This window comes from Fulverythrobacter ferritrahens (genome assembly GCF_020539485.1).
Taxonomy (GTDB): Bacteria; Pseudomonadota; Alphaproteobacteria; order Sphingomonadales; family Sphingomonadaceae; genus Andeanibacterium; species Andeanibacterium ferritrahens.
Genome location: NZ_JACDXU010000002.1, coordinates 55,369 through 111,082 on the forward strand (window position 1 = coordinate 55,369; position 55,714 = coordinate 111,082).

Genomic DNA, 55,714 nt, shown 5'->3' on the forward strand with positions numbered 1-55,714 from the left:
CGGGTGGCTTTCCGGCATGTTGAGCGCGGTGAAATTATACCAGTCGTCCTCGATCTCGGGGCCGGTGGCCACGGCGAAGCCCATATCGGCGAAGATCTCGGCCAGTTCGTCCATCACCTGACTGACCGGGTGGACCGAACCCTTCGGCGCATCGGGTGCCGGCAGCGAAAGGTCCAGCGTCTCGGCCGCCAGCCGGGCATCCAGCGCAGCGCTTTCAAGCACATCCTTGCGAGCGGTCAACGCGGCCTGCACCTTTTCGCGCAGGGCGTGGATCTTCGGCCCCTCAGTCTCGCGTTCTTCGGGCGACATGCTGCCCAGGGTCTTCAGCAGGCCAGAGATGCTGCCCTGCTTGCCCAGATATTCCACCCGCAGTGCTTCCAGCGCGGCGAGATCTTCAGCCGCGCCGATCCGCGCCACTGCGGCGCCTTCAAGAGTTTCCACTTCGCCCATGTCCAATCCGGTCCTGCGATTGCGAAACGCCTCTAGGGCGCTGGTCCGGTGCTGGCAATGGTGGAGGGAGCCGCCGAGTGGGCTGGCGAAGGGTCAGGCGGTGCCCTGCCCCGCGGCGATGGGCCCTGTCTAGGTCAGGCTGCGGACAAGCCGCGGGCACGTATGCCCAGCACCTGATCGGGCCGGTCCAATGTCTGCGCGGCAGCGCCCCATATCCGAGCGCGTTGCTTCATGAACGCCCCCAGGATCGGATGTTTGCGCGATGCGTATTCGCCCGGGCTCATGCCCATGAACGAGCGAAACTCCCGCACGAACTGGGCCTGATCGTGGTAATGCGCATCCATCGCCTCGCTCCAGTTGGTGGAATTGTCCAACATGAACTGGGCCAGGCTGCGCATGAAACGCTGGCGCCGCAGCAGCAGCTTGGGAGAAAAGCCGAAATAGCGATGGCACAGCCGCTCCAGCGTGCGGCGACCAAGGCCGGTGTGGTCCGCGAAATCCGCTACGGTTGCTACAGCCGGATCGACCATTGCCGCATGGACCGCCACAATCCGTTCCTGATCGGGAACATCGCGGTTCATGCTGCGCAAGCAGGCAATGATCCGCTCAAGTTCCTCCATCTCGTCCGAGGCCCCCTCGAACAGATCATTGGCGAGCTGCCGGAAATTGGCGAAAGCGGGATGGCTTTCTCCGTCCACCACCATATTCGCAACCTCGGTTGCGGGCCCATGGCAGAACTTGGCCCAGCCCAGCGGGAACAGGCCGATGCCCCACATACGCGTGGTGCCCAGATCGAAATGGACAGGAACGGAACTGGGGCCAGTAGCCATGAAGCGGACATCGCGCACCTTTTCCGAACCGGCCACCCAGGCATCCGGCAGGGAGCCGGTGAAGAAACGGATATTGGCCCATTCCGGCTGCAGGAGATCGTTGACCCGGCCACCGTCCTCCACGGCAAAAGTCGCGCTGTAGAATGAGGAAAAGCAGCCCAGCAGGTCTGCCGGCGCCGGATAAAAGCGCACGTCGATCTGGCACTCCATTACGACCCCCAATTGCGACCCGCCCGTCTGGCGCCCTCTTCCTGTCCATAGATTATACGAAAACGGGCGCGAAACGGAATATCACCGTTTCGCGCCCGTATTTAACCTTACCGTCTGCACTTCCCGAAGGAAGCTGCCTAACGGCTTGTTCAGTTCAATGACTTCAGGCCGGAAGAGCCTTCTTCGCCTGCGCAATGATCGCAGTGAAGGCAGCGCCTTCGTTCATGGCCAGATCAGCCATCACCTTGCGGTCCAGTTCGATGCCGGCCAGCTTGGTGCCGTGGATGAACTGCGAATAGGTCAGGCCTTCAGCGCGGACGGCAGCGTTGATGCGCTGGATCCACAGGGCACGGAAGTTCCGCTTCTTAACCTTGCGGTCGCGATAAGCGTACTGGCCAGCCTTTTCGACTGCCTGACGGGCAACGCGGATGGTGTTCTTGCGGCGGCCGCGAAAGCCCTTGGCCGCATCCAGAATCCGCTTGTGCTTTGCGCGCGTGGTAACGCCGCGTTTAATACGGGACATTGGCTAGTACTCCTCAGTTCAGCCCGTAGGGCGCCCACTTCTTGATCACCTTCGCATCGGCGTCGGAAATCACGTCGGTCCCGCGGTTCTGGCGGATATACTTGCCGTTATGGCTGATCAGGCGGTGGCGCTTGCCGGCAACGCCGTGCTTCACCTTGCCGGTAGCGGTAAGCTTGAAGCGCTTCTTCACACCGCTCTTGGTCTTCAGTTTGGGCATTTTCGTCTCCTTGTTCGAGACACATCGAGCCTGCCCTGGCAGCCCTTTCAGCCAGGCGGACCCAGAATCACCGAAAAGTGATCTCGTGTCTTTGAAGCGGGCGCCTTTAACGGGATCAGCCCGAATTGCAAGGCAGAGATGCGGCGGGCCGCCGCCAGAGCGCCAGCCCGCCGTCTTCAGACCTTCCTGCCGGCAGCCCTGCCGGTAGCCTTGCCGGTAGCCTTGCCGGCTGGGCGATCAGAAACGGGCGCCCAGCGAAAGGCCCGCATGGCGGCGCTGGAAGTTGATCCCGAAGATATCGCCATTGTCGGCATAACCGAACTCGACACGACCGTAGAAATTGCTGCCGAAGCCGTGCTCGTAACCGATCGCGCCTTCCACGCCATCGCCACGCTCGCTCACGGTCAGGCCGGGCGTGCTCACTTCCAGGCCGAGGCTGGCGTAGCCGACCTTGGCATAGATCAGTCCGCGATCCCCAACAGTGACACCGGCATGCAGGCCGAAAGCGTAATTGTCGGTTGCCTTCACGCAATCCGGGTCGACGCAATTCTTGACCGTGGAGATTTCATAGGTGCCATAGGGCCCGACAACCACCTTGTCGCTCACCGCAAAGTCGAAGCCTGCCTCGCCGCCGAAGGCCATGGCCGAGCCGAGCTTGTAGATGTCGCCTTCTTCCTCGACACTGCTGACCGTCGGCGTTTCGAGCGTCGCGCGTGCTTCGATACGGAAGCCGGCCTTGTCGTTCTTGCCCTCTTCCTCCTGTGCGAAGGCAGGCTGAGCGAGACCGCCGGCGAGCGCCGCGGCCAGGAACAGATATTTCATGTGGATTTACCCCCTGATTGATGCCCGTCGAATGCGGGCCACTGCTCCGTTACAGCGCACTTGCGATCTTTAAAAAGGGGGATGCATCCAATCTGGTGCGATAAGTAATTTACCGGAAAACAGACGCGTATTGGTCCTGCTCCCTTGTGAGGACCAGGTTGCCGGACCAGTTTACCGAGGCCGCCTGCTCAATGTCCGCAGGCCAGCGCCTCCACCACGTCTTCCAGCCGCGCGGGGTCGCCCAGAGCCAGCACATGGCCGCCCGAAGCTGCATGGAGCGGATCGCCGTTCCAGTCGCACATCGTGCCGCCAGAGCCCTCCACAACCGGGACGAGCGCCGCATAATCATGCAGCTTCAGCCCCGCCTCGCAAACGATGTCGATCTGGCCCATGGCGAGCATGGCGTAATTATAGCAATCGCCGCCCATCACCATCCGGCGGTGCGAGGTCTTGGCCGCCAGGGCCATGAAATGCTCGCCTTCATGATCGTCGAAATATTGCGGGCCAGTGGTGGCCAGCGTCGCTGCGGACAGTTCGCGGCACGGGCGCGTCCGGATGGGCTTGCCGTTAAACAGCGTCGGCCTTCCGGTTACACCCAGCCACCGTTCCGCAAGGATCGGCTGGTCGATGATGCCCAGTACCGGGAAGCCATCCACCAGCAGCGCGATCAGTGTTCCGAAGATAGGGCGCCCGGCGAGAAAGGACGTGGTCCCGTCGATCGGATCAAGCACCCATTGGCGGCCCGAAGTCCCGGCCGAAACGCCATATTCCTCACCATGGACGCCGTCCGCAGGCATTTCCGCCTCCAGAATGCGCCGCATGACCTGTTCGGCCTCACGGTCCGCCAGCGAGACGGGAGTGGCGTCCTCCTTGGCCTCGCTATGCACCGGTTCACGGAAGTGGGGACGGATAGCCGCACGTGCGGCGTCGGCCAGACGGTGAGCCAGGGCAATCTCGGCATCGAGCTTCATTCGGATACAGCCTCGCGCAGGGGATGGCCTTCGACCACGACCCAGGAAGAAACGGCGCGCATTCCCTGCGGACCGGCATGGCCCCAGTGAACGGTGCCGGGGGGAATACGGATGCCCTGCCCGGCCTGCAAGGTCATATCCGGCTGGCCTTCCCGCGAAAGCACGGCCGAACCGCCTATGACATAAAGGAATTCCGCGCCGGCATGGCGATGGCGCGGAATTATCGCACCTGCGGGCATGGCCAGATCGCCCACCACCAGCGAATGGCCGGGGGCGCCCGCGATCGGGCCTTGCAGCACTTCATTCGATCCGGCTGGCGGTTGATAGACCTTCACACCGCCCGGCTGCGCACCGCAGGCGCCCAGGGCTGCCACCAAAGGCAGCAGCACCGCGCCGGGTCTTGTTACAGCCGCCCTGCGCGAGCGCGGCGCCATGTCAGTCGAACAGGCTCGAAACCGAGCTTTCATCCGCGATACGACGCACGGCCTCGCCAATCAGCGGAGCGATCGGCAGGATGCGGATGCTCTGCGATTCCTGCGCTGCATCGGTCGGCAGGATAGTGTCGGTGATGACCAGCTCCTTGAGCGCCGAATTGTTTACCCGTGCCACCGCACCCCCCGAAAGCACGCCATGGGTGATATAGGCCGCCACGCTCTTGGCCCCGGCATCGAGCAAGGCCTGCGCCGCGTTGCAGAGCGTGCCGCCCGAATCGACGATATCGTCAATGAGAATGCAGGCGCGGCCCTTCACGTCACCGATGATGTTCATCACTTCGGATTCGCCGGCGCGTTCGCGGCGCTTGTCGACAATGGCGAGCGGGGCGTTCTCAAGCCGCTTGGCCAGGGCCCGGGCGCGCACCACGCCGCCCACGTCAGGCGAGACGACCATCAGGTCCGAATCTCCGTAACGCGCCTGGATGTCGGCCGCCATCACGGGCGCGGCATAGAGGTTGTCGGTCGGGATATCGAAGAAGCCCTGTATCTGCCCGGCATGGAGATCCACCGAAAGCACGCGGCTGGCGCCGGCCTGGGTGATCAGATTGGCCACCAGCTTGGCCGAGATCGGCGTGCGCGGGCCGGGCTTCCGGTCCTGCCTTGCATAGCCGAAATAGGGCACCACTGCCGTGATCCGCTTGGCCGATGCGCGCTTGAGCGCATCGATGCAGATCAGCAGCTCCATCAGATTGTCATTTGCCGGATATGAGGTGGACTGGAGGACGAACACATCCTCCCCGCGCACATTCTCATGAATCTCGACAAAGATTTCCTCATCCGCAAATCGGCGGACCGAGGCGTCGGTCAACGGCATTTCGAGATAGGCCGCGATCGAACGCGCAAGCGGCAGGTTGGAATTGCCGGCCATGATCTTCATCGCTTGGGGGCCCCTGTTCTCGCGGCGGGAATCAATGCGCCCGGCTCTAGCCAAGCGTCACACGATTGCAACCTACAGTGCGGCTGCGCTGTTGAAAGCGCGTATGCCGAGGCCGAAAAAACGGTCAAAATGCCCGTCACGAACCGCGATGTTCGCCCCGCACCCAGCGCACCGTGCCGGAACTTGCCCGCATCACCACGCTCTCGGTCGTCATCTTGCCGCCCTTCAGGCGCTTCACGCCACTGAGCAGCGATCCATCCGTAACGCCGGTCGCGGCAAAAATGCAGTCGCCCTTGGCAAGGTCGCGCAGCTTGTAGATCCGGTCGAGATCCTCGATCCCCCATTTGCGCGCACGCGAACGCTCGTCCTCGTTGCGGAACAGCAGACGGCCATTGAACTGTCCGCCCACGCAGCGCAGCGCCGCGGCGGCCAGCACGCCTTCGGGGGCGCCGCCCGAGCCCATATAGATGTCGATCGTCGTATCCGGGTCCGTCACCGCGATAACGCCGGCCACGTCCCCATCCGGGATCAGCTGGATGCCGCAGCCAAGGCCGCGCAGTTCTTCGATCAGTTCGGCATGGCGCGGACGATCGAGCACGCAGGCGATGATCTCGTTCGGCTTCACGCCCTTGGCGGCAGCCAGCGCCTCGATATTCTCGGTGGGAGTCTTGCTCAGGCTGACGAGGTCTTCGGGATAGCCCGGCCCGATGGCCAGCTTTTCCATATAGACGTCAGGCGCATTGAGCAGGCAGCCTTCCTCGGCCGCAGCCAGCACGGCCAGCGCATTGGGGCCGGCCTTGGCCGTGATGGTAGTGCCTTCCAGCGGATCGAGCGCAATATCGATCCGGGGGCCCTTGCCGGGCGCCCCGCCCACCTTCTCGCCAATATAGAGCATCGGCGCCTCGTCACGCTCGCCTTCGCCGATCACTACCGTGCCGTCGATGTAAAGCTCGTCAAAAGCCGCGCGCATAGCTTCAACCGCGGCGTGGTCGGCCGCCTTTTCATCACCACGGCCCACCAGACGGGACGCGGCGATCGCCGCAGCCTCCGTCACCCGAACCATTTCAAGAACAAGTACGCGGTCGAGAACTTTGCTGGCCTTGGGCATCGAGACTCCCCTCACATCCGGCGCATCCGATAAGCGAGCCGTCCATGACTGTCGAGAGTGCCCTCGCGCAGGAATGCGTATCTTCGGTGACACGCCCTGCGCGATTGCCAAGCCGTCATCTTGCCGTCATTCATGATCGATCAAGCCATCACCGCGAAAGGTGGCGCCGCCACTGCCCTAAGGCAGTAAAGTCCGGAGGGAAAGGCCCGCGATGTTCAGGAAATGCGCCGCATTATGGCTGCTGGCCGCGCTGCCGCTTTCTCCACTGGCGGCGCAGCGCACCGGCATTTCCGCCGAGGATGCCATCGCGGCCAGCAAACAGATGTATGGCCCCCCGCCCCCCACGCGCAATTGTTCCAAGCCTGCAAGCGATCAGGGGGAAAATGAAATCGTCGTCTGCGCCAAGCCGCAGGACGATTCCCAATTCCGCGTGAAATCCACCAGCGAACTGGACCCGAATTCCCGCGAGGCGACGAATGACGGCCTGCCCCGCGCACCTGACGTATCAGGCCCGGGGATCTTCAAGGGCAAGGGCATCTCGCTGGGTGGCACGCCCGACCCGGCCTATATGATCGACTTCAAGCTGCTGCCCGAAGCGCCCGAGGGATCGGACGCCGACAAGATCGCCAAGGGCGAGAAGCGCGCGGACTGATTTCTCCGGTGCCGGGCGGGGCGCACACCGGCACCCCGCCGCACCGGAAGTTTGGCCCTCAATTATCCAGCAATTGCAGGACCAGCGGCGGCTCGGTCAGGCTGGGCGAGCCCTTGAGCAGTTCCAGCGCCCGGTCCACATTCGCCTCGGGCCCTCCATGGGTGACGATGGACACCATCACTTCGCCGCCTTCTTCCTGGCGACCCTTCTGGATCAGGCTTTCGATCGAAACCCCCGCATCGCGCATGGCGGTGGCGATCTCCGCCAGCACACCCGGACGGTCCGCCACCATGAAGCGCAGATAATCGCGCGCCACGCGGTGCCCGGCATCGGCACGAGGCATCGGCGCAAGAGCATTGACCGGAACCGAGAAAGGCGCGCCTACATCGCCACGCGCAATGTCGATAATATCGGCCACAACCGCGCTGGCAGTCGGCCCGTCACCCGCCCCGGCACCCTGGAACAGCAGGCGGCCGGCGAAATTGCCCTCCACCACCACGGCGTTGGTCGGCCCGTTCACTCGCGCCAGCGGATGGTCGACAGGCACCAGATAGGGGCAGACGCGCTGGAACAGCGTATCCTCTCCATTCGCGCCCAGCTCGGTATCGGCAATGCCGATCAGCCGGATGACGAAGCCGAGCGCGGCGGCCTGCTCGATATCGGCGGCGCGCAGCCTGGAGATTCCTTCGGTTTCCACAGAGGGGAAATCGATCTTGGCGCCAAAGGCAATGGCCGCGAGGATGGAAAGCTTGTGCGAGGCATCGATCCCCTCGATGTCGAAGGTGGGATCGGCCTCGGCATAGCCCAGTTTCTGCGCTTCCTTCAGCACATCGCCGAAATCCCGGCCCGTCGCTTCCATCGTGGAGAGGATGTAATTGCAGGTGCCGTTGAGGATGCCATAGACGCGTTCGATCGCATTGGCGGACGCGCCTTCGCGCAGGCCCTTGATCACCGGCACGCCGCCAGCCACCGCGGCCTCGAATTTCAGGGCGACTTCGGCTTTCTCGGCAAGCTCAGCCAGGGCAAGCCCGTGATGGGCGATCATCGCCTTGTTCGCCGTGACGAGCGACTTGCCGGCACCCAGTGCATTGCGCGCCAGGGTCAGCGCCGGGCCATCCGACCCGCCGACCAGTTCCACCACCACATCCACATCCGCACGGGATGCCATGGCAGTCATGTCGTCTTCCCACGCAAAGCGCGAAAGATCGACGCCGCGATCCTTGGTCCGGTCTCGCGCGCTTACGGCGACGATCTCCACCGGGCGCCCCGCACGGCGCGCAATCAGTTCGCCGTTCGCCTCGATCAGGCGGATTACGCCAGCGCCCACCGTGCCCAGACCGGCAAGTGCAATACGGAGCGGATCGGCCATAAGTCTTCCTCTTTCGGCTGTAGCGCAGCAGGGGACGCACACGGGAAGGCTCCCGGTGCCACGAATTCGCCGGGCGCGTTAGTGCAGGCGGCCCCGAAAGGCCAGCCCCGGTTAGCGAGCCCCGGTCAGATCGTCATCTTGGGTTGGGGAATTTGGGCGGTCCGCCCCGGGTGCGCGAGCAACGGCCAAGCTGCTCCAGCACATAGCGATAATCCGCAGTCGCCAGGGCCCGGGACTCCCCATCGCGCGAAAGGATCGCGTCATAGGGCACGTCGGCCGGCAGGAAGCAGGCCAGACGATACCATTCCAGCGTGCCTTCCCGCGGAGGCTGGGCCGACTGGTCCACCAGTTCCGTCCACGATACGCCCCATTCGGGCTGCATATTGGGCCGCCGCACGACATTGAGCGATACCGGCGCATCGGTCTTCGTCCGCAGGAATACCTGGGTTTCCGATTCACCTGAAAGATTGCCCTGCACCGCCAGCGCTTCCCCCACTCCGGTCACAACTGGTGGAACATCCGGCGATGCGAGCTGCGTCAGCACTTCGCGTACGCGCGCCTCCAGCGCCGGATCGGCAGGGAACTGGGAATCCACATCGATCAGTTGCAGGTCGCCCGGATGGCCCGGCACGGGGAAGGCGAAGATGATAAAGGACTGCTTTCTCAGCTTGGCCGGCTTGCCCTTGGCATCCAGCGGCACATCCACCAGATAGCGCAGCGATTCGCCAATTGCCTGGCGCCCGGTGATCAGGGCTTCCGTATCGGCCTGGATCAGCAGCCTCACCCAGCCCGGACGCAGACCCGGCGAAAGTTCCGGCGGAAGGGTGCGCTGGGTGCGAATCCTGGCTTTCACCACCATGGTCGCGGCGTCCGCGAGATCCGTAATATCCGCATAAGTCAGCTGTGGACCGGGCGGCGGCAGGGGCGTTTCGGCGGCCTGGGCGGGCTGCATCGCAAATCCCGCAAAGGCGGCGGCGCCAGCGATCAGCCATTTGCCGGAAGCGCGAATTTCTGTGATTTTCATGCGTTTCCCTCGCAGCTCGACGACCCCGACATGTGGGGAGCGCGTTTCACATAGACAGCCCCATTCAAGCCCGGAAGTGTTGAATTGGCGGTTAACCGATAAAGCGATTGCTCCACCCCTCCAAGGCCGCTAAACACCCCCCGAAACCGGGGCGGGATACAATAATCAAGAGCTCCGGGGCAGGGCCCTGCCGGGTCGTTCGGATTCCTCGGTGGGCACCGGCTTGGCCGACAGGGTGGACAATTGTTGGCGTTACCTGTCAGGGTGCGATTCCCTTTGGCTGGTACAAGCCCGGCTTGCCGGGCGACGGAAATGGAGTGATGCGATTGAATGGCCTACGCTGATCAAACAATGAGCGGCAACAAGATTGTCGCTATCATCATTGTGGGGCTGGTTCACTTGCTGGTCGGGTATGCTCTTGTGACTGGTCTTGCCTATTCGGCGACCAAGAAGATCATCGAGCGCGTTACGACGGTCGATATCGACGAGCCCGAACCGGAAAAGACTGAAGAACCGCCGCCGCCCCCGCCGGATGAGGCACCGCCGCCGCCGATTGTGGCGCCGCCGCCTCCCATCAATATCAATGTCGCTCCGCCGCCGGTTACCGTGGTGGATCGTCCCCCGCCGCCGGCTCCGGTGATCCCGATTGCGCGTCCTGCGCCGCCGGCTCCTCCGGCTCCTCCGCCGGCTGTGTCGAAGGCACGGGGTGTCGAACCCAAGGGTCAGTCCCGCTGGGCCGCTCGCATTCAGGAGAACTATCCTGCGCGCGCCGTCCGCTCGGGCACTGAAGGCACCGTGGGCGTGAGCGTTACCGTCGGTCCCGATGGCAAGGTCGCGGCATGCCGCGTATCGAGCTCCAGCGGTTCTGACGTACTGGATGAAGCAGCATGTGACGGGATGCAGCGTTATGCGCGCTTCGATCCCGCACTGGATGACGCCGGCAACCCGACATCGGCCAGCTGGTCCACGCGCATCGTCTACAAGCTGAACTGATTTTGAGGGCGCGGCCGCGGGCAGCGTGAGCGCGCCCCGGCAGCCCGGTTTGATCTTTCGATTTTTTTAGAGAGGACTACCCGCATGCTTATCGAATTTCTGGCTGCAGCCGCTGAAGCGGCTCCCAAGAACCACTTCGGCTTCTGGGAAGCACTCAACCAGGGCGGTGTGATCGCCTACTCCATCTTCATCGTTCTCGTGATCATGTCCGTGGGCTCGTTCTACATCCTGATCACCAAGCTGCTCGAACAGCGCAAGATCTTCGGCGAACTGAAGGACGTGCGCACCAAGTTCTGGCAGGCTCCGACGCTCAAGGACGGCGTTGCCAAGCTCGGCAAGAACAGCGCATGGCGCCAGCTGGTCGAAGACGGCCTCGCCGCTGAAGAACAGCACAACAAGATGACCGACAGCCTCGAAGCCCATGACTGGCTGCACGGTTCGCTCGCTCGCTCGGAAGCCTCGATCAACTCGAAGCTCGCCAGCGGCCTGCCCTTCCTCGCTACCGTGGGTGCTACCGCTCCGTTCGTCGGTCTGCTCGGTACCGTTATCGGTATTTACCGCGCCCTGATCGCCATCGGTCTGGCCGGTTCGGCCTCGATCGACAAGGTCGCCGGTCCGGTCGGTGAAGCCCTGATCATGACCGCCATCGGTCTGCTCGTGGCCGTTCCCGCGGTGCTCGCCTACAACTGGCTCCAGGCCCGTAACAAGCGCATCTCCGAACTGATGAACGGCTTCTCGACCGACATCCTGGCGAACATCACGTCGAAGGGCGCGGTGAAGCCGTCGGTTGCTGCTCCGGTCAAGGCTGCTCCGGCCAAGCCCGCTGCTCCTGCTGCTGCCGCTCCGAAGGCCTGAGGTCGCCTGATCCGATTGAGTGGGATGGGCTCCGGCATGCGGGCCGCCCATCCCACCCTTCCTAGGCGAAGATTGAGAGTAGGATAGTACCATGGCCATTTCGACAGGCGGTGGCGGCGAAGAGAAGCCGATGTCGGACATCAACACCACGCCCCTCGTGGACGTGATGCTGGTGCTCCTGATCATCTTCCTCATCGCCGTCCCGGTCAGTTTGCAGACAATCGAAAAGCTTCAGATTCCAGTATTCGAATCGGCCGAGTCCAAGGACAAGGTCGAGAACCTGCTGCTGACCGTCAGCACCACCGACGAAGCTGGACGCAGTGCCGGTGAAGCCGGTTATACCGGTGCCTCGCGCAACGGCGAATGCCGCGTCTATTTCAACAACATCACTCCGGTGACTTCGCAGGAACTGTACGACCAGGCATTCGAACGCCTGGACGCTATCGTTCAGCGCGAAGGCGGTATCGACGCGATCCGCAACGATCCGGAAAAGATCCCGCAGGTCCACATCCGTGGCGACATCAACGCGCCCTGGCGCTGTGTGGCTGGCGCGATCTACAACGTCCAGGCGGCCGGTTACCCGACCGTCGGCTTCATCTCCAACCCAGTCGATCCGAACGCGGGTTGAGAGAAAGCACAGGAGTAATTTCCCATGGCAATGACAGGCGGCAAAGATGATGGCTCGCCGATGATGGAAATGAACACGACGCCGTTGATCGACGTCATGCTCGTTCTCCTCATCATGCTCATCTTTACGATCCCTGTGGCGACTCACTCGGTCGACATCGACCTTCCGAGCCCCACGCCTCCCGACACTCCTCTGCCGCCGGTCGATCCGATCAAGAACAAGATCGTTCTGACCCCGAATAACGAGATCCTCTGGAATGGTCAGCCGATCACCCAGTCCGGCCTCGTTACGAACCTGCAGCAGTCCCTGACCTATGCGGTCGAGCCTGAACTGCAGTTCGAACCGGAAGCGATGGCCAGCTACGATCTTTCGGCCAAGGTGCTGAACCTGATCAAGGGTTCCAAGGTCACCAAGTTCGGTTTCGTCGGCAATGAGAAGTATCGCGTGTTCGGCAAGTCCGAAAATTCAGGCCCCGCCGTCGTCAACTGATCGACCTAAGGTACTGAACAAGATCAAGGGGCGGGTAACACCGCCCCTTTTTCTATGCCTGTCTTCAGCATCGCGCGGGCTTGCCCAGCCATCGCCTCCGCCCAATCGCCTCCGCCGAACCGAACTCACCCCGGCAAATGCTCATCGTCCGGATCAAGGGGATCGCGGGGTAAATCAGGGCCCATGGCAGCTTCGGCCAGATGCTCCGCCTCCATCAGCAGCGCATCGTCCACCGATCCCTGCGGAAGGCTTTCCCGGCCGATCATCACCATCACCGGCACTGCCAGCGGGCTGACCCGGTCCAGTTCGACATGGACCAGCTCTCCCGCCGCGCGCTCCAGCACGCCGGCCAACCGGCCCACATCGGTCAGCCGCGTCCGCGCATCCGCCCAGGCCGCTTCGATCAGCACATGGTCCGGCTCATATTTGCGCAGCACATCATAGATGAGATCGGTCGAGAATGTGACCTGCTTGCCCGTCTTGCGCTTGCCGGGATGCTGGCGCTCCACCAGGCCGGAAATCACTGCCACTTCGCGGAAGGCACGGCGCAGCAGATAGGAATCCTGCACCCAGTCCACGAATTCATGGGCCAGAATATCGGGCGAGAGCAGCGGCGCCGGATCGGCCACCGGCCGGAGGCCCCAGACCCCGAGCGAATAATCATTGGCCACGAAGCCGCCGGGCTGCAGCCCGCGTTCCTCCATCCGCCGCGTGATCAGCATGCCCAGCGACTGGTTCGCGTTCCACCCCTCGAACGTATAATAGACCGTGTAGTGCAGCTTCTCATGCGGGAAGCTCTCCACCAGCAGCTTGCCCGGCCCCGGCATCTCGCTGCGCCAGTCCTGCATTTCCAGCCATTCGCGCACATCGTCGGGGAAGCGCGCCCAACCCGCGCGATCCGCCAGCATCGCCTGCACCCGGCCCGCCAGATGGGTGGTAAGCGGCATGCGCTGGCCCATATAGGAAGGGATCGCCGCCGCTTTCTTCGCGGCGCGCACGATCAATTCCATATCCCTGAGCTGTTCCACCTCCAGCGCCATGCCCGCGAAAGTGAAAGTGTCCCCCGGTGAGAGGGTGGATGCGAAATATTCCTCTACCCGGCCAAGCGAACGCCCGTTCCTGAAACGGACATCCAGCATTTCCGCATCCACGATGATTCCGGCATTCATCCGGTGCCGCTGCGCATGTTCGGGATGGGTCAGCCGCCAGGTGCCCGATGGATCGCGCACGATCCGGCGAAACTTGTCATAGGCTTCCAGCGCGTAGCCGCCGGTCGCCACGAAATGCAGCACGCGGCGCCATTCTTCCTCCCCCACCCAGGCGTAGGCGGCGCACTGGCGCACTTCGCGGAGCAGTTCCACCTCGTCAAACGGGGCCGCACAGGCGCAGGCCATCACATGCTGCGCCAGCACGTCGAGCCCGCCGGGGCGGAATCCCTCGCCATCGCGCTGCCCCTGATCGACAGCATCCTTTGCCGCCATCGCTTCCAGAAACTCGAAGCGATTGCCCGGCACAAGAATGGCGCGGCTGGGCAGATCCAGCCGGTGATTGGCCCGCCCGATCCGCTGCAACAGGCGCGAGGAACCCTTGGGCGCCCCCATCTGGATCACGCAATCGACATCGCCCCAATCGACACCCAGATCGAGGCTGGCCGTGCATACCAGCGCCCGCAGATCGCCGCGGGCCATCGCGCCTTCCACCTTGCGCCGGGCTTCCTTTGAGAGCGATCCGTGATGAATGCCGATCGGCAGATTGGCGTCATTCGCTTCCCACAGCTTCTGGAAAATGAACTCGGCCAGAAAGCGTGTATTGGTGAAAACCAGCGTCGTGCGATTGCGCGCGATAATGTCGATCAGCTGGGGCACCGCCCATATGGCTGCATGGCCGCCCCATGGCACACGCTCGTCCTTGGGCAGCAGAATCTCGACTTCCGGAGGCGCCCCCTTTTCCCCCTGAACCAGTTCCACGCTATCCAGATCACCATCCCCGCCATCATGCGGGGCCAGCCATCGCCGGAAGGCGTCAGGGTCCGCCAGAGTGGCCGAGAGCGCCACGCGCTGCATGGCGGGGGCGATAGTCTGCAGCCGCGCCAGGCATAGCGCCAGCAGATCCCCCCTCTTGCCGGTGGCGAAGGCATGGACCTCGTCCACCACAACCCGCTTCAACGTGCTGAACAGCGCGAAGCTGTCCTCGTAGCTGAGCAGCAGCGAAAGCGATTCGGGCGTGGTCAGCAACACATGGGGCGGGCGGCTGCGCTGGCGCTTCTTGCGGTCTGTGGGCGTATCCCCGCTGCGCGTTTCGATCCGCAGCGGCAGCCCCATTTCCTCCACGGGAGTAAGCAGATTGCGCTGCACATCATGCGCCAGCGCCTTGAGCGGGGAGATGTAGAGTGTGTGCAACCCATCCGGCACGGGTTCTCCGGCCAGCGCGGAGGGGGCGAAATCGGCCAAGGTGGGCAGAAAGCCTGCCAGCGTCTTGCCGGCCCCCGTATCCGCGACCAGCAAGGCATGCCTGCCGCTGCGAGCCGCACGATACATCGCGCGCTGATGATCGCGCAGGCGCCAGCCGCGCCCGGCAAACCAGCCCTCGATCTCCGGCGGAAGATGATTCCCCCCCGTCAAGGCCGCAGATTCCCGCCGAAGTTGACAAAGTTGACACAGTCCTGAGCCCGGCCTCTCCCTCCTCCCCGCGCGGGATCATCCGCCCGGTGGCCATATCGAAGGACAAGGTCTGGAAACTTGCGCATCATCGGAACATTTGGAGCACAAATCCCGTAAGTAGGAAAGCATCGGCGATAGACCAGCCCGCGGTGCTGCGAATGGTGCTTGCCCAACGGCCCGGCCTGTCCGATGGCTTGAACGGCATGCAGAAACGTGACGCGTCATGAATGGCAGTCTGGAAATTTCCCACTTCATCGGGGTCGGGCTGGCGTTGGCGCTTGGCCTGCTGGTGGGCATCCAGCGGGGCTGGACCTATCGCACCCTGCCCGACGGCGCGCGCTTTGCCGGCATCCGTACCTATGGCCTGCTGGGGCTGGCCGGCGGGATTGCAGGCGTGTTGTACAATCACGCCGAAGGGCCTGCACTGGTTCTGCTGGCCGCCGCCGCGCTGCTGATAATCGCCGGCTATCGCCGGTCAAGCAACGGGGCGCAGGTGAGCGGCACAGCCAGCATGGTGGCTCTGATCACCGTCGCCAGCGGCTTCATGGTGGCAATGGGCGAGCGTTTGCTGGGCACGACCATAGCCGTCGCCATGGTGCTGCTGCTGTCGCTGAGAGGGCGGCTGCACAGCTGGATCAACCATCTGGAAGAGCGCGAAGTGATGGCGATCGCGCGCTTTGCGGTGATCGCCATGGTGATCCTGCCCTTGCTGCCCGATCGTGGCTTCGGCCCCTACGATGCGTGGAATCCGCGCCAGCTCTGGGCCGTGGTGGTCATGGTCTCCGGATTTTCCTTCTGCGGATATTTCGCGGCCAAATGGCTGGGCGCATCGCGCGGGCACATCGCCACCGCAGCGGCGGGGGCAGTGGTTTCCTCCACGGCCGTGACGGCAGGCATGGCCAAGCGCATGCGCGAAGGGGAGGCCAGCCCCGCCATCCTTTCCGCCGCGATCAGCGCCGCATCGGTGGTGATGTATCTGCGCGTGGCGGTTCTGGTGGGGGTTCTGGCGCCCTTCGCCCTGCCCCAACTTGCGATGCTGATCGTGCCCGGCGCGCTCGTCAGCCTTGCGGCAACGGCATGGGCGCTGCGCACCGCCGCACAGGAACCGCGGGATGCACCGGGCGAGGTGGGCGTTCGCAACCCGTTCGATCTGGGGCCGGCGCTGCTCCTCACCGTGCTGGTCATGGCGCTTACCGTGGTCGCGCATTGGGTTCTGGCGAGTTTCGGGGACCGCGGCCTGGCGGTAGTGCTGGCCGTTTCGGGCATCGTGGATGTCGATTCCGCGATCATCACCATGGGCAACCTGCCGCCGGGCACGCTGGAGCCCCTGGTGGCAGGCACCGTGCTGGCGATCCCGGTAACGCTCAACACCCTGTTCAAGGGCGCCGTGGCGATCGGCATCGCCGGCTGGCAAAAGGGCAGGCTGGGCGCGCTGCCGCTATTTGCCAGTGCGCTGGCGACGGGGCTGGCCTGGATGATTATCCACTAGGCACCCCGCCGCTGCCTGAAGAGCGGCCCGCAAGCCGAGTCAGTGCCCTGCCTGCGGCCCCCGTTCGAGGCCCGAAAGCTCCAGCTGCTCGTCAATCTGGGCGACCAGCCGGGCAAGCCCTTCCTCGCTGTCGCTTTCCGCGCGGGCAACCAGCACGTCCTGTGTGTTCGATGCGCGCAGCAGCCACCAACCGTCATCGGTGGAAACGCGCACGCCATCGGTGGCGTCCACTTCCGCGCCGCTGCCCGAAAGGCGCTGCTTCACTTCCTCGATCGCGCCGAACTTGCGGCTCTCATCCACCTGGAAACGCAGCTCCGGCGTATTGATCATGGCGGGCATGGCAGAGCGCAATTCGGTGACCGACTTGCCCAGCCGCGCACTGGCTGCGATCAGCCGCACCCCGGCATAGAGCGCATCGTCAAAGCCGTAATAGTCATGCGCGAAGAAGACGTGCCCGCTCATTTCGCCTGCCAGCGGAGCACCGGTTTCCTTCATTTTGGACTTGATGAGGCTATGGCCGGTCTTCCACATCAGCGGCTTGCCGCCGCATTCGGCGACACGCTGGAACAGGGCGCGGCTTGCCTTCACATCCGCGATAATCATGGCGCCCGGCACCTGCCGCAGCAGATCCTCGGCATAGATCATCAGCAGCTGATCGCCCCAGATCACCCGGCCCTGGCCGTCCACCGCGCCGATCCGGTCCCCGTCACCATCGAAGGCGATACCGAAATCGAGCTGCTTTTCCGCGACCAGCGCCTGAAGATCTGCCAGATTCTCCGGCATGGTGGGATCGGGATGATGATTGGGAAACGTACCGTCGACTTCGGTATAAAGCAGGTGATGCTCCCCGGGCAGGCGCGCAGCCAGCGCTTCCAGCGCCGGGCCGGCAGCGCCATTGCCGGCGTCCCAGCCGACGCGCAGGGAGGCAAGCGCAGCGGGATCGATTCCGGCGAGCCCCTGCAGCATCCGCTCGATATAAGCGTCCATCACCTCGCGGGTCTCGACACTGCCTTCACCGTCCAGCCAGACGCCTTCGGCCGCGATCTTGCCCAAAAGCTGGATGTCCGGGCCGAAGAAGGGACGGCCCTGAAAGACCATCTTGAAGCCATTATAGTTGGGGGGATTGTGGCTGCCGGTTATTTGAATGCCGCCATCCACATCTTCGGCTGAGGCTTCGGCATAATAGAGCATCGGCGTGGGGCCCATGCCGATGCGCACCACATCGCACCCGCTGGCGGTCAGCCCTTCGACCAGCGCTTCCTCCAGCAGGGGCGAACTCGTCCGCCCGTCATAACCCACAGCAACTTTCCGTCCGCCCGCCTCGCGCAGCAATGTGGCGAAGGCACGGCCGATGGCGCGCGCATCCTGGGCGCTCAGGGTTTCGCCAATGATCCCGCGAATGTCGTATTCGCGCAGCACGGTCGAGTGGAACCGGTGGCTCATCTGTATCCTCAATTGTGGTCAGGCAGTTCGTCGAGCAGCAGATCGCGCGCGGCATTGGCCTCGTGTACCTGCTCGTTGGTTCCCCCGCGATCGGGATGGACCATGGTAATCAGGCGGCGATGCGCCTCCAGTATTTCGTCACGCCCGGCATCCTTGCGCACCGCCAGCAATTTGCGCGCGCGGAAAATCGCCTGGCTGCGGGTGGAGGGCCCCTTCAGGAAATCCCAGGGCCAACGGCCCGTTATCGCCTTGCACAGCGCGATCCCGATCACAGCAAAGAAGATCAGGCGCGTCATGGCTTCAGACCGTCTCCGTTCCCTGCGCCCTGACATGGGTGGGCAGGTTCAGCCCGGCCACCAGCGCGCGTAATTCCTGGCGGGCGACCAGATGGCTGGTGCCCAGCTCACCCAGATGGCCCTTGTCCAGCAGGGTGAGGCCAGAGGGGAACAATTCGCGATAGATCACGCGTTCTGAAAGGCCCTGGGCAATCCGGAAGCCAACCCGCTTGGAAAGTTCGTTCAGCGCATCGTCGATACGCTTCTGGTTGCGCGCTTCCTGCTTCTGGGTGCGGTTGCGCACCACCACCCAGTCCATTTCCCGGCGCTGGTCACGGATCGTGGCCATGGCCCGCTTCTTGCGCGCTTCCCAGATCAGTTCCGCATAGAAGCTGAGCCGCTTGACCTTGAAATTCTCGGCATCGACCTGCCCGATGAGGTCGAAATCGACGAAGCTGTCATTCAGCGGCGTGACCAGCGTATCGGCCGTGGTGGCCACATGCCGCGCGAAGACATCGTCTCGCCCAGGCGTGTCGAAGATCAGGAAGTCCACACCTTCGCCCACTTCGGCAGTCAGCTGGTCCAGCTCTTCCACCGTTTCTCCGCCAAATACGGCGAAACGCGCATTGGGCAGGGTAACGTTGCGGCGCTGTTCCGTGCCGGTGCGGTTTTCAAGATAGCGGAACAAGGTGCGCTGGCGCGGATCGAGATCGATCGCGGCCACCTTCGCCCCCTTGTAAGCCAGCGCAACGGCAACATGGACCGCGGTCGTGGACTTTCCCGTGCCGCCCTTTTCATTGGCGAAGACGATACGATGGGGTGCGTTGGCAGGCACGGTCTGGCAGGACTCTCGCTGTTGAAGGCAATGGCCGGGCGGCCAATGGGCGGCTCTTTCAGGCTATTATCCAACGGAAAGTTGCGAGGCAATTGCACTATCCCCAATCTTGGACCCATTCCTTAACCCTAACTGGGATCCCGCCCTTCCCGCTTGCCGTGAAAGGCGCGGGCCCAAAGCTGCACAAACCGGTGAAACGGGCCTGCGCCCGCTTTGCTCGGAGCCGCCCACACGCTAAGGTGAGCGCCATCTGGGATGGGACAGACGGGCGCCGGCCAGACATCTGAACATGCACGTTATTTTTTAGGAGCGATTCCATGAGGAAGCTGATCGCCGGAATTCTGGCATCCGCACTTGTTCTGGGCACTGCCCCGGCCCCTGCCTTTGCCAAGGAAAAAGACAAATCTTCTGCCCGCAAGGATCAGGAAAAAGGCTCGAACGAGATTCCCCGCTGCACGCGCAATCTCGGCACGCTGGCCATTGTGGAGCCGGACGACAAATGGTGGCGCGAATATAATCTGGGCAGCCCGGAAGCCATCCTGCGCGTATTCGTCCAGCGATCGGGCTGTTTCACGCTGGTCAATCGTGGCGGCGCGATGCAGAGCCGCAACATGGAACGCGCTCTGGCGGATTCCGGCGAGCTGCAGGAAGGTTCCAACCTGGGCAAGGGTCAGGTGAAGGCAGCCGATTACTTCCTCCAGCCGGACATCGTTTCCACCAACAGCAATTCCGGCGGCGGCAAGGTACTGGGCGGGCTCGGCGGCCTGCTGGGTGGCACCGTTGGCGCGATTGCCGGCGGCATCTCCGTGAAGAAGGGCGAAGCGAACGTCACCCTCTCGCTGGTCAATGCCCGCACCACCGTGGAAGAAGCCCTGGTAGAAGGCTATTTCCGCAAGAAGGATCTCAGCTGGGGCGCCGGTGGCGGCCTGTTCTCCGGCGGTGTTTTCGGCGGCGCCGGCGGCGGTGGCTATCAGAACACCGAAATCGGCCAGATCATCGTACTTGCCTATCTCGATGCCTATACTCAGATGGTCGGCCAGCTCGGCGGCTTGCCGGAGGATGCGGCAGCGGCGGCGCCCGAAGCGAAGTAAATTTCGCCTGAGGAAACAGGTGCGGCAGGAGGGAAGCAGCAGCAGCGGCTTCCCTCCCCGCCCGTTCCGCCTCTTGCTTTCGCGTCGTTTGGGCCCGATGGGACCGCGTCATGAAAGTCGTCACTACGCTCGCCCAGCTGCGCGATGAAGTCGCCCGCCTGCGCACATCCGGCGCGGTCGCGCTGGTTCCCACCATGGGCGCCCTGCACGACGGGCACCTTGCTCTGGTCCGCCGCGCCCGCGAACTTGCTTCATCTGTAGTGGTTTCGATCTTCGTCAATCCCACCCAATTCGGGCCGAACGAGGATCTGGATGCCTATCCGCGCCAGCTTGCGGAGGATGCGCGTCTGCTGGAGGAGGCAGGCGTCGCCTTGCTCTGGGCGCCGTCAGTGGAGGAAGTCTATCCCGCAGGCTTCGCCACCTCCATTTCGGTCAGCGGCGTCAGCGAAGGCCTGTGCGGCGCCTCGCGGCCAGGCCATTTCGACGGTGTCGCCACCGTTGTGGCCAAGCTGTTCAACCAGGTGCAGCCCGATATCGCCCTGTTCGGCGAGAAGGACTGGCAGCAGCTGGCGGTGATCCGGCGCATGGCGCGTGATCTCGATTATACCCACCCCCATGTTTCGGACATTATCGGCGTGCCCATTGTGCGGGAAAGCGACGGACTCGCCCTCAGCAGCCGCAATCGCTACCTCTCGCCGGAAGAGCGCGCCGCGGCGGCGGCCTTGCCCACAGCAATGAAGCAGGCAATTGCGCGTATCGAAAGCGGCGAGAACGTCCCCGCCACGCTGGCCGCGCTTGAGGCAGAACTGATCCGCGCGGGTTTCAGCTCGGTCGATTACGCCACCCTGACCGATGCCGGCAGCCTTGAGCCGCTGGCGATAATGGGCAATGCTCCCGCCCGGCTGCTGGTGGCCGCCCGCATCGGCCGCACCCGGCTGATCGACAATATGCCAGTGGGGGAGAGCCTGTGACCGAAGAGGATTTCCGGCGCTATGTGGCCGCGTTCAACGCGAATGATTTTGACGGCTTCGGCCAGTTCTACGCCGATGACGTGATCTTTGAGCTGGGCGGGATGAAGCGGATCGACGGGCGCGAGGCGATTCTCGATTTCTACCGCCAGGTGAAGGCCCATATCACCGAAATCGTCACTCCTCTCGACGTGATCGTCACGCCCACCCGCATTGCCATGCATTGCCGCACCACTTTCGAAACCTTCAAGGACTGGCCCGATTTCGAAATCTGGCCGACCGTCGCCGGTGACAGGCGCGTGGTGGAAACCATCGCCATGTATGAAGTGGACGGGGGCCGCTTCACTCACATTCGCGGTGCCCGTTTCAAGCCCTGAGAGAGGACTTCCCTTGCTTCGTTTCTTCCGCGCCGTCGCACTGGCCGAAGGCGTCAGCACTCTGCTGCTGTTCCTGGTGGCAATGCCGCTGAAATACATGTTCGATCAGCCTGCGCTGATCCGCCCGGTAGGCTGGGCACATGGAGTTTTGTTTCTGACCTATCTCGTGGCGATGGTGCCGGGCCTGTGGGGCCGCCGTGCCGGTCTGCTTGGCTGGTTGAGAACCTTCGTGGCCGCGTTCTTTCCCTTCGGCACCTTTCTCAATGACGGGTTTGTGAAGCGGCTGGATCGCTGATTTTCGGGCTGCGGGCGAACATTCCCACCGCCAGCCCCGCAAGACATGCCAGCGACATGGAGCGCAGCGGATAATCCACTATGGAATGCACCGCGATCAGCGCCAGCACGCTGAGGCCGAACGCGATCTGGGGCCGCCATTCCCGCGCGCGGCGCCAGCTGCGCCACGCCATGAACAGGACGAGCCCGCTCGCCAGCAGCAGCGCGACGGCGCCAAAGATTCCGGCTTCGAGCAGGAGCTCCAGATAATCGTTATGCGCCCTGTTGGGCACGCTGGCATTCACTGCCTCAAGCGGTTCCAGCGCGATGAAGGTGGGCACGAAAGTCCCCATTCCGGTGCCGAAGGGCCAGTGCTGGCCGATCGCGTAAAGCGTGTCCCGCCACAGCCCCTCGCGGCCGTCTCCAGAAAAATCGAAGCGTTCCGCAACTCGTTGCAGCACCACATTGTGCCTCACCAGGAACAGGACACCGGCGATCGCAGCCAGAATGCCCGCCGCGATGGCCGGCCCCCGGCCCTTCCAGTTCGTGCGACGGTCAAGCGCAAGGATAGCCCAGCCGGCGACCAATACAGGCAACAACAGGGCGATGCCCGTTCGCGATGCGGTAAGGACCGTGGCCAGCACGAGCAGGAGCGCAATCCCCCCCACCAGCCAGCCATTGCGCCAGATGCTTTCAACCCCGGGGCGGCGCTGCGGCGGAACATGGCCGGCCACAAAGGCAGCCAGGGCAAGCACACCGATCAGGAGAATATCGGCCTCGGCATTCCGATTGGCCTGGAAGCCTACCACCACGCCCGGATGGCTGGTCGAATAGAGATGGAAGGCGCTGCTGCCACCGGCAAGCTGGAAGGCGCCGAGCACAGCCGAGAGCAGAGCCAGCCCGGCAGCGATGCCCAGCAGCATCTGCCTGTCCGGCCGTGCGAGCGAGCCGGCCATCAGCATCAGGGCGAGAGGGGGCAGGAGCGACAGGAGGCTGGCGAGCGTGCGCGGGGCGGATTCGGTAAAGGGCTGCCAGCTGTCTTCCCGGTCGATCAGTTCCAGCGCGGCGGCCCTGACTTCCCCGCCGGGGAGCGCCTGCCACAATTGCGGCGGCAAAGGAACGAGCTGGAGCAACGGGATCGCGACGACAATCAGTGCGAGCAACCACAATGCCGGATCCGCTGGCTTACGTAGGGGCCCGGGCAACCACAGCCAGTTCAGGATAAGTAGCCCGGCGAGCATTTCCAGCCAGACTTCCGTCGATGGATTGGGCGTGCCGCCTCCGCCCAATATGATTGCAAGAATGAGCAGGCCCGCAGCAAGCACCAGATGGCGCTGCGATGGACGAATTGCGGGAATAAATCGAAGCAAGTCCCATCTCCAGGCTGCAAGGCGATTTGGGCAATGGATAAGGCGGGGGCGCGTTACGTCAACGCAAGGTACGGAATATCCGGGAGAAGTAACCTATTTCCTGCTCGCGCGCCGGGTGAAGAATACACGTCATCCCGTATGGAGAACCGCCCACCGCAGGCGCGGCTGATATCCGGGAGAGGAGGAAAACGGGAGGGTTGGCTGGAGCGGGTAGCGGGAATCGAACCCGCCTAACTAGCTTGGAAGGCTAGGGCTTTACCACTAAGCTATACCCGCCCGTTCCAGTCGGGCTGCACTGCCATCAGCAGGGGCGCGCAGTCAATAGCGTGCTTGCGCAGGAGGCCGTTCAATGGCCTTCGAATTCCATCAGTGCTTCGACTTCGATGCCATTTTCACGCAGCAATTGCGCGCCGCCCAGATCGGGCAGATCGATCACGAACAGGGCGCGATCCACCACCGCTCCCGCCTGACGGAGCAATTGCGCGGCTGCCAGAGCCGTGCCGCCAGTCGCGATCAGATCGTCAACTATGATGATCCGTTCGCCCGGCCGGATAAGCGTGGGATCGATCTCCAGCCGCGCCTCGCCATATTCCAGCGCGTAATCCACCCCGATGGTCGGCACGGGCAGCTTGCCCGCCTTTCGTACCGGCACGAAGCCGAGCATGAGCAGCGAAGCCACCGCGGCCCCGAAGATAAAGCCCCGCGCCTCAAGCCCGGCGATGGCCCCGGCACCCACTGCATTGGCGCGGCCAGCGATATTCTCCACCGCTGCGGTCAGCCCCCTGCCGTCCGCCAGCAAGGTAGTGATGTCGCGGAACAGAATGCCCTGCTTGGGGTAGTCCGGCACCGTGCGAATGAGCGACTTGAGTTCATCGGGCGTCATGGGGCCTCCTGGCGGATGGCAGCGCGAAAAAGAAACGCCCCTCACATCCGGGGATGGAGGGGCGCTTGTGTCTGGTCTCTATCGAGCCTGGCCTCAGTGCTTGGCCTTCTTCTCGGCCCAGATGTTCCGATAGGCGAGATAGGAGAGCACGGTTGCGAAGAGCAGGAAGCCCAGCACCGGCCAACCCGTTTGCTTGCGCTTGTCGAGGCTCGGTTCCGCAGTCCACACGAGGAATGCCGCAAGATCCTTCGACATGGCGTCGACCGTGTTGGGCGAACCATCGGCGAAAGTAACCTGGCCGTCAGTCAGCGGCGGAGCCATCGCGAGGTTGAGGTTCGCGAAATAGGGGTTGTAGTGCAGGCCTTCCGGCGTCTTGGCATCCGGGAAGCGCTCCAGCAGAGCCTTCGGCTGGCTGGTGAAGCCGGTCAGCAGCGAATAGACATAGGCGGGGCCTTCATGGCGGGCCTTGGCCATCAGCGAAAGATCCGGCGGCACGGCGTTGTTGTTGGCCGCGCGGGCCGCAATGTCGTTCGGGTAGGGCGACGGGAAGTAATCCGTCGGCAGGCCCGGACGCGTGTTGGCTTCGCCGGTATTCGGGTCAACGCCCGGCACCTGCTTGCTGGCTGCAATCGCCTTCACTTCGGCTTCGTTATAGCCGAGCTGCTCAAGATCGCGGAAAGCAACATACTTCAGCGAGTGGCAGGCCGAACAGACTTCGCTGTAGACCTGGAAGCCGCGCTGGAGCTGCTGCTTGTCGAAACGGCCGAAGGGGCCGTCGCTGGCAAGATGCAGTTCCTTGGGCGTCTTGTGGAACGCGTGTTCCACGGTTTCCGCAGCCGGCTCGGTGATCGCGGTGTAGGCGCCGCTGACGAAGGCAGCGAGCGCGGACAGCACGAAGAACAGGCCGACGGCGACGGATGCGATGAGGCGGTTCATGTGTCGTTTTCCCTCGGGACTGTTCGCTTAGCTCTTCGCCGCCAGCTTCGCTTCGTCATCCGAACCGAGCACCGCTTCCGTGATCGAGAAGGGCAGCGGCTTGGGCTTTTCCATCAGCGCGACAAGCGGAAGAACGACGAGGAAGTGGAGGAAGTAATAGGCCGTGGCGATCTGGCTGAGCATCACATAGGGCTCTTCCGCCGGGGCGCCGCCGCAATAGAACAGCACGGCCATCGTCGGGATCAGACCGAACCAGAAGAACTTCTTGAACATCGGGCGATAATGGCCCGAGCGCACCGGCGAGTTATCCAGCCAGGGCAGGAAGAACCACACCAGGATCGCCGCGAACATCGCCAGCACGCCCATCAGCTTGGCGGGAATGAAGAAGATGTCGAAGGTGAAGGCGCGCAGGATCGCGTAGAACGGCCAGAAGTACCATTCAGGAACGATATGCGCCGGCGTGGAGAGCGGGTTCGCCGGAATGTAATTGTCCGGGTGGCCCAGCTGGTTCGGCATGAAGAACAGGAAGGCGCAGTAGATCAGCAGGAACACGCCCAGCCCGAAACCGTCCTTCGCCGTATAATAGGGATGGAAGGGAACGGTATCGCTCTCGCTCTTCACTTCCACGCCCGTGGGGTTCGACGAACCCGGGATGTGGAGCGCCCAGATGTGCAGGACCACGACGCCCGCAATCACGAAGGGCAGCAGGAAGTGCAGCGAGAAGAAGCGGTTCAGCGCGGCATTGTCCGGTGCGAAACCACCCAGCAGCCACTGCTGGATCGGCTCGCCCACGACCGGGATCGCGCCGAACAGGCCGGTAATGACCTTGGCACCCCAGAAGCTCATCTGGCCCCAGGGCAGCACGTAACCCATGAAGGCGGTGGCCATCATGAGCAGGAAGATCACGACGCCCAGCAGCCAGATCATTTCGCGCGGCGCCTTGTAGGAGCCGAAATAGAAACCGCGGAAGATGTGCAGATAGACCACCACGAAGAAGGCCGAGGCCCCGTTCGCGTGGGCATAACGCAGCATCCAGCCCCAGTTCACGTCACGCATGATGTGTTCGGTGGAGGCGAAGGCCACGCCGGCATTGGCGGCGTAATGCATCGCCAGGATCACGCCCGTGACGATCTGCAGCATGAGGCAGAAGCCGGCGAGAACGCCGAAATTCCACATGTAGTTGAGGTTGCGCGGAACCGGATAGCCGGCACCGACGGCATTATAGACGAGACGCGGCAAAGGCAGCTTCTCGTCCATCCACTTCATCACGGGATGCGACGGGGTGTAATGGTTTGCCCAGGGAAAGCTCATGATCTCTCTCTTTCGCCTCAGCCGATCTTCACGACAGTGTCGGAGGTGAATTCATATTCCGGAACTTCCAGATTCTTGGGAGCCGGACCTTTGCGGATGCGAGCCGCGGTATCGTAATGCGAACCGTGGCAAGGGCAGAAATACCCGCCGAACTCGCCCTTCACTTCGCCTTCGGCAGCGCCGAGCGGAACGCAGCCCAGATGGGTGCAGACACCCATGGTGACGAGCCAGTTTTCCTTGCCCGGCTTGGTGCGCTCTTCCAGCGTCTGGGGATCGCGCAGGCTGGCCGCGTCAACCGCGTTCGCCTCCTCGATTTCCTTTGCCGTGAGGTTACGGATGAAAAGCGGCTGCTTGCGGAAAATCGCCTTGATCGCCTGACCCGGCTGGATCGCGCTGAGATCGACCTCAGTCGAGCTTTCTGCCAGCACGTCCTTGGACGGAGCCATCTGGCTGATCAGGGGAACGAGCGTGGCGATACCGCCAACGCCAGCGGCGCCGACTGCCGCGATATTGATGAAGTCCCGGCGCCGGATGCCTTCACCTTCCGTCCCGGCGATCATTGCCGGGTCTGCGGTGCCAGTCGTATCTGCCATCAACCTTGCCTTGCCTGTCGGCCGTACCGGCGGAACCTTTCCGCCGGCCAAGCCGGGAAAACCAACAAAAGTCGCGCGTTCAGGAAGCCCCCGCCGCAAGCTTTGGACACAAGTCTAGCGCCCGTTGCCAAAGCCGACTTGGGCGGGCTGATAGACGAGAGGAGTGCCTATGCCAACAGGCATTTTGGCGGTTTTGCGACCCTCTGCCGCCTAAGCCACGAAAGGCAGGCCGATCAGCGAGAATTGCCGCCCATAATTGGGCTCCGCGCGGTGGGTGGAACGGCGGAAGGAAAAGAAGCGATCTTCCTGCGCATAGGTATCGAGCGCCAGACCTTCCACCTTGCGGATACCCGCGGCCGCGAGCCGTGTGGCGATATAGGATTCGAGATCGAACTGGTAATGGCCAGCCCGGCCTGGAGCGAAAAATTCACCGTCTTGCGCGGTAAAACCGGCCCGGAAATCCTCACCCACCTCATAGCTGGCCTGCGCGATGCAAGGTCCGATGGCCGCGATAATCCGTTCGCAGCGAGCCCCCAGCGTTTCCATCGCCTCGATCGTGGCTTCCGCCACGCCGCCCTGCGCGCCCCGCCAGCCGGCATGGGCCGCACCGATCACGCCTGCTTCACGATCCGCGAAGAGAATCGGGGCGCAATCGGCGGTCACAATGCCGATCAGCGTGCCGGGGCGGGCTGTGACGAGGGCATCGGCGGTAGGGCGATGATCGTCATCCCAGGGCTGTTCCACCGTTACGCAGATCGCCGAATGGACCTGATGGACCGCCACCAGCGGCGCGCCGGGCAGCACGGCATCGCCTGCGCGGCGGCGATTCTCCGCTACGGCAGCCGGATCGTCATCCGCGCCGAATCCGACATTGAGCCCCGCCACGAGCCCGGTGGATACGCCCCCCCTGCGCCCGAGAAAGCCGTGCGGAATATCCGCCAGAATCGCCGCGCGATTCACTTCCACGGATTGAGAATCAGCCAAGGCTCTTGGTCACCTGCTCGAAAGTGTCCGCCGAGAGCTTCGGTGTGGCCGCGATCCGCTCCAGCTCACCGCGCATCATTTCCGCGCGCCGGGGCTCTATCCGGCGCCAGCGGCCCAGCGGCGGCACGAAGCGCGCCGCCGTCTGCGCATTGAGCGGATCGAGCGCGAGAATCAGGTCCGCGATCATGCGATAGCCCTCGCCATCCGCGGCGTGGAAAGCGTGAGGGTTCACCGCAAAGCCCATATAGAGCGCGCGCACCCGATTGGGATTCTTGAGCGTGAAATCCTTGTGCTGCGCCAGCGCCTTCACGTGATCGAGCGCCTGCGGATGAAGCGATTGCGCCTGCAGCGAGAACCACTTGTCGATCACCAGCGCATTGCCTTCGTACCGGGCGTGGAAATCACCCAGTAATTCTTCGCGCAGAGGCGTGTCGAGCCCGGCGAGGACCATCAATGCGCCCTGGCGGTCCGTCATGTTGTCGGCTGCCCGATATTGCGCCGCCGCCAGTTCCGCGGCCTTTTCCGGCGCTGCTGCGGCGAGATAGACCAGCGCCTGCGTCTTCACCTTGCGAGCACCGCGCGCTGCCGCCTCCAGACTGTAGGGGATGGCCGAGGCCCGGGCATGGAGCGCGGAAAGTTCCGCCTCCAGCTGGGCACCAAGCCAGGCTTTCAGCCCTTCCCGCTCGCCATGAACAGCCGCCGGATCGGAAACCAGCATCTGTTCCGAGAGATAGGTCTGGCTGGGCAGCAGCATGAGCTCACCCCGCATGAGGTCGTCCAGCGCGGGATCGATCAGCACGGCTTTGAGCGCCGCCGCGATCGCCTCCCGCCCCGCACTGCGCGCCGCATCGTCCAGCGTTCCGCCAAGAACAGCCGTGAGATGGCCAACGGTGAGTTCCTGCATCGCTTCGTAGCGGGCGAAGGGATCGTCATCCCTGGCAGCAAGGAATACGAGGTCCTCGTGGCTCACCTCGCGCTCGATCGAAACGGGGGCCGAAAAGCCGCGATTGATCGACAGCACCGGAGGCTGGCTGAACCCGGCGAAGGAAATGCTGGCCTGCGCACCCTTGAGCACCACCAGTTCCTCACCGCAGTGGGTGCCGCTTGCGCGGTCAAACAGGGCAAGGCGTAGCGGAATCACCATGGGCTGCTTGGCCGGCTGCCCCGGCGTAACGGGCACGAGCTGGCTGAGGTGGAGAGTGGCGGTATCGCCAGCATGTTCCAGCCGCGCGGTTACCCGGGGGGTGCCTGCCTGCGAATACCACAGGCGAAACTGGGCAAGGTCCAGCCCGGTCCCATCTTCCATCGCCTTGATGAAATCCTCGCAGGTTGCGGCCTCGCCATCGTGGCGAGCGAAATAGAGATCGCTGCCCTGACGAAAACGTTCAGGCCCCGCCATGGTACGCATCATGCGGATGACTTCCGCGCCCTTGTTATAGACGGTGGCCGTGTAGAAATTGGAGATTTCCTGATAGGAATCCGGGCGGATCGGATGGGCGAGCGGGCCCGAATCCTCGGGGAACTGGGCAGCGCGCAGCACGCGCACATCCTCGATCCTCTTGACTGCCTCGGACCCCATGTCCTGGCTGAACAGCTGGTCGCGCAGCACGGTGAAGCCTTCCTTCAGGGAAAGCTGGAACCAGTCCCGACAGGTCACGCGATTGCCCGACCAATTATGGAAATATTCGTGGGCGATCACGCTTTCGATGCCATCGTAATCGGCGTCGGTCGCGGTTTCCGGGTCGGCCAGCACATAGCGCGTGTTGAAGACGTTGAGCCCCTTGTTCTCCATCGCCCCCATGTTGAAATCGCTCACCGCGACGATGTTGAACAGATCGAGGTCATATTCGCGGCCGAAGGTCTGCTCGTCCCATTGCATGCTTTTGATGAGGGAGCGCATGGCATGGTCCGTCCGGTCGAGATCGCCGGGGCGCACCCAGATATTCAGTTCGACTTCACGCCCGCTGATGGTGGTGAAGCTGCCGCGATTGGCAACAAGATCGCCTGCTACCAGCGCGAAGAGATAGCAGGGCTTGGGCCAGGGATCGTGCCATTCGGCCCAGTGGGTGCCATCCGCATTCTCGCCTGAGGCTTCCCGATTGCCGTTGGAAAGCAACACGGGGAATGCGGCCTTCTCGCCTGTCATACGCACGCGGTACGTGCTGAGCACATCGGGTCGATCGGGGAAGAAGGTGATCCGGCGGAACCCTTCCGCCTCGCATTGGGTGCAGAGCATGCCATTGGAGGCATAGAGGCCCATGAGCTGGGTATTACGCGAAGGGTCGATCTCGGTGACGATCTCCAGAGTGTGGGCATCGCCCGGCAGATCGACGAGCAGATCCCCCTTTTCCAGCCGCCAGCTGTTCAGCGCCTCGCCGTCCACCAGCACCTCCAGCGGGGTCAGCCCATCGCCATTGAGGCGGATCGTGCCATCCTTCGCCGCCGCCGGATTAGCCTCGACCTTCAGCTCCGCGCGAATGCGCGTCTTTTCCAGCCCCAGTGCGAAATCGAGCGCGACTTCCGGCACCAGCCATGCGGGCGCACGATAATTCTCGCGCAGGGTAACCGGGGGAGCGTGAGGGGTTTCGGCGGCGTCCGCCATCTCGGGATTGGTCACGATATCCATGCATTCGCACTTAAGTGCTTTGCAGGCCGCATCCAATGGCTAGATTGGGCCAATGGCGCATTTCCTGATCTTCGGCCTTGGATATACGGCCAGCTTCATCGCCAGCAGCCTGCGCGCGCAGGGCTGGCAGGTCGATGCAACGGGCCGCCGGGGCAATATCGCCTTCGATGACGACCAGGCAGTGCATGACGCGCTGGATCTGGCAAGCCATGTGATCTCCTCCGTTCCCCCCGATCCGCAAAGCGGACTGGACCCTGTGCTGGAGCGCTATGGCGCGGCGCTGGCGGGCAGGTGGCTGGGCTATCTCTCCTCCACCGGCGTCTATGGCGATACCGGCGGGGCCTGGATCGACGAGGGCGCGAATATTGGCGGCGGCAGGCGCACCGCGCGGGCCGCAATTGACGCGCACTGGCTGGAAATGGGGGGCCATGTGTTCCGCCTTCCGGGCATTTACGGGCCGGGTCGCAGCGCGCTGGAACGGGTGCGGGACGGCAAGGCGCGGCGGATTTCCGTGGCCGGCCAGGTGTTCAGCCGGGTGCATGTGGAAGACATTGCCAGCGGCGTGGTGAAGGCAGTGAACGCGCCTGCCGGGGCCTATAATCTGGCGGACGATTATCCTTGCCCGCAAAACGAAGTCATTGAAGAAGCCTGCCGACTGCTGGGCGTTCCCTCGCCGCCGATGGTGACGCTGGAGGAGGCCGGACTTAGCCCACAAGCCCTTGCTTTCTATACAGAAAATCGCCGTATTGCCAATGGCAAGGCCAAGCGGGTGCTGGACTGGAAACCTGCCTTCCCGACCTATCGGGAGGGGCTGCGCGCCCTTAATGCCAGCACCATTCCGAGCAGCGCCAGCACGGCCCCGGCAGCCGAAACCAGCGACCAGCGATAGCCTTCCGCAAGGGTGGAGATCAGCATGGCGACAATCGGCACGACCACGCCATTATAGGCCGCACGGCCCGGTCCCAATTCGCGGATCAGGGTGAAATAGAGCGGGAACGTCACCACCGATCCCATGATTCCCAGATAAAGGACTCCGGAGACATAGCGCGCGTCCAGCGGCAGCACGGGCGGACCTGCGAGCACCCAGGCAATGCCGAAATCGCCAAGGGCGCCCCACAGCAGCGCCCAGAACAGCATGGCGAGAATGGGCTGCCGCCGCGCGGTCTGCCCGGCCTGCATCACATTGGCCGCCGACGCCGCAAGAATCGACGCACAGGCCAGCGCGATGCCTTTAGCAATCCCTCCGCTCGCCAGCCCGCCAGCCAGGGACGCGACCTGCGCTTCGTGCAGCAACAGCAGCCCGATCCCCGCCAGCGCCACCAGCGTTCCCGCCACGAAGCGCCCCGGCACCCTGATCCCCAGGAAAACGCGCCCCAACAGCGCATTGGGCAGCATCAGCATGGCGAACATCACCGCGACGATGCCTGAAGTGAGATAGGCTTCCGCGCGATAGAGCAGGTTGAAATTGAGGCAGAACTGGGTGAGTCCGAAAAGCGCCGCCACGACATGCCCTTCCCGGCTCAGGCGGAAGCTTTGCCGACGCGCCAGCACCAGCACGCCCATGCCCATCGCCGCCACCGCGAATCGCCAGGTGACCGACCAACTGGCGGGTGCGGCATGAAGCTGGTCCTTGATGGCGAACCAGGTGCCGCCCCAGATCAGCGCGGTGAGCGTGAAGGGAATGATGATGGCGGGCCGCAGCAGCGATTGCGCCGCGCCATCCGCATGCGAATCACTCATAGGGAAGCAATCGCCCGTGCCAGCGCGGTGACATGTTCCGGCGGAGTATCCCAGGCTGCGACCATGCGCACGGCCTGATCGTCCCAATCGTAAAAGGCGAAACCCTGAGCCCGCAGCACGGCACGCTCCGCCCCGGTCATGCGCAGGAAAACTTCATTGCCCTCCACCGGGTGCAGCAGGCGATCCGCCGCGCCGCTGGCCACTTCACGCGCCGCCGCATTGGCTGCGCGGGCGTTTTCCAGCCACAGGCCGTTTTCGATAAGCGCCAGAACCTGCGCGGCGAGGTAACGCCCCTTGGACTGCAAATGCCCCGCCCGCTTGCGGCGCCAGCGGGCAAGATCGGCCTGCTCCTGATCGAAGAACACAATGGCTTCGGCATCCATCCCGCCATTCTTCACGCAGCCGAAGCTCAGCGCATCGACCGGCCCGGCCGATTCGGCGGGCCCGCAGTTCAGGAAAGCAGTGGCATTGGCAAAGCGCGCGCCGTCCATGTGCAGGCCAAGGCCATGCTCCTTCGCCAGCATGCCAATGGCCTCCAGCTCTTCCGGGCGATAAGCGCGGCCATATTCGCTGGCCTGAGTGATGGAGATCGCCTGCGCCGGCACCTGATGCACGCCGCGGGTAATGCCTGCCAGCACCGCGCCGATTCCCTCCGGCGTCAGCTTTGCCCCTTCGCCATCGGCCAGCAGCAGCTTGGCGCCATGCAGGTAGAACCCCGGCGCGCCGCATTCGTCCATTTCGATATGCGCCTCGCGGTGGCAGATTACTCCGCCATGGGGCTGCACCATGGTGGTAAGCGCCAGGCAATTGGCCGCCGTGCCCGTGGCGACCCAGATCGCAGCGACATCCCGCCCGAACAGCGCCGAAAACGCCTCGTCCATCCGCTGTGACAGGGCATCCCCATCATAGGGCCGGTCAGCCGAATCGGCCCCCTGCATCGCCGCCCAGACCGCCGGATGCACGCGCGCCGCATTGTCGGAAAGGAACTGCATCGCCGCGCCATGGACCCGCGCCGTGCCTTGTGCAAGATTCCCCCCGCAGGCAGAAGGAGCATCCCATGGAAGACTCACCGAACATTGGGCCCATCACCCGTATCGATCATGGCGATCACGGCGAATATCGCGCCCATCCGGCGGACAGCCACTTCATCGGCCGCCTCACCTGGGTGCAGAAAGACGGCGTGCGCACGGCCGAACATACTCTGGTGCCCAAGGAAATCGGCGGGCGCGGCATTGCCGGGGAACTGGTGAAGGCCCTGATTGCCGATGCACGCGAACAGGGTTTCCGCATCGATCCGGAATGTTCCTATGTCGCCGCGCAGTTCAAGCGGCACCCGGAATGGGCCGATTTGCGCGCCTGACCGCATCTCCTGACCGCAGCCCCTGCCCGCCTCCCGCCGACCCGCGCCGGAGTTGCGATGAGTGTCGGAACAGGGCCTCCGTTCTTCCCGTTGAGTGAACATGAGTGATGGCGGCGCAGCGGCCCCAGCCCGCACGCCACACATCAGCCATCGCCTTCAACACCAACGGAGAAGATGCGACATGAACCAGATGACCAACGACACGATCGGCCAGCCCCTTTCGTCCGATGATCGCCGCACGGTGGAGCACGAGGAAACGCGCGACCTGATCTCATCCGACAAGGTCGATGGCACGGCCGTCTATTCGACCGATGGCGAAAAGCTGGGCCATGTCGATCACCTGATGATCGGCAAGCGCAGCGGACAGGTGAAATATGCGGTGATGAGCTTCGGCGGCTTCCTGGGCCTGGGTGAAAGCTATCACCCGATTCCCTGGGACGCGCTGGAATATGACACCGACCGGGACGGCTATGTCGTGGCGCTCGACAAGGAAAAGCTGCGCGACGCGCCCTATTACACCAGCGATGCCCCTCCGGTATTCGACGCGAATTACGGTGCCGGCCTCTATCGTTATTACGGCGTATTCTACTGACGCCGGATAAATCGGGCCGGTCGGTTCGACGCATACGCACCGGTCCCGGGGCCTCGGCGAAAGCCGGGGCCCTTTTCGTTTGAGAACGGCGGAAGAAGGGAAATGGTGCTGCTGGGGAGGATTGAACTCCCGACCTCAGCCTTACCAAGGATGCGCTCTACCACTGAGCTACAGCAGCCAACCATTTCATCTGCGGGGCAGAGACAAAGCCCTGACCGGCAGGGGCGCGCTATTGGCGGGGCGCGGGGGGCTTGTCAAGCACTGCCCGGCTGCGGCAATGCCCTTTCACGATGAAGGACGATCCCGCCCCGCTTTCCCGCGAAGAACGGCTTGCCGCAAAGCTGCGCGAAAACCTGCGCCGCCGCAAAGCCCAGTCCCGCGAAATGGACACCCGCACCGCCACATTCCCGGCCGATCAGGAAGGCGAGAACGCCGCCCTTCCCAAAGAGGCTTCGAAAAGCTAGGGCGACGTGCTCCCGACCGATCTCAGGAGCAGATTGCCCGTGTCCACTCCCCGCGCCAGCCTTATCCTCGTCCGCCACGGCCAGAGCCAGTGGAACCTGGAGAACCGTTTCACCGGCTGGTGGGACGTCGATCTGACCGATCAGGGAATCGCCGAAGCACGCGCCGCAGGCGAGCTTCTGGGCGCCAAGGGCCTGCTGCCCACCTGCGCCTTCACCTCGCTGCAGACCCGCGCGATCCGCACGCTGCACATCGTGCTGCGCCATTGCGGCCGCCTGTGGATCCCCGAAACCAAGGACTGGCGCCTGAACGAGCGCCACTATGGCGGGCTGACCGGGCTCGACAAGGCAGAAACCGCCGCCAAGCATGGCGATGAACAGGTGAAGATCTGGCGCCGCAGCTTTGACGTGCCGCCGCCGCCGATGGACCAGGGCGGCCCCTTCGATCTCTCCGCCGATCCGCGCTATGCCGGAATCGACGTGCCCGCGACCGAAAGCCTGAAGGACACGATCGCGCGCGTACTGCCCTATTACGAAAGCACGATCCTGCCCGAGCTTGCCGCCGGCAAGACGGTGATCGTGGCGGCGCATGGCAATTCGCTGCGCGCGCTGGTCAAGCACCTGTCTGGCATTTCCGATGCGGACATCACCGGGCTCGAAATCCCGACCGGCCAGCCGATCGTCTATGATTTCAACGATGCGCTGGTGCCGGGCGAACGGCATTATCTGAAGGACAGGTAAGATGGGGGAAGCAACTGCACCGAGTGGGGCCCCGAAAGTGGCGATCATCATGGGCAGCCAGTCCGACTGGCCGACCATGCAATGCGCCGCCAAGGTGCTCGACGATCTGGGCGTCGCCTATGATGCACGAATCGTATCCGCTCACCGTACGCCGGAACGGATGTTCGATTTCGCCCGTTCGGCCGAACAGCAGGGCTTCCATGTGATCATCGCGGGCGCTGGCGGCGCGGCGCATCTGCCGGGCATGGTCGCCTCGCTCACGCATCTTCCCGTGCTGGGCGTTCCGGTGAAATCCAAGGCGCTGTCCGGGCAGGACAGCCTGCTGTCCATCGTGCAGATGCCGGCGGGCATTCCCGTGGGCACGCTGGCCATTGGCGAGGCGGGCGCGACCAATGCGGGGCTTCACGCCGCCGCGATCCTCGCTTTGTCGGACCCTGCCCTTTCGGACAGGCTGAAGGCCTGGCGCGCGGCCAATACGGCATCGGTGGCTGAAAAGCCTTCCGACGACTGAAAGCGCAATCCATGCTTCTTCCCGCCACGGTTCTTCCCGGCGCCACGATAGGCATACTCGGTGGCGGCCAGCTTGGCCGCATGATGGCCGTTGCCGCGGCACAGCTCGGCTATAATTGCCACATCTACGCCCCCGAGGCGGAAAGCGTGGCGGGCGAGGTTTCCGCGCAGCTGACCCGCGCTGACTGGCACGACATGCAGGCTCTGGCAGATTTCGCCGATCAGTGCGACGTGATCACCTATGAGTTCGAGAATGTCGCTGCCGGCCCGCTGGCGATGATTGCCGATATCGCGCCCTTGCGCCCCGGCCCCCGGGTGCTGGAAATCGCCCAGTCGCGCAGCAGCGAAAAGACCTTCGCCACTGCATGCGGCGGGGTGACCGCGCCGTTCGCGCTGGTCGAATCGGCGCAGGAACTCGCCGCTGCCATTGCCGAGATCGGCACGCCCTCGATCCTCAAGACCAATCGCCTGGGCTATGACGGCAAGGGCCAGATCCGCCTTTCCGGCGGGGAAGACGCAGGCCTAGTCTGGCAGGAAATCGGCGGCCAGCCTTGCGTGCTGGAAGGCTTCGTTACTTTCGCGGCAGAATTCTCCGTGATTCTGGTGCGCGGGCTGGATGGCGAAGTCCGCTTCTGGGACAGCGCGCAGAATGTCCATGTCGGCGGAATCCTGGCAACCTCCACCCTGCCCGCATCGCAAGTGGTGCTGCAACAGGTGGCAGAGGCCCGCCACTTCGCCTCGCGCATGGCGGAAGAGCTGGACTATGTCGGCGTCCTCTCCTGCGAATTCTTCGCCACGGCGGAAGGCCCGGTATTCAACGAAATGGCGCCCCGGGTGCATAATTCAGGCCACTGGACCATCGAAGGCGCGGAAACGAGCCAGTTCGAGAACCACATCCGCGCGATCTGCGGCCTGCCGCTGGGCAATACGGCGCTGGCGGGACGACACGTAGTGATGCGCAACCTCATCGGCGATGAGGCGCTGGACGTGCTGCCGATCCTTGCCGACGGGGCGAACCACCTCCACCTCTATGGCAAGAGCGAGGCACGTGGAGGGCGCAAGATGGGCCATGTGACCAAGGTGATCCGCTGATGGCGCGGGATGTCGTCTTCATCGTCGCACGCGGCAGCAATGGCGTGATTGCGCGTGACGGTCAGGTGCCATGGCAGATTTCCGCGGATCTGCGCCGCTTCAAGCGGCTGACCATGGGCACGCCCATGGTGATGGGCCGCAAGACTTTCGAGAGCCTGCCCGGCCTGCTGCCCGGCCGCCGCCACATCGTCCTCACGCGCGATAAAGCATGGCAGGCCGAAGGGGCGGAAGTGGCGCATTCAGTGGAACAGGCGCTGGATATGGCCGGCGAAGGCGATGTCTCCATCATCGGCGGGGCGGAAATCTTTGCCCTGTTCCTGCCGCTCGCCACGCGCTTCGAACTCACCGAAGTGCATGAAGAAGATACGCAGGGCGATGTGACCATGCCCTATCCCGGCCCCGAATGGCACGAAGTGGCGCGCGAGGAGCATCCCGCCGCCGACGGCTGGCCCCCTTACGCTTTCGTCACATTGGAGAAACGCCCCTGATGCGCCTCGACCACCGCCAGCCGATCCCCGAAAACCTGCGCGGCGCGATCGTGGCGCTGGGCAATTTCGACGGCTTCCATCTGGGCCATCAGGCCGTGGTCCGTGAGGCGGTGGAATGGGCGCGCAGCGAAGGCCGCCCCGCGATCATCGCAACCTTCGATCCGCATCCGGTGCGCCATTTCGCGCCGCATGTGCCACCCTTCCGCCTCACCACGCTGGACCAACGCGAGGAATTGTTCGCCGCCGCCGGGGCGGACGCCATGCTGGTGTTCCATTTCGATGACGAGCTGGCCACCACCCATGCCGACGATTTCGTCTGCACCCTGCTGGCCCAGCGCATCGGCGCGGCAGGCGTGGTGACGGGAGAGGATTTCACCTTCGGCAAGGGCCGCGACGGCAATCGCGAAACGCTGGTGGCGCTGGGTCAGGCCAAGGGCATCGCCGCGCGCGCCGTGCCGGCCGTGATGGAAAGCGGCATGATCGTATCGTCCAGCCGTATCCGCGATTCGCTGAAGGCCGGCGAATGCGAAGTGGCCGCGCGCCTGTTGACTCGCCCCTTCGCCGTGCGCGGCACTGTCCAGCATGGTGACAAGCGCGGCCGCGAAATCGGCTTTCCCACCGCCAACATGGCGCTGGGCGCCTATCTGCGCCCCCGCTTCGGCATCTATGCGATCACCGGCACGGTGCTGGATACGGGCGAGCAGCTGAAAGGCGCCGCCAATATCGGCATCCGCCCGCAATTCGAGCCGCCGATCGAGCTGCTGGAGCCGCATTTCTTCGATTTCTCCGCCGATCTCTATGGCCGCGAGGTGGAAGTGCAGTTCCGCCACTTCCTGCGGCCGGAAGCGAAGTTCGATTCACTCGACGCGCTGATTGCCCAGATGAACCGCGACTGCGACCGCGCACGCGAGCTTCTGAAATGACCGCAATCCCCGTGCTGGAAACCGAGCGGCTGGTGCTGCGCGGCTTCCAGCCTTCGGACAGGGAGCCGTTCATGGCGGCCCTGGCGAAGGACGAATTTGCCCGCACCATCTCGCGCGAAGGGCGCGCCCTCAATCGCGAGGAAGCCTGGCGCTCCATGGCGCTGGTCAATGGCAGCTGGTCGCTCGAAGGCTTCGGCAATTGGGTGGTAACGCTGAAAGGCTGCGACAAGCCGATCGGCCGTCTGGGGCCCTTCGCCCCGCCGGGCTGGCCCGATTTCGAAGTGGGCTGGGCGATTTTCCCCGAGCACCAAAGGCGCGGCTATGCCGTGGAAGGCGCCGCCGCCGCGCTGGTGTGGTGCAAGGAAGCGCTGGGGCATGACCGGGTGGTGCATTGCATCCTCAAGGGCAATGAAGGCAGCGAACGCACCGCGGCCGCGCTCGGATCACGCCCCGTGCGGGACTGGAGCCCACCCTGGGGCGGCGATCTGACCTTCTGGGAAACGCGCTGGGATAATTTCATCCGCAGCGGGCCATATGCGCGATTGATCGACTGGCGCACCGCCAGATAAAAGCCTCCTTCCAAAGGGGGAATTCATGAAGGGCATTTGGCGAATCGGGCTCAGCGGGGCCGCATTGGTGCTGGCATTGGGATTTGTGGGCCTGACCTTCACCAATGCGAGCTGGCTGGCCGATACACCGCGCGGCACCCCGTGGAAGGTCGCCCATCGCGGTATCGGGCAATATGCGGCAGGCCCCGGCCCCAATGGCTGCGACGCCATGCAGATAGAGCCGCCAGTGCATGATTTCATCGAGAACACGCTGGCCTCCCTCTCGCAGGCCCGGCGGCTGGGCGCGGGGATGCTGGCGGTGGACCTTGTCCCCACGGCCGATGGCAAATTCGCGATCTTCCGCGATGAAGCGCTCGATTGCCGGACCAATGGCGAGGGGCCCGTGCGCGGCAAGACGATGGAGGAGCTGAAGCAGCTCGATATCGGCTATGGCTATACGGCCGATGGTGGCAAGACCTTCCCCCTGCGCGGCAAGGGCCTGAGCGCCATGCCTTCGCTGGACGATCTGCTGGCTGCCTTCCCCGATACGCCGCTCCTGTTCAATCTGAACGGCTTCACTCCCGCCGATGTAGATCTGCTGGCCCGCACGCTGCGAGGATCTTTGCGCGACATGGACAATCCGCGGGACGGCTTTTCCGGCAGCACCACCGCGATCCACCGGATTTCGGAACATTTCCCCAAGGCCTGGAGCTGGAGTGTGGAGCAGGCGAAGGCTTGCCGGGACGATTACATGCTGACCGGCTGGACCGGCATCCTGCCCGAAAGCTGCGAAGGCGGCACCATGCTGGTGACGATGGAGAACAGCTTCTTCCTGTGGGGCTGGCCCAATCGCCTGATCGGGCGGATGGAGGCAGAAGGCGGGCGAATCGTGATTGCCCCGCCCGCCCGCGACAATTCGCCGCTGGGCGGCCTGTCCCTGCCCGAACAGATCGGGGAGATTCCCTCCACCTTCAACGGCTATATCTGGATCGACGATATGTGGACCGTGGGCCCCGCCCTGCATCCCTCGCTCGACAAAAGGCGCGAGGATGAAATCAAGCGTGCCGAAGCCGGGCTGGAGAAGCGCCGGGCAGCGCAATAATCCTTGAAAAAACCGGCGGCGGCCATCGGGCAGCGCGCGGATAGTCTTTATCACGCCGGTTCTTTGCTCTAACGGCCCATCCATGTCAGAACAGCGCGATTATCGTCCCACGGTTTTCCTTCCGAAGACCGATTTCCCGATGAAGGCCGGCCTCCCCCAGAAGGAGCCGGGCATTCTTGCGCGCTGGCAGGCCGAAGGGCTGTATGAAAAGCTGCGCGCCGCCCGCGCAGGCGTGGAAAAGTTCATCCTGCACGATGGCCCGCCCTATGCGAATGGCGACATGCATATCGGCCATGCGCTGAACCACATCCTGAAGGACATGGTGGTCCGCACCCAGAGCCTGCTGGGCAAGGACGCGCCCTATGTGCCCGGCTGGGACTGCCACGGCCTGCCCATCGAGTGGAAGGTCGAGGAAGAATACCGCAAGAAGAAGAAAAACAAGGACGAGGTTCCCGCCAAGGAATTCCGCGCCGAATGCCGCGCCTATGCCCAGAACTGGGTGAATGTGCAGCGCGAACAGCTCAAGCGCCTGGGCGTGAATGGCGATTGGGACCATCCCTATCTGACCATGGATTTCCAGGCCGAAGCCACCATCGTGGGCGAGCTGCTGAAATTCGCGGAAGCCGGAATGATCTATCGCGGCGCCAAGCCGGTGATGTGGTCGCCCGTCGAAAAGACGGCGCTGGCCGAGGCCGAGGTGGAATATGAGGACATCACCTCCACCCAGATCGACGTGGCCTTCGAGATCATAGCAGCGCCAAATGCACCCGAGTTGGTCGGTGCTTATGCGGTGATCTGGACGACGACGCCTTGGACAATCCCGGTGAACCAGGCTTTGGCCTATGGGCCGGACGTCGACTATTCGTTGATTTCCTCGGGCGGGAAAAAGTTTGTCGTCGCCAATAAACTTCTTGGGGAGTTCGCCAAGCGAGCGCTGGACTCCGTGGACACCGAACGACCCATTTCGTCCAACGCATTTCAACACGCAGCCGCCCGCCATCCGATCTACAACTACCTTCGTCATTCCCGCGCAGGCGGGAATCCAGAGGCGACGGCTGAGCTGGATCCCCGCCTGCGCGGGGATGACGAAATTGGCGGCAGACTGAGCGACGAGGAATGGGAACGCGCGCTGGAATTCTACGCCCGCCCGCGCCCCTTCCTGCCCGGCGACTTCGTCACCACCGAAAGCGGCACCGGCCTCGTCCATATGGCTCCCGACCATGGCGAGGACGATTTCGACCTGTGCAAGGCGCATGGCATCAATCCGGTCTTCGCCGTGGAAGGCGATGGCCGTTACCGTGCCGACTGGCCATGGCTGGGCGGACAGGGATCGGTCATCAATCCCAAGTTCAACGCGCCTGACGGGCCGATCTGCACCGACCTCAAGCTCGCTGGAGGTCTGCTGGCAGCGTCCACAGACTATCAACATTCTTATCCACACAGCTGGCGCAGCAAGGCCAAGGTGATCTTCCGCTGCACGCCGCAGTGGTTCGTGCCGATGGACAAGCCGCTGGCAACGCTGGAGTTTCCTGTAGCTCCGCTGGAAGGCGTGGGCGGCGCAGTCGCGGCGGCGGTTTCCGCCAGCACCGGCACCCTGCGCGAAGTGGCGCTGCAGGCCATTTCCGACACGCGCTGGGTGCCCGAAAAGGGCGAAAACCGCATCCGCTCGATGGTGGAGGGCCGCCCGGACTGGGTGCTTTCGCGTCAGCGCGCCTGGGGCGTGCCGATCACCCTGTTCGTCGATCGCAAGAGCGGCCAGTATCTCAACGATCCGGCCGTCAATGCCCGCATCGTTGCCGCCGTGCGCGAACAGGGCGTGGATGCCTGGGACGACGAGAACGCGCAGACCCTGCTCGGCAACGACTACAAGCTCGAGGATTACGAGCGGATCACCGACATTCTGGACGTGTGGTTCGATTCGGGCAGCACCCATGCCTTCGTGCTGGAAAGCGGCCGCTGGCCCGAATTACTGCGCCCCGAAGGCTATGAAGGCCCGCCGGCGGACCTCTATCTGGAAGGCAGCGACCAGCATCGCGGCTGGTTCCAGTCCTCCCTGCTGGAAAGCTGCGCCACGCGCGGCCATGCGCCCTACAAAGCGGTTCTGACCCACGGCTTCACCATGGATCAGAAGGGCATGAAAATGTCCAAGTCGCTCGGCAACACCGTCAGCCCCCTGAAGGTGATGGAGCAATATGGCGCGGACATCATCCGCCTGTGGGCTCTCTCGGTCGATTATACCGAGGATCACCGCATCGGGGACGAGATCCTCAAGGGCGTGGCGGACCAGTATCGCAAGCTGCGCAACACTTTCCGCTATCTGCTGGGCGCGCTGGACGGCTTTTCCGAGGAGGAACGCCTGCCGGCAGACCAGATGCCGGAGCTGGAACGCTATATGCTGGCCCTGCTGCGCGATCTCGATACCGAGCTGCGCCGCGCGACCGACGCCTTCGATTTCAACGCCTATGTCCGCGCGCTGACGGATTTCTGCAACGAAGATCTCTCGGCCTTCTTCTTCGATATCCGCAAGGACTGCCTCTATTGCGATGCGCCTGCTGACCCGAAGCGCCGCGCCTATCGCACAGTGCTGGACACTCTGTTCCACGCCCTGATCCGCTATGCCGCGCCGGTGCTGGTCTTCACTTCGGAAGAAGTATGGCAGAGCCGCTATCCGGGCAGCGACAGCGTTCACCTGCTGGTCTGGCCGGAACTGCCGGAAGCGCATGCCGATGTGGTGAAATGGCGAGAAATGCGTGCGCTACGTCAACGAGTGAGCGAAGCAATTGAGCCTCTACGTCGGGAAAAGGTGATCGGCTCCAGCCTCGAAGCGGAAGTGATTGTCTCGGATTTGGAAGCGATCCTTGGCAATTACCGCGATGTCGATCTGGCTGAATTGTTTATCACGGCGTCAGTCACTCCCGTACAGGGGGCTGATATGGCGGTCGTTCGCACCACCAAACACAAATGCGGCCGCTGCTGGCGTCACCTCCCGGAAGTCACCGAAGATGGCGCGCTCTGCAATCGCTGTGACGAGGTGGTGAATGGCTGACCTTCCCATTCGTCACCCTGAACTTGTTTCATGGTCCATTCATCCTTTCGCGGCGACAGGCCCGGAGGCGCGATGGATGCTGAAACGAGTTCAGCATGACGACAAAGGATTTGGCTCGCTGTGACCAGCACCGCACGCAACCGCCTCTACGGCTTCGGCCTTGCAGCCGTCGTGCTGGCGCTCGACCTGTGGGTGAAGGGCCTGATGCTCGGCCCCATCGCCCTGCGCAGCCAGCCGGGCGGCCAGATCGAGATCCTGCCCTTCTTCAACCTCACCTGGACGCAGAATTTCGGCGTCTCGCTGGGGATGCTGCAGGCCACTTCCGCCGAAATGCGCTGGGGACTCGTTGCCATGACCGGGCTGATCGCGCTGGTAGTGCTGGTGTGGATGCTGCGCGAGCGCAAGCTGTGGGACGTCCTGCCGCTGGCCCTCGTGCTGGGCGGTGCGCTGGGCAATATCCGCGATCGCGCCGTCTATGGCTATGTGATCGACTATGCCGATCTCCATTTCGGGGAGTGGCGGCCTTTCATGATCTTCAACATCGCCGATGCCGCGATCAGCGTCGGTGTCGTGATTATCCTTGCCCGCGCGATCTTCCTGCGCGAAAAGCCCGAGAAATCGAGCGCCGAACAGGCCCCGGAGACGAATTGATGCGCAAGACCACCACGATCCTCATGCTGCTCGCCGGTTCGGCTCTGCTTGCCTCCTGCGGCAGCGGCGGCGGTATCTTCAATCGCGCACGGCCGGATGAATTCGCCGTGCAGCGCCAGGCGCCGCTGGTCGTCCCGCCCGATTTCAGCCTTGTGCCCCCTGCCCCCGGCGCCCCGCGCCCGGCAGAAGGCACCGCCAGCCAACAGGCGCTCGATGCGCTGTTCGGTGGCACCGCCCCGCGTTCCAGCGTGGAAACCAGCGCGCTGGACCGGGCTGGTTCGGCAGAGGCCGGCATCCGCTCTTCCGTGGGCGATACGCAGACCCACACGGTGGACAAGGGCACCGTTACCCGCGCCATCGTTTCCGCCCCGCAGGGCGACGGACGCGAGGCGCAGGCCGTGATCCCCGGCCAGGGATGATCGCTTCCAGATGATGTGAAAAAGGCCCGCTTCGGCGGGCCTTTTTTGTGATGACGAAGATAAGCGGGAAAAGCCGGAGAGGCTTTAATCGCCAGTATCCGGCTCAGGTTCCTTCAGCGCGCTGACCAGCAGCTTGTCGATCCTGAGGCCGTCCATATCGACCACTTCAAAACGCCAGTCCTGCGCTTCAAACACTTCGCCTTCCGCCGGCAGCTTCTTCAGCACCGCCAGCACGAAGCCCGCCGCCGTCGCATATTCACGGTCTTCCGGCAGAGTGATCCCCAGCCTTTCGGCCATTTGATCGGCCGGCAGGGACCCGGCGATCAACAGTGAGCCATCGGCCCGTTCCACCAGCTGCGGCGCATCGCCTTCATCCTGATGGCTGGCAAAGGTACCCACCAGTGCCATCAGCAGGTCCGCCGGGGTGACGATACCTTCCAGATGACCATATTCGTCATGCACCATGGCCATGCCGGTGCCCGACTGCTGCAGCATGCGCAGTGCATCCATGGCGTCCAGCTGGTCGGGAATCACTTCGGGCTTGCGCAATACGGCATCGAGATCGGCCCGCTGCCCCCCCAGCATCAACGCCAGCACTTCCCGCACCTTGACCACGCCTACCACCTTGTCCGACGAACCATCGGCCACCGGCAGCAGGGAATGGGGGGAGGCGGCGATAGCCTCGCGGATTTCCTCGTCGCTGGCATTGCGATCCAGCCAGTCCACTTCGGTTCGCGGGGTCATCAATTCCCGCACGGGGCGGTTGGCCAGCTTCATGATGCCCGCCATGATCGCCCGCTCATCCTCCTCGATCGCGCCCGATCGGGTCGCTTCGGCGAAGATCATCTGCAATTCTTCAGCAGTAAGCCCATGTTCCCCCCGTGCGCTGATCCGCAGGAGTCGCATCAGCAGGGCAGAGGATTTGTCCAGCAGCCAGACAAAAGGCGCTGCCACCTTGGACAGCACCACCATGGGCCGCGACATAAGCAGCGCGATAGGTTCCGCCGCGCGCAGGGCGAATTGCTTGGGCACCAGTTCGCCCACCACAAGGCTGAAATAGGTGGTGAGGACGATCACGATGGCAAAGCCGATTTCGTTCGCGATATTATCGGGTATGCCCAGCAGGCCGAGCCTTTCGCCTACCGGTCCGCCCAGGCTGGCGCCGGAATAGGCACCCGCAATGATACCGATCAGCGTGATACCGATCTGCACTGTCGAGAGAAATTTGCCCGGGTCAGCTTCCAGCGCCAGGGCCGCCTGGGCCGCCTTGCTGCCTTTTTCCGCCGCCACTTGCAGGCGGGCCGGACGTGCGGAAACGATGGCGAGTTCGGACATGGCGAACAGGCCATTGAGCAATATCAGTCCTGCAATGATCAGGACGTCGATCCAGGGGAAAGGTGTCACGCGACATCGCTAGCAGATTCTGGCCGCCCCGCAAATCGGGCAACATACCCATGTGGGGAGTTTCATTCCGTTCAGCTGCGAGTAAAGACCGGAAAGGCAGCAAGAATTATCGCGGGCACTCCCCCAAAGCCTGCAGAAAAACAGAAAGGAGCCTCCGCCATGAGGAAATCGCGCCTTTTCATTTCGAGCTTGGCAGCAGCCGCCCTGCTTTCAACCACGGCTTGCGTGACCGATCCGAACACCGGTGAGAAGAAAGTATCCCGAACGGCGATCGGCGGCGTCGGCGGCGCGCTGGGCGGTTACCTTCTGGGCGGCCTGATCGGCGGCAAGACCGGGCGCATCGTGGGCGCGGGCATCGGCGGCGTTGCCGGTGCGGCCGTGGGCTATACGATGGACAAGCAGATCAAGGAGCTGAAGGAACAGACCGCCGGCAGCGGCGTGGACGTTACCGAAACGCCGGACGGCAAGGCCATCCTGGTCAACCTGCCCAATGGCGTGACCTTCGATGTGGACAGCACCACGATCAAACCGGAATTCCAGCGCACTCTCGATACTATCTCGTCCAGTCTGGTAACCTATCCCAACAGCCTGATCGACGTGATGGGCCACACCGATTCCACCGGCAGCGACCAGTATAATCTCGACCTGTCGCAGCGCCGCGCCAATGCGGTGGCCGATTATCTTACGATGCGCGGCGTCTCGCGCGCGCGCGTTGCCACGGTCGGCTATGGCGAACGCTATCCGGTGGCGGATAATTCCACCGAATCTGGCCGCGCGCAGAACCGCCGTGTGGAACTGAAAATCACTCCGATCAGCCAGGATGAAGTGAACGCCGCCCGTCAGGGCAACTGAGCCTTCCTTCGGAAAATCGGATCTGAATGAACAGGCCGGTCGCTGCTCTGGGCAGGGACCGGCTTTTTCATGGGCCGGGCTTTATGGATTGGGCCGGGACAGCACCGCAGCGCGATCTGCCAGCCGCTCCACCGCTGCCTGATGGATCGCGGGGGCGCACACCAACAGGCCAAAGGCGCGCGGATCGCGCTTGTTATAGACCAGCGCCTGGCCGAAAGCGTCGCTCACCCTGGCGCCCGCTTCGCGCGCGATCAGCGTTGCGGCAGCGATATCCCATTCATAGCCCCAGCGCAGCGTGGCCAGCAGATCGGCCCGATTATCCGCGACCATGGCGATCCGCAGGGCGATGGAATTCGGCTTCTCCACTGTCACCAGATCCCGGTCTTCTTTGGGAAGACTATCGGCCGGAACGCGCGATCCCGTGAATTCCTGCCTCGTGCTGGCCTTCAGGCGCCGGCCATTGAGCCATGCGCCCTGCCCTGCCGTGGCGAACCATTCCTCCCCTTGCGGCGAAGGTCCGCGCGCGGGGGCCACCAGCATTCCCAGCAGCGGACGTCCCGCGCTTATCAGAGCGACCGACACGGCCCAGCCGCTACGCCCGCGAATGAAATCTCGCGTGCCATCAATGGGATCGACCAGCCAACACAGGCCCCTGCCCAGTCGCTCGGGATGATCGACGGTTTCTTCAGACAGCCAGCCGGCGGCGGGCACCAACGCCAGCAATTCGCGGCGCAGGAAATCGTCGACCTCCATATCCGCATCGGAAACGGGGGCGCCGGGCACCTTCTCCCAGCTTTTCAGCACATGCCCCGCGCCCGGCCATTGGCGCATGGCGATCTGTCCGGCTTCACGGACGATCTGTTCGAGGCGTTGCCGGTCGATCATGTGACAATGCCAGTTGAAGGGCTGCGCGGCACTTTTCAAGCCATCCCTATTGTGCTTATGCGAAACCACTCCCTTCATATCCTTGAAAGAGCCGAGTCCCCCATGAACATTCACGAATATCAGGCCAAGGAACTGCTCGCGAAATTCGGCATCGGCATTCCGGCCGGCTACCCCGCTCTCACCGTGGAAGAGGCGGTTGCAGGTGCGAAACAGCTTCCCGGGCCGCTTTATGTCGTGAAGGCGCAGATTCACGCCGGTGGCCGCGGCAAGGGCAAGTTCAAGGAACTCGGTCCCGATGCCAAGGGCGGCGTGCGCCTGGCCAAGAGCATCGAGGAAGTCGAAGCCAACGCGAAGGAAATGCTCGGCAACACGCTGGTGACCGTGCAGACCGGCGAGGCCGGCAAGCAGGTGAACCGCCTCTACATCACCGATGGCGTGGACATTGCCTCTGAATATTACCTCTCCATGCTGGTCGACCGCAAGACCGGCCGCGTGGCGATGATCGTTTCCACCGAAGGCGGCATGGACATCGAAACCGTCGCCCATGAAACGCCCGAAAAGATCACCACGATCACTATCGACCCGGCGCAGGGCTTCATGCCCCATCACGGCCGCGCGGTGGCCTTCGCCCTCCAACTGAAGGGTGATCTCAACAAGCAGGCGCAGAAGCTCGCCAAGCAGCTCTACGACGCCTTCATGGCGCTCGACTGCGCGATGCTGGAAATCAACCCGCTGGTCGAAACCGAAGACGGCAAGCTGCTGGTGCTCGACACCAAGATGAGCTTCGATTCCAACGCGCTCTATCGCCACCCCGATGTGGAAGCGATGCGTGACGAAACCGAGGAAGATCCGATGGAGGTGGAAGCCTCCAAATATGATCTGGCCTATATCAAGCTCGACGGTGACATCGGCTGCATGGTGAACGGTGCCGGTCTTGCCATGGCGACCATGGACATCATCAAGCTGAATGGCGCCTTCCCGGCCAACTTCCTCGACGTGGGTGGCGGCGCCAACAAGGAGAAGGTCACGGCGGCCTTCAAGATCATCCTTTCCGACCCTGCGGTGAAGGGCATCCTGGTCAACATCTTCGGCGGCATCATGCGCTGCGACACGATCGCGGAAGGCATCGTGGCTGCCGCCAAGGAAGTGGACCTGTCCGTGCCGCTGGTGGTCCGCCTGGAAGGCACCAATGTGCAGCAGGGCAAGGATATTCTGAACAATTCGGGCCTGCCGATCGTTTCGGCCAATGATCTGGGCGATGCCGCAAAGAAGATCGTGGCGGAAGTGAAACAGGCCGCCTGACGCTACGGCGCGCTTGCGCTTTGCGTAACAATATGGGCCTGGGCGCAATGCGCTCGGGCCCGTGCTGTTTCGGGGGTGGCCTCCTGCCCCCTTGACCTTGGACGCCGGGGGCGCAATGGCTGCAAGCCGAAGCATTTAACCGACTGGTTAAATGCATTTTCGGGAACCTTAAGGGAAGGATGCACTCCCCATGAAGATCCTCGTCCCCGTGAAGCGGGTGATCGATTACAATGTGAAGCCCCGCGTGAAGGCGGACGGCACCGGTGTCGATCTGGCCAACGTCAAGATGAGCATGAATCCGTTTGACGAGATCGCCGTGGAAGAGGCGATCCGGCTGAAGGAAAAGGGCGCCGCCACGGAAATCCTGGTGGTGTCCATCGGCCCGGCCAAGGCACAGGAAACCCTGCGCACCGCCCTTGCCATGGGCGCGGATCGCGCGATCCTGGTGCAGACCGATGACGAAGTGGAGCCGCTGGCCGTCGCCAAGATCCTCAAGGCCATCGCCGAAGAGGAACAGCCCGGCCTGGTGGTCATGGGCAAGCAGGCGATCGACGACGATTCCAACCAGACCGGCCAGATGCTGGCCGCGCTGATGGGCCGTCCGCAGGGCACTTTCGCCAGCAAGGTGGAAGTATCGGGCGACGCGGTGAGCGTGACGCGCGAGGTCGATGGCGGGCTTGAAACTGTCAACCTGAAGCTTCCGGCAATCGTCACCACCGATTTGCGCCTGAACGAACCGCGCTATGCCTCGCTGCCCAATATCATGAAGGCCAAGTCCAAGCCGCTGGCGACGAAGAGCCCGGCCGATCTGGGCGTCGATACGGCCCCGCGCCTCAAGACGCTGAAAGTCAGCGAGCCGCCTGTGCGCAAGGCCGGCATCAGGGTTGGCTCGGTCGACGAGCTGGTGGCGAAGATCAAGGAACTGGGAGTCGCCTGATGAGCATTCTGGTCTGGGCAGAACATGACAATGCGTCGCTGAAGGACGCAACCCTCGCCGCCGTCACTGCCGCCGGCAAGCTGGGTGACGTGACCGTACTGGTCGCGGGCAAGGGCTGCGGCGCCGTGGCGGAAGCGGCCGCGCAGATCGCGGGGGTCGCCAAAGTATTGAAGGCCGACGATGCCGCCTATGAGCATGCTCTGGCCGAAAACGTCGCTCCGCTGGTGGCCGGACTGATGGACGGGTTCGACGCTTTCGTCGCGCCCGCAACCACCACCGGCAAGAATATCGCCCCGCGCGTTGCCGCTCTGCTGGATGTGATGCAGGTGTCGGACATTCTCTCGGTCGAAGGGCCGAAGACCTTCACGCGCCCGATCTATGCCGGCAATGCCATTGCCACGGTGGAATCCAGCGATACCAAGTTGGTGATCACCGTGCGCGGCACTGCATTCGAACGCGCAGCCGCCACGGGCGGTTCGGCGGGAATCGAAGATGTCACCGGGGCGGGCGATTCGGGACTTTCCAGCTTTGCCGGTGCTGAAACCGCCAAGTCGGATCGTCCGGAACTCACCAGCGCCAAGGTGATCGTCTCGGGCGGCCGCGCGCTCAAGGATGGGGAAACCTTCCAGGCTGTACTCACGCCGCTGGCAGACAAGCTGAATGCCGCCATCGGTGCCAGCCGCGCAGCAGTGGACGCGGGCTATGTGCCCAATGACTATCAGGTCGGCCAGACCGGCAAGATCGTGGCGCCTGAGCTCTACATCGCCATCGGCATTTCCGGCGCGATCCAGCACCTTGCGGGCATGAAGGATTCCAAGACCATCATCGCTATCAACAAGGACGAAGATGCCCCCATCTTCTCCGTCGCGGATTACGGCCTTGTCGCCGATCTCTTCCAGGCCGTGCCGGAGCTGACCGAAAAACTTTAAGTTCCCCCCGCGGGAGTGTTATCCCGTGTTGATTATTCTCCCGATCCGTTGATAAAGTCCAAAAAAAGGGATTGGGAGATAGGGCCATGAAAAGGTCTCTTGCCGCGGCGAGCATGCTTGCCGTGTGCTCCTCTGCGGTGCATGCCGCAGACGGGGACACGGCGCGAACATTCAAGCCGGCAAGCGCATGGCAGGCGGATTTCGGCGATGATTATTGTCGTCTGGCTCGCAGCTTCAGCGACGGGAAGGATACGCTTTCCCTGGCATTTGAGCGCGTGCAGCCGAGCAATTCCCTGCGCATGATCGTCGTCGGCAGCGGCTTCAAAGTATTCCGCAGCGCCGATAAACTGACCCTCGCACTCGCCCCTTCAGGCGGCGAACGCTCCCAGCCCTTCTGGCGCTCGGAGACTTCGGACGGGCAGCAATATTTCAACCTCGGTGAAGTGCTCATGGGCGGTCCGCCGGCAGCAGCCGCGCCGCCACCGCCTTATGATCGGGCTGCGGAGCAGGATTTTGCCAAGGGAGTGACTGCCCTTGCGATTACGGCCGGCCTGACCGAACCGGTCCGAATCGAAACTGGCGCATTGAAGCCGCCCCTTTCCGTGCTCCAGCAATGCACCGACGACCTGCTGACTGTCTGGGGTCTCGACGCGGAAAAGCACAAGAGCATGTCGCGAACAGTTCAGCCTGCCAGTGACGTCAGCAAGTGGCTGGCCACGGGAATTATCGGGTTCAGCGATTTCGGGAAGCTCGGCGGTGCGGCCAATCAGATCCGCATTATCGTGGGCGCAGATGGCAAACCGACAAGCTGCGCTGTCCACTGGGCTTCACTCGAACAAAAGACCAATGACGCCATCTGCAAGGGTGTGATGGAAAAGGGCAGCTTCATTCCGGCGCTGGACGCTGCCGGACAACCGATGGCCAGCCTCTGGACCGTTCCACCCTCGGCGCTCATGCCTCCTTTCGGCGGGACGTGATCCCCGCCGGGCAGCCTGTAGGGGGTGGCAAGGGGGGCTTCGCCATCCCTTACAGGCTGTCGATAAGATGGATGGTTACGCCTACAAGCCCACCCACCATCGTTCCGTTGATGCGGATGAACTGAAGATCGCGCCCAACGGCATTTTCGATCCTGTCGGTCACCGTGCGGGCATCCCAGCGCCGCACGGTCTCGGAAACCAGCCGCACGATCTGCGAACCATAACGTGTGGCGATGCCCACCATGATCCGGCGTGCAAAGCGATTCACCTGCACCTGCAACAGCGCGTCTTCCCGCAAGGCAGTGCCCAGTTCCGACAGAGCCCCGCCCAACTGGCCCGACAGTGCCGCATCGGGATCGCGCGCGGTGGCGATCAGCGATTGGCGAATGCGTTCCCATACCCCTTCCCACCAACGGCCAATGGCGGGATTATCCAGCAGGTCACGTTTGATCCGTTCCACCTTCGCCCGCATTTCCGGATCGGTCGACAGATCCCGCGCCAGTTGCTCCAGCCCTTCCTCCACCTTGCGGCGCAGGGGATGGTCAGGATCGACGATACATTCGGCAAGCAGTTTGTAGAGCCCGTCCAGCACCGAATTGGCGAGCTTCTCATCCAGCCCGGTCAGCCGCAACAGGGTATTGGCGCGATCATGAATCATGCCGCGTACCAGTGCTTCATTCGCTTCCAGCGTCAGCCCTGCCCAGCGCAGCAGACTTTCCAGAACCGGCAGATGGCGCTTGTCGGCAATAGCGGCCTCGAGCATCTGCCCAAGTAGCGGGGCGATCTCCAGCCGATCAAGCTGGCTCTTGAGGCCAGCCTTCACCTGTCCGCCCAGACGTTCCGGATCGAGCGATTCGAGGACTTCGGCAAATAACTCCGCCGCCCCTGCGCGAATCCTCGATGGACCACCTCCGCCGGGCTCGACCAGGAAATTACCCGCTGCCTGAGCCAAGTTCATCGCCTGCATTCGCCGCGCCACCACAGCGGGCGTAAGGAAATTCGCCTGCAGGAACGCCGCCATCGTATCGGCGATGCGATCCTTGTTCTCCGGAATGATGGCCGTATGCGGGATCGGCAGGCCCAACGGGCGGCGGAACAGCGCCGTCACCGCGAACCAGTCCGCCAATCCGCCCACCATGGCCGCCTCGGCAAAGGCGCGGGCATAGCCCCAGGCCGGATGTCCGGCCGAATAGTGGCGCGAAACGATATAGAGGCCAGCCATCGCCAGCAGCAAAGCCGTGGCGAACAACCGCATGGAACGTGCCCGATCAGGCGGAATGGCGCCCGGCAGGGCAAGGCTCAAGTGCAGGCGCCTGCCCGGCCGGGGGGAGGCGGGCCGGTCTTCCCGCCCGCTCATGGCACCCGCCTCGTCACTCGGCCGGCAAGGCCTCCGCCCGTGATTTGTCACGATGATCGTCGCCGGGGCGATATGTCAGCAAATTGCGCCGCAGCCATGGGCCCAGCCGCTTTTCGAAGCCGTCCGCCAGACTGAAGCCCGCCGGAACGATCAGCAGGGTCAGCAAGGTGGAAAGGATCAGGCCGCCAATCACAGTGGTCCCCATCGGTGCGCGCCACGCAGCGTCACCCGACAGCGAAAGCGCCGTGGGAACCATGCCCGCAGTCATGGCCATGGTGGTCATGACAATCGGCTGGGCGCGCTTGTGGCCTGCTTCCAGAATGGCTTCCTGCTTGGATTCGCCCCGCTCCATCTCCTCGATCGCAAAATCGATCAGCAGGATCGAGTTCTTGGCAACGATGCCCAGCAGCATCAGCAGGCCGATATAGACCGAGATCGAGATCGGCTGCCCCAACAAGGCAAGCGCCATGAGCCCGCCCAGAGGCGCGAGCAACAGCGAGGTCATATTGACGAGCGGCGAAACAAAGCGGCGATAGAGCAGCACCAGCACGCCGAAGACTAGCAGAATGCCGCTGACCACCGCCGTGATGAAGTTCTGGATCAGCTCTGCCTGCCACTTGTCGTCGCCAACCGCATTATTGGAAACGCCGGCGGGAAGGTTCTTCATGATCGGCAGCTTATTGACCTGGTCCATCACCGGGCCCTTCAGCGCCCCTTCGGCAAGGTCTGCACCCACAAAGATACGGCGCGACTGATTGTAGCGCTGAATCTGGGTCGGCCCTGCACCAAAGGTGATTTCCGCGACGCGTTTCAGCGGCACCGATCCGCCGCTGGCGGTGGTGACCGGCAGATTCTCGATCGTCGAGATATCCCGACGCGAATCCTTGGGCAGGATCACACGGATCGGCACCTGCCGGTCCGACAGCGAGAATTTCGCGGCGTTCTGATCGATTTCGCCCATGGTGGCGATACGGATCGTCTGGCTGAGCGCCGAAGTGGTAACACCAAGCTGGGCAGCAAGATCGAGCCGAGGCACAATCACCAGCTCAGGCCGCTGGAGATCGGCCGCGATGCGCGGAGCGACGACGCCCTTCACGCCTTTCATCTGGTCCACCAGCGCCTGCGCGGCGTCCTGCAGCAGCTTCGGATCGGAACCGGCCAGCATCACCGAAATATCACGCCCGGTACCGCCCCCGCCCGATTGGGACGAGAAGGTGACCCGCGCATCGGGGATGTTCTGGAATTCCTTGTTGAGCCGGCGCTCGAACTCGATGCTGGTATTCTGGCGATCGGGCTTGAGCATGATGAACAAGGTGGCGCTGCCTTCGTTCACCCGTTCCATCACCAGCCGGACTTCCTGCTGCTGGCTGAGGATTTCGGAAACGCGATCAGCCACTTCCTCGGTCTGCTCGATCGTCGTGCCCGGCACCATTTCGATATTGGCGCGGCTGGAATCCGAATCCGTCAGCGGCTGGAACTGCATCGGCAAGAGGTAGAACATTGCCAGAGTCAGCCCCAGCGCACCTACGCCGATGCCAAAGCACCACAGGCGGTGATCGCGCAGGCGCGCGCGGACACGGCCGCGGAAGAACTCGTGATATTCCGCAATCACCCCGCCGAGCGCACCGATCACCGCGTTGAGGATCACAATCGCAAGCCAGGCCCCGGCAAGGGAGCCGATCAGGATAATTGGCACATTCGCGGCCTTGGGCAGTGCGATCAGGGCGGCAAGCTTCACGGCCCCGTAACCGCCGCCGACCAGAGCGGCCAGCACCGCAAGGACGAACAGTGTTTCCACCAGACCTGTCGCCATGCTGGAACGCACCGGCGTAAGCCGGACCCGCATGGCCTGCGCCACCCGCGTATCGAGCGACCAGGCCAGCACCTTCATATAGAGGTCCATCAGCCAGCCGCCGCCATGTTCCTGATGGCCCTTGGCCTTGAGGAAATAGGCCGCGATCATCGGTGTGATCATTCGCGCCACGGCGAGGCTCATCAGCACGGCAGCAACCACCGTGAGGCCGAAATTCTTGAAGAACTGGCCCGAAATGCCCGGCATCAGGCCAACCGGAAGGAACACGGCCACGATCGAGAATGTGGTGGCCATCACGGCCAGCCCAATCTCGTCCGCCGCGTCGATGGCGGCCTGATAGGCGCTTTTGCCCATGCGCATATGGCGCACGATATTCTCGATCTCCACGATCGCGTCGTCCACCAGAACGCCGGCCACAAGGCTGAGCGCAAGCAGCGAAAGCTCGTTCAGCGTGAAGCCCAGCAAATCCATGAACCAGAAGGTCGGGATAGCCGAAAGCGGGATCGCGATGGCGCTGATGATCGTGGCGCGCCAGTCCCGCAGGAACAGGAACACCACCACGATGGCGAGCACCGCACCCTCGATCATCGCCTCCATCGAGGTCGAGTACTGATCCTTCGTATATTCCACCGAGGTATAGAGCTCGGTGATGTGGATGCCGCGATTTTCCTTTTGCAGCTGCTCGATGACCTTTTGCGCCTCGTCATAGACGGTGACGTCAGATGCGCCCTTTGCCCGCTCAAGGCTGAAGGTCACGACCTGTTGGCCCCTGATCTTCGCGATGGAGGTCTGTTCGGAATAACCGTCATAGACGTCGGCGACATCGCGCAAGCGAATGATGCGGCCGCTCGAATTGATCCGCGTCTCACCCAGGCGGTAGGCGTCTTCGGCATTGCCCAGCACGCGCACGGACTGGCGCGAGCCGGCGATTTCCGCCCTGCCGCCAGCGGCATCGACGT

At 63.4% G+C, this 55,714-nt stretch carries 57 protein-coding genes and 2 tRNA genes (2 of these 59 running past the window's edge); 29 read left to right on the forward strand and 30 right to left on the reverse strand.

Annotation, left to right across the window (positions count from 1 at the left end):
* From pheS to glpX, 9 genes are all read right to left on the reverse strand, one after another.
* Positions 1–450, reverse strand: the 5' portion of a protein-coding gene (gene pheS / locus H0274_RS08320) for a phenylalanine--tRNA ligase subunit alpha (RefSeq protein ID WP_226794534.1). The gene continues 666 nt to the left of window position 1, outside the view; 450 of the gene's 1,116 nt are visible here — the first part of the coding sequence; it begins with the start codon at positions 448–450; its stop codon lies beyond the left edge, outside the window.
* Between the two features lie 134 nt (positions 451–584).
* Positions 585–1,490, reverse strand: coding sequence for a helix-turn-helix domain-containing protein (locus tag H0274_RS08325; RefSeq protein ID WP_226794535.1), 906 nt, complete (start codon positions 1,488–1,490; stop codon positions 585–587).
* A 163-nt stretch (positions 1,491–1,653) separates the two neighbouring features.
* Entirely contained in the window at positions 1,654–2,013 is a 360-nt protein-coding gene (gene rplT / locus H0274_RS08330; protein ID WP_226794536.1) for a 50S ribosomal protein L20, read from the reverse strand.
* Positions 2,014–2,026: 13 nt separating this feature from the next.
* Positions 2,027–2,230: a 50S ribosomal protein L35 gene (gene rpmI, locus H0274_RS08335; protein WP_054531242.1), complete on the reverse strand. Its 204-nt coding sequence runs from the start codon at positions 2,228–2,230 to the stop codon at positions 2,027–2,029.
* Positions 2,231–2,467: 237 nt separating this feature from the next.
* The gene (locus tag H0274_RS08340; protein ID WP_226794537.1) at positions 2,468–3,052 is read right to left on the reverse strand and encodes an outer membrane beta-barrel protein; all 585 of its coding nucleotides are present in this window, start codon (positions 3,050–3,052) and stop codon (positions 2,468–2,470) included.
* A 188-nt stretch (positions 3,053–3,240) separates the two neighbouring features.
* The gene (locus tag H0274_RS08345) at positions 3,241–4,023 is read right to left on the reverse strand and encodes an inositol monophosphatase family protein (RefSeq protein WP_226794538.1); all 783 of its coding nucleotides are present in this window, start codon (positions 4,021–4,023) and stop codon (positions 3,241–3,243) included.
* Entirely contained in the window at positions 4,020–4,457 is a 438-nt protein-coding gene (locus tag H0274_RS08350) for a cupin domain-containing protein (RefSeq protein ID WP_226794539.1), read from the reverse strand. The genes H0274_RS08345 and H0274_RS08350 overlap by 4 nt, the downstream gene beginning before the upstream one ends.
* 1 nt (position 4,458) lies before the next feature.
* Positions 4,459–5,394 (reverse strand): ribose-phosphate pyrophosphokinase, encoded by a 936-nt coding sequence (locus H0274_RS08355; RefSeq protein WP_226794540.1) that lies wholly within the window; start codon positions 5,392–5,394, stop codon positions 4,459–4,461.
* 136 nt (positions 5,395–5,530) lie between these two features.
* A complete protein-coding gene (gene glpX / locus H0274_RS08360) occupies positions 5,531–6,502 on the reverse strand; it encodes a class II fructose-bisphosphatase (protein ID WP_226794541.1) in 972 nt (323 codons plus the stop codon).
* Positions 6,503–6,713: 211 nt separating this feature from the next.
* Here glpX and H0274_RS08365 point away from each other — a divergent pair, with 211 nt between their 5' ends.
* Positions 6,714–7,154, forward strand: a complete 441-nt coding sequence (locus H0274_RS08365) for a hypothetical protein (RefSeq protein WP_226794542.1) — start codon at positions 6,714–6,716, stop codon at positions 7,152–7,154.
* A 58-nt stretch (positions 7,155–7,212) separates the two neighbouring features.
* Here H0274_RS08365 and H0274_RS08370 read toward each other — a convergent pair whose 3' ends face one another.
* A complete protein-coding gene (locus H0274_RS08370; RefSeq protein WP_226794543.1) occupies positions 7,213–8,523 on the reverse strand; it encodes a homoserine dehydrogenase in 1,311 nt (436 codons plus the stop codon).
* A 133-nt stretch (positions 8,524–8,656) separates the two neighbouring features.
* A complete protein-coding gene (locus H0274_RS08375; protein WP_226794544.1) occupies positions 8,657–9,547 on the reverse strand; it encodes a hypothetical protein in 891 nt (296 codons plus the stop codon).
* Between the two features lie 351 nt (positions 9,548–9,898).
* Between H0274_RS08375 and H0274_RS08380 the strand changes: the two genes are divergently transcribed.
* The 4 genes from H0274_RS08380 to H0274_RS08395 all read left to right on the forward strand — a co-directional run bounded on the left by H0274_RS08380 (position 9,899) and on the right by H0274_RS08395 (position 12,512).
* Positions 9,899–10,540 (forward strand): energy transducer TonB, encoded by a 642-nt coding sequence (locus H0274_RS08380; protein WP_413463473.1) that lies wholly within the window; start codon positions 9,899–9,901, stop codon positions 10,538–10,540.
* A gap of 84 nt (positions 10,541–10,624) precedes the next feature.
* Positions 10,625–11,395 (forward strand): MotA/TolQ/ExbB proton channel family protein, encoded by a 771-nt coding sequence (locus H0274_RS08385; protein WP_226794546.1) that lies wholly within the window; start codon positions 10,625–10,627, stop codon positions 11,393–11,395.
* A gap of 91 nt (positions 11,396–11,486) precedes the next feature.
* Positions 11,487–12,023 (forward strand): ExbD/TolR family protein, encoded by a 537-nt coding sequence (locus H0274_RS08390; protein ID WP_226794547.1) that lies wholly within the window; start codon positions 11,487–11,489, stop codon positions 12,021–12,023.
* Positions 12,024–12,047: 24 nt separating this feature from the next.
* A complete protein-coding gene (locus H0274_RS08395) occupies positions 12,048–12,512 on the forward strand; it encodes an ExbD/TolR family protein (protein WP_226794548.1) in 465 nt (154 codons plus the stop codon).
* A 125-nt stretch (positions 12,513–12,637) separates the two neighbouring features.
* Here the strand turns inward: H0274_RS08395 and H0274_RS08400 are convergent, their stop codons facing one another.
* Positions 12,638–15,133: a ligase-associated DNA damage response DEXH box helicase gene (locus H0274_RS08400; RefSeq protein WP_226794549.1), complete on the reverse strand. Its 2,496-nt coding sequence runs from the start codon at positions 15,131–15,133 to the stop codon at positions 12,638–12,640.
* 262 nt (positions 15,134–15,395) lie between these two features.
* Between H0274_RS08400 and H0274_RS08405 the strand changes: the two genes are divergently transcribed.
* The gene (locus H0274_RS08405; RefSeq protein ID WP_226794550.1) at positions 15,396–16,661 is read left to right on the forward strand and encodes an MgtC/SapB family protein; all 1,266 of its coding nucleotides are present in this window, start codon (positions 15,396–15,398) and stop codon (positions 16,659–16,661) included.
* Between the two features lie 39 nt (positions 16,662–16,700).
* Here H0274_RS08405 and pgmG read toward each other — a convergent pair whose 3' ends face one another.
* The 3 genes from pgmG to H0274_RS08420 are packed head-to-tail and all read right to left on the reverse strand — an operon-like array spanning position 16,701 to position 19,214.
* Positions 16,701–18,104, reverse strand: a complete 1,404-nt coding sequence (gene pgmG, locus H0274_RS08410) for a phosphoglucomutase/phosphomannomutase PgmG (protein WP_226794551.1) — start codon at positions 18,102–18,104, stop codon at positions 16,701–16,703.
* Between the two features lie 8 nt (positions 18,105–18,112).
* Complete coding sequence (locus tag H0274_RS08415; RefSeq protein WP_226794552.1) at positions 18,113–18,400, reverse strand: J domain-containing protein; 288 nt, start codon at positions 18,398–18,400, stop codon at positions 18,113–18,115.
* A 4-nt stretch (positions 18,401–18,404) separates the two neighbouring features.
* Positions 18,405–19,214: a division plane positioning ATPase MipZ gene (locus tag H0274_RS08420; RefSeq protein ID WP_226794553.1), complete on the reverse strand. Its 810-nt coding sequence runs from the start codon at positions 19,212–19,214 to the stop codon at positions 18,405–18,407.
* A 317-nt stretch (positions 19,215–19,531) separates the two neighbouring features.
* Between H0274_RS08420 and H0274_RS08425 the strand changes: the two genes are divergently transcribed.
* From H0274_RS08425 to H0274_RS08440, 4 genes are all read left to right on the forward strand, one after another.
* Positions 19,532–20,305: a CsgG/HfaB family protein gene (locus tag H0274_RS08425; protein ID WP_226794554.1), complete on the forward strand. Its 774-nt coding sequence runs from the start codon at positions 19,532–19,534 to the stop codon at positions 20,303–20,305.
* 110 nt (positions 20,306–20,415) lie between these two features.
* Entirely contained in the window at positions 20,416–21,276 is an 861-nt protein-coding gene (panC, locus tag H0274_RS08430; RefSeq protein ID WP_226794555.1) for a pantoate--beta-alanine ligase, read from the forward strand.
* Positions 21,273–21,650 carry a nuclear transport factor 2 family protein gene (locus H0274_RS08435; protein WP_226794556.1) on the forward strand — a complete coding sequence of 126 codons (378 nt, stop codon included), beginning with the start codon at positions 21,273–21,275 and terminating at the stop codon, positions 21,648–21,650. Before panC ends, H0274_RS08435 begins: the two co-directional genes overlap by 4 nt.
* Before the next feature lie 13 nt (positions 21,651–21,663).
* A complete protein-coding gene (locus H0274_RS08440) occupies positions 21,664–21,945 on the forward strand; it encodes a DUF3817 domain-containing protein (protein ID WP_226794557.1) in 282 nt (93 codons plus the stop codon).
* Here the strand turns inward: H0274_RS08440 and H0274_RS08445 are convergent.
* From H0274_RS08445 to pepN, 8 genes are all read right to left on the reverse strand, one after another.
* Positions 21,911–23,293: an O-antigen ligase family protein gene (locus H0274_RS08445; protein ID WP_226794558.1), complete on the reverse strand. Its 1,383-nt coding sequence runs from the start codon at positions 23,291–23,293 to the stop codon at positions 21,911–21,913. The two genes, H0274_RS08440 and H0274_RS08445, sit on opposite strands and share 35 nt — an antisense overlap.
* A 202-nt stretch (positions 23,294–23,495) precedes the next feature.
* A tRNA-Gly gene (locus tag H0274_RS08450) sits at positions 23,496–23,569 on the reverse strand.
* A gap of 70 nt (positions 23,570–23,639) precedes the next feature.
* Positions 23,640–24,176 (reverse strand): adenine phosphoribosyltransferase, encoded by a 537-nt coding sequence (locus H0274_RS08455; protein ID WP_226794559.1) that lies wholly within the window; start codon positions 24,174–24,176, stop codon positions 23,640–23,642.
* Positions 24,177–24,269: 93 nt separating this feature from the next.
* Positions 24,270–25,112, reverse strand: coding sequence for a cytochrome c1 (locus tag H0274_RS08460; protein WP_226794560.1), 843 nt, complete (start codon positions 25,110–25,112; stop codon positions 24,270–24,272).
* A gap of 27 nt (positions 25,113–25,139) precedes the next feature.
* The gene (locus H0274_RS08465) at positions 25,140–26,423 is read right to left on the reverse strand and encodes a cytochrome b (protein ID WP_226794561.1); all 1,284 of its coding nucleotides are present in this window, start codon (positions 26,421–26,423) and stop codon (positions 25,140–25,142) included.
* Positions 26,424–26,440: 17 nt separating this feature from the next.
* On the reverse strand, positions 26,441–27,016 hold the full coding sequence (petA, locus tag H0274_RS08470; RefSeq protein ID WP_226794562.1) for a ubiquinol-cytochrome c reductase iron-sulfur subunit: 576 nt from the start codon (positions 27,014–27,016) through the stop codon (positions 26,441–26,443).
* 210 nt (positions 27,017–27,226) lie between these two features.
* Positions 27,227–28,000: a peptidoglycan editing factor PgeF gene (gene pgeF / locus H0274_RS08475; RefSeq protein ID WP_226794563.1), complete on the reverse strand. Its 774-nt coding sequence runs from the start codon at positions 27,998–28,000 to the stop codon at positions 27,227–27,229.
* On the reverse strand, positions 27,993–30,626 hold the full coding sequence (pepN, locus tag H0274_RS08480; protein ID WP_226794564.1) for an aminopeptidase N: 2,634 nt from the start codon (positions 30,624–30,626) through the stop codon (positions 27,993–27,995). Before pepN ends, pgeF begins: the two co-directional genes overlap by 8 nt.
* A 52-nt stretch (positions 30,627–30,678) precedes the next feature.
* Here pepN and H0274_RS08485 point away from each other — a divergent pair, with 52 nt between their 5' ends.
* Positions 30,679–31,515 carry a Rossmann-fold NAD(P)-binding domain-containing protein gene (locus H0274_RS08485; RefSeq protein WP_226794565.1) on the forward strand — a complete coding sequence of 279 codons (837 nt, stop codon included), beginning with the start codon at positions 30,679–30,681 and terminating at the stop codon, positions 31,513–31,515.
* On the opposite strand, the gene H0274_RS08490 is transcribed toward H0274_RS08485, so the two are convergent.
* Both H0274_RS08490 and H0274_RS08495 read right to left on the reverse strand, forming a co-directional pair.
* Positions 31,425–32,366: a DMT family transporter gene (locus tag H0274_RS08490; protein WP_226794566.1), complete on the reverse strand. Its 942-nt coding sequence runs from the start codon at positions 32,364–32,366 to the stop codon at positions 31,425–31,427. The two genes, H0274_RS08485 and H0274_RS08490, sit on opposite strands and share 91 nt — an antisense overlap.
* Positions 32,363–33,358 (reverse strand): threonine aldolase family protein, encoded by a 996-nt coding sequence (locus H0274_RS08495; RefSeq protein WP_226794567.1) that lies wholly within the window; start codon positions 33,356–33,358, stop codon positions 32,363–32,365. The genes H0274_RS08490 and H0274_RS08495 overlap by 4 nt, the downstream gene beginning before the upstream one ends.
* Positions 33,359–33,423: 65 nt before the next feature.
* Between H0274_RS08495 and H0274_RS08500 the strand changes: the two genes are divergently transcribed.
* Complete coding sequence (locus H0274_RS08500; protein ID WP_226794568.1) at positions 33,424–33,726, forward strand: GNAT family N-acetyltransferase; 303 nt, start codon at positions 33,424–33,426, stop codon at positions 33,724–33,726.
* Positions 33,727–33,907: 181 nt separating this feature from the next.
* Positions 33,908–34,318, forward strand: a complete 411-nt coding sequence (locus H0274_RS08505; RefSeq protein WP_319018213.1) for a PRC-barrel domain-containing protein — start codon at positions 33,908–33,910, stop codon at positions 34,316–34,318.
* A 103-nt stretch (positions 34,319–34,421) separates the two neighbouring features.
* Here the strand turns inward: H0274_RS08505 and H0274_RS08510 are convergent.
* A tRNA-Thr gene (locus H0274_RS08510) sits at positions 34,422–34,496 on the reverse strand.
* A gap of 112 nt (positions 34,497–34,608) precedes the next feature.
* Between H0274_RS08510 and H0274_RS08515 the strand changes: the two genes are divergently transcribed.
* The 11 genes from H0274_RS08515 to H0274_RS08565 all read left to right on the forward strand — a co-directional run bounded on the left by H0274_RS08515 (position 34,609) and on the right by H0274_RS08565 (position 44,299).
* A complete protein-coding gene (locus tag H0274_RS08515; RefSeq protein ID WP_226794569.1) occupies positions 34,609–34,782 on the forward strand; it encodes a hypothetical protein in 174 nt (57 codons plus the stop codon).
* A 39-nt stretch (positions 34,783–34,821) separates the two neighbouring features.
* On the forward strand, positions 34,822–35,520 hold the full coding sequence (gene gpmA, locus H0274_RS08520; RefSeq protein ID WP_226794570.1) for a 2,3-diphosphoglycerate-dependent phosphoglycerate mutase: 699 nt from the start codon (positions 34,822–34,824) through the stop codon (positions 35,518–35,520).
* A gap of 1 nt (position 35,521) precedes the next feature.
* Complete coding sequence (gene purE, locus H0274_RS08525; protein ID WP_226794571.1) at positions 35,522–36,031, forward strand: 5-(carboxyamino)imidazole ribonucleotide mutase; 510 nt, start codon at positions 35,522–35,524, stop codon at positions 36,029–36,031.
* An 11-nt stretch (positions 36,032–36,042) separates the two neighbouring features.
* Positions 36,043–37,122 (forward strand): 5-(carboxyamino)imidazole ribonucleotide synthase, encoded by a 1,080-nt coding sequence (locus H0274_RS08530; protein ID WP_226794572.1) that lies wholly within the window; start codon positions 36,043–36,045, stop codon positions 37,120–37,122.
* On the forward strand, positions 37,122–37,610 hold the full coding sequence (locus H0274_RS08535; protein WP_226794574.1) for a dihydrofolate reductase: 489 nt from the start codon (positions 37,122–37,124) through the stop codon (positions 37,608–37,610). Before H0274_RS08530 ends, H0274_RS08535 begins: the two co-directional genes overlap by 1 nt.
* A complete protein-coding gene (locus tag H0274_RS08540) occupies positions 37,610–38,533 on the forward strand; it encodes a bifunctional riboflavin kinase/FAD synthetase (RefSeq protein ID WP_226794576.1) in 924 nt (307 codons plus the stop codon). Before H0274_RS08535 ends, H0274_RS08540 begins: the two co-directional genes overlap by 1 nt.
* On the forward strand, positions 38,530–39,102 hold the full coding sequence (locus H0274_RS08545) for a GNAT family N-acetyltransferase (protein WP_226794578.1): 573 nt from the start codon (positions 38,530–38,532) through the stop codon (positions 39,100–39,102). The genes H0274_RS08540 and H0274_RS08545 overlap by 4 nt, the downstream gene beginning before the upstream one ends.
* A 25-nt stretch (positions 39,103–39,127) precedes the next feature.
* Positions 39,128–40,183, forward strand: coding sequence for a glycerophosphodiester phosphodiesterase family protein (locus tag H0274_RS08550; protein WP_226794580.1), 1,056 nt, complete (start codon positions 39,128–39,130; stop codon positions 40,181–40,183).
* A gap of 82 nt (positions 40,184–40,265) precedes the next feature.
* A complete protein-coding gene (gene ileS / locus H0274_RS08555) occupies positions 40,266–43,229 on the forward strand; it encodes an isoleucine--tRNA ligase (RefSeq protein WP_226794582.1) in 2,964 nt (987 codons plus the stop codon).
* 120 nt (positions 43,230–43,349) lie between these two features.
* The gene (lspA, locus tag H0274_RS08560) at positions 43,350–43,880 is read left to right on the forward strand and encodes a signal peptidase II (RefSeq protein WP_226794584.1); all 531 of its coding nucleotides are present in this window, start codon (positions 43,350–43,352) and stop codon (positions 43,878–43,880) included.
* A complete protein-coding gene (locus H0274_RS08565) occupies positions 43,880–44,299 on the forward strand; it encodes a DUF3035 domain-containing protein (protein WP_226794585.1) in 420 nt (139 codons plus the stop codon). Before lspA ends, H0274_RS08565 begins: the two co-directional genes overlap by 1 nt.
* Before the next feature lie 84 nt (positions 44,300–44,383).
* On the opposite strand, the gene H0274_RS08570 is transcribed toward H0274_RS08565, so the two are convergent.
* Entirely contained in the window at positions 44,384–45,703 is a 1,320-nt protein-coding gene (locus H0274_RS08570; RefSeq protein ID WP_226794587.1) for a hemolysin family protein, read from the reverse strand.
* Between the two features lie 159 nt (positions 45,704–45,862).
* Here H0274_RS08570 and H0274_RS08575 point away from each other — a divergent pair, with 159 nt between their 5' ends.
* Positions 45,863–46,555: an OmpA family protein gene (locus H0274_RS08575; RefSeq protein ID WP_226794589.1), complete on the forward strand. Its 693-nt coding sequence runs from the start codon at positions 45,863–45,865 to the stop codon at positions 46,553–46,555.
* Positions 46,556–46,636: 81 nt separating this feature from the next.
* Here the strand turns inward: H0274_RS08575 and H0274_RS08580 are convergent, their stop codons facing one another.
* A complete protein-coding gene (locus tag H0274_RS08580; protein WP_226794591.1) occupies positions 46,637–47,440 on the reverse strand; it encodes a 3'(2'),5'-bisphosphate nucleotidase CysQ in 804 nt (267 codons plus the stop codon).
* A gap of 102 nt (positions 47,441–47,542) precedes the next feature.
* Here H0274_RS08580 and sucC point away from each other — a divergent pair, with 102 nt between their 5' ends.
* From sucC to H0274_RS08600, 4 genes are all read left to right on the forward strand, one after another.
* Positions 47,543–48,742 (forward strand): ADP-forming succinate--CoA ligase subunit beta, encoded by a 1,200-nt coding sequence (gene sucC / locus H0274_RS08585; protein ID WP_226794593.1) that lies wholly within the window; start codon positions 47,543–47,545, stop codon positions 48,740–48,742.
* A 190-nt stretch (positions 48,743–48,932) separates the two neighbouring features.
* Complete coding sequence (locus H0274_RS08590; protein ID WP_226794595.1) at positions 48,933–49,679, forward strand: electron transfer flavoprotein subunit beta/FixA family protein; 747 nt, start codon at positions 48,933–48,935, stop codon at positions 49,677–49,679.
* Positions 49,679–50,608, forward strand: coding sequence for an electron transfer flavoprotein subunit alpha/FixB family protein (locus H0274_RS08595; RefSeq protein ID WP_226794597.1), 930 nt, complete (start codon positions 49,679–49,681; stop codon positions 50,606–50,608). The genes H0274_RS08590 and H0274_RS08595 overlap by 1 nt, the downstream gene beginning before the upstream one ends.
* Positions 50,609–50,694: 86 nt before the next feature.
* The gene (locus H0274_RS08600) at positions 50,695–51,585 is read left to right on the forward strand and encodes a hypothetical protein (protein ID WP_226794599.1); all 891 of its coding nucleotides are present in this window, start codon (positions 50,695–50,697) and stop codon (positions 51,583–51,585) included.
* A 49-nt stretch (positions 51,586–51,634) separates the two neighbouring features.
* Here the strand turns inward: H0274_RS08600 and H0274_RS08605 are convergent, their stop codons facing one another.
* A complete protein-coding gene (locus tag H0274_RS08605; RefSeq protein ID WP_226795687.1) occupies positions 51,635–52,840 on the reverse strand; it encodes a DUF445 domain-containing protein in 1,206 nt (401 codons plus the stop codon).
* 115 nt (positions 52,841–52,955) lie between these two features.
* A protein-coding gene (locus H0274_RS08610; RefSeq protein ID WP_226794601.1) for an efflux RND transporter permease subunit crosses the window boundary here: on the reverse strand, positions 52,956–55,714 show its 3' portion. 643 nt of this gene lie beyond the right edge of the window; the window shows 2,759 of its 3,402 coding nt (coding positions 644–3,402); its start codon lies off the right edge, out of view — the gene reads right to left on this strand; its stop codon occupies positions 52,956–52,958.

What these genes read in the sequence shown, in the direction of transcription:
- H0274_RS08345 (WP_226794538.1), bottom strand. Translation starts at nt 4,023, where the DNA reads ATGAAGCTCGATGCCGAGATTGCCCTGGCTCACCGTCTGGCCGACGCC.
- H0274_RS08500 (WP_226794568.1), top strand. Translation starts at nt 33,424, where the DNA reads ATGGAAGACTCACCGAACATTGGGCCCATCACCCGTATCGATCATGGC.
- H0274_RS08530 (WP_226794572.1), top strand. Translation starts at nt 36,043, where the DNA reads ATGCTTCTTCCCGCCACGGTTCTTCCCGGCGCCACGATAGGCATACTC.
- H0274_RS08355 (WP_226794540.1), bottom strand. Translation starts at nt 5,394, where the DNA reads ATGAAGATCATGGCCGGCAATTCCAACCTGCCGCTTGCGCGTTCGATC.
- H0274_RS08600 (WP_226794599.1), top strand. Translation starts at nt 50,695, where the DNA reads ATGAAAAGGTCTCTTGCCGCGGCGAGCATGCTTGCCGTGTGCTCCTCT.
- H0274_RS08605 (WP_226795687.1), bottom strand. Translation starts at nt 52,840, where the DNA reads ATGCGGTTGTTCGCCACGGCTTTGCTGCTGGCGATGGCTGGCCTCTAT.
- H0274_RS08460 (WP_226794560.1), bottom strand. Translation starts at nt 25,112, where the DNA reads ATGAACCGCCTCATCGCATCCGTCGCCGTCGGCCTGTTCTTCGTGCTG.
- H0274_RS08370 (WP_226794543.1), bottom strand. Translation starts at nt 8,523, where the DNA reads ATGGCCGATCCGCTCCGTATTGCACTTGCCGGTCTGGGCACGGTGGGC.
- petA (WP_226794562.1), bottom strand. Translation starts at nt 27,016, where the DNA reads ATGGCAGATACGACTGGCACCGCAGACCCGGCAATGATCGCCGGGACG.
- H0274_RS08325 (WP_226794535.1), bottom strand. Translation starts at nt 1,490, where the DNA reads ATGGAGTGCCAGATCGACGTGCGCTTTTATCCGGCGCCGGCAGACCTG.
- glpX (WP_226794541.1), bottom strand. Translation starts at nt 6,502, where the DNA reads ATGCCCAAGGCCAGCAAAGTTCTCGACCGCGTACTTGTTCTTGAAATG.
- sucC (WP_226794593.1), top strand. Translation starts at nt 47,543, where the DNA reads ATGAACATTCACGAATATCAGGCCAAGGAACTGCTCGCGAAATTCGGC.
- H0274_RS08465 (WP_226794561.1), bottom strand. Translation starts at nt 26,423, where the DNA reads ATGAGCTTTCCCTGGGCAAACCATTACACCCCGTCGCATCCCGTGATG.
- H0274_RS08545 (WP_226794578.1), top strand. Translation starts at nt 38,530, where the DNA reads ATGACCGCAATCCCCGTGCTGGAAACCGAGCGGCTGGTGCTGCGCGGC.
- panC (WP_226794555.1), top strand. Translation starts at nt 20,416, where the DNA reads ATGAAAGTCGTCACTACGCTCGCCCAGCTGCGCGATGAAGTCGCCCGC.
- H0274_RS08385 (WP_226794546.1), top strand. Translation starts at nt 10,625, where the DNA reads ATGCTTATCGAATTTCTGGCTGCAGCCGCTGAAGCGGCTCCCAAGAAC.
- H0274_RS08550 (WP_226794580.1), top strand. Translation starts at nt 39,128, where the DNA reads ATGAAGGGCATTTGGCGAATCGGGCTCAGCGGGGCCGCATTGGTGCTG.
- H0274_RS08365 (WP_226794542.1), top strand. Translation starts at nt 6,714, where the DNA reads ATGTTCAGGAAATGCGCCGCATTATGGCTGCTGGCCGCGCTGCCGCTT.
- H0274_RS08495 (WP_226794567.1), bottom strand. Translation starts at nt 33,358, where the DNA reads ATGCAGTTCCTTTCCGACAATGCGGCGCGCGTGCATCCGGCGGTCTGG.
- H0274_RS08380 (WP_413463473.1), top strand. Translation starts at nt 9,899, where the DNA reads ATGAGCGGCAACAAGATTGTCGCTATCATCATTGTGGGGCTGGTTCAC.
- H0274_RS08415 (WP_226794552.1), bottom strand. Translation starts at nt 18,400, where the DNA reads ATGACGCGCCTGATCTTCTTTGCTGTGATCGGGATCGCGCTGTGCAAG.
- H0274_RS08350 (WP_226794539.1), bottom strand. Translation starts at nt 4,457, where the DNA reads ATGGCGCCGCGCTCGCGCAGGGCGGCTGTAACAAGACCCGGCGCGGTG.
- H0274_RS08535 (WP_226794574.1), top strand. Translation starts at nt 37,122, where the DNA reads ATGGCGCGGGATGTCGTCTTCATCGTCGCACGCGGCAGCAATGGCGTG.
- H0274_RS08485 (WP_226794565.1), top strand. Translation starts at nt 30,679, where the DNA reads ATGGCGCATTTCCTGATCTTCGGCCTTGGATATACGGCCAGCTTCATC.
- H0274_RS08375 (WP_226794544.1), bottom strand. Translation starts at nt 9,547, where the DNA reads ATGAAAATCACAGAAATTCGCGCTTCCGGCAAATGGCTGATCGCTGGC.
- H0274_RS08505 (WP_319018213.1), top strand. Translation starts at nt 33,908, where the DNA reads ATGAACCAGATGACCAACGACACGATCGGCCAGCCCCTTTCGTCCGAT.
- H0274_RS08590 (WP_226794595.1), top strand. Translation starts at nt 48,933, where the DNA reads ATGAAGATCCTCGTCCCCGTGAAGCGGGTGATCGATTACAATGTGAAG.
- H0274_RS08395 (WP_226794548.1), top strand. Translation starts at nt 12,048, where the DNA reads ATGGCAATGACAGGCGGCAAAGATGATGGCTCGCCGATGATGGAAATG.
- ileS (WP_226794582.1), top strand. Translation starts at nt 40,266, where the DNA reads ATGTCAGAACAGCGCGATTATCGTCCCACGGTTTTCCTTCCGAAGACC.
- purE (WP_226794571.1), top strand. Translation starts at nt 35,522, where the DNA reads ATGGGGGAAGCAACTGCACCGAGTGGGGCCCCGAAAGTGGCGATCATC.
- H0274_RS08340 (WP_226794537.1), bottom strand. Translation starts at nt 3,052, where the DNA reads ATGAAATATCTGTTCCTGGCCGCGGCGCTCGCCGGCGGTCTCGCTCAG.
- H0274_RS08565 (WP_226794585.1), top strand. Translation starts at nt 43,880, where the DNA reads ATGCGCAAGACCACCACGATCCTCATGCTGCTCGCCGGTTCGGCTCTG.
- H0274_RS08490 (WP_226794566.1), bottom strand. Translation starts at nt 32,366, where the DNA reads ATGAGTGATTCGCATGCGGATGGCGCGGCGCAATCGCTGCTGCGGCCC.
- H0274_RS08425 (WP_226794554.1), top strand. Translation starts at nt 19,532, where the DNA reads ATGAGGAAGCTGATCGCCGGAATTCTGGCATCCGCACTTGTTCTGGGC.
- H0274_RS08390 (WP_226794547.1), top strand. Translation starts at nt 11,487, where the DNA reads ATGGCCATTTCGACAGGCGGTGGCGGCGAAGAGAAGCCGATGTCGGAC.
- H0274_RS08455 (WP_226794559.1), bottom strand. Translation starts at nt 24,176, where the DNA reads ATGACGCCCGATGAACTCAAGTCGCTCATTCGCACGGTGCCGGACTAC.
- H0274_RS08580 (WP_226794591.1), bottom strand. Translation starts at nt 47,440, where the DNA reads ATGATCGACCGGCAACGCCTCGAACAGATCGTCCGTGAAGCCGGACAG.
- pepN (WP_226794564.1), bottom strand. Translation starts at nt 30,626, where the DNA reads ATGGATATCGTGACCAATCCCGAGATGGCGGACGCCGCCGAAACCCCT.
- rpmI (WP_054531242.1), bottom strand. Translation starts at nt 2,230, where the DNA reads ATGCCCAAACTGAAGACCAAGAGCGGTGTGAAGAAGCGCTTCAAGCTT.
- H0274_RS08575 (WP_226794589.1), top strand. Translation starts at nt 45,863, where the DNA reads ATGAGGAAATCGCGCCTTTTCATTTCGAGCTTGGCAGCAGCCGCCCTG.
- pgmG (WP_226794551.1), bottom strand. Translation starts at nt 18,104, where the DNA reads ATGAGCCACCGGTTCCACTCGACCGTGCTGCGCGAATACGACATTCGC.
- H0274_RS08515 (WP_226794569.1), top strand. Translation starts at nt 34,609, where the DNA reads ATGAAGGACGATCCCGCCCCGCTTTCCCGCGAAGAACGGCTTGCCGCA.
- H0274_RS08540 (WP_226794576.1), top strand. Translation starts at nt 37,610, where the DNA reads ATGCGCCTCGACCACCGCCAGCCGATCCCCGAAAACCTGCGCGGCGCG.
- H0274_RS08405 (WP_226794550.1), top strand. Translation starts at nt 15,396, where the DNA reads ATGAATGGCAGTCTGGAAATTTCCCACTTCATCGGGGTCGGGCTGGCG.
- rplT (WP_226794536.1), bottom strand. Translation starts at nt 2,013, where the DNA reads ATGTCCCGTATTAAACGCGGCGTTACCACGCGCGCAAAGCACAAGCGG.
- H0274_RS08595 (WP_226794597.1), top strand. Translation starts at nt 49,679, where the DNA reads ATGAGCATTCTGGTCTGGGCAGAACATGACAATGCGTCGCTGAAGGAC.